The following is a 54,543-nucleotide window of genomic DNA, read 5'->3' as shown; positions in this document are numbered from 1 at the left end:
GCTCGCCCCGTTCACGACCTTCCATTCGGCCTTCGTGCACGCCAACCTGAACTGGAGTTTCGGGCCGTTCAAATATCTGCTGGCGACGCCGGTGTTCCACCGCTGGCACCACACCTCGCTCGAGGAGGGCGGCGACACCAATTTTGCCGGCACGTTCCCGGTCTGGGATGTCCTGTTCGGCACCTTCCGCATGCCCGAGGGTGAACTGCCGCAGGAATACGGCAAGGACGAAGCGACCATGCCGAAAGAGATCGCAGGTCAGCTCGCCTATCCGTTCCGCCGCTAGCTTCGATGGCGGTAAAACGCCAGTCTGTTCAAACAATAATCGGCGAGTTTGCGGAACGTTCACGAATTAAGGGCAGGTTAGCGGGGTCGGGCACCGGCTCCGCTGCTATCTGTTCGCTTCTGCCGGTTTGTGACGTCCCGGGGGTAAGAGTATGCGTAAAGAGTTACTGCGCCGTCGTGCGCGCGTCTGTCTTCTGGTTGCGGCCGCGGTGCTGGCATCGCCGGCTGCCGGCCTTGCCGACCCGACCGCCGACACCATCGCCGTCAATGTCGACCAGGCCAAGCTGGTGCGGCTCCCCGGCAAGGTGGCGACCCTGGTGGTCGGCAATCCCCTCATCGCTGACGTCACGCTCCAGCCCGGCGGCATGATCGTCGTGACCGGCAAGGGCTATGGAGCCACCAATTTCATCGCGCTCGATCGGGCCGGCGAGATTCTGGTCGACCGCCAGATCCAGGTCGAAGGCCCGAGCGACCGGCTCGTCACCGTCTATCGCGGGATCGAGCGCGAGTCCTACAGCTGCGTGCCGCTTTGCCAGCGTCGCGTGACGCTTGGCGACAGCGACACCTACTTCAACAACACGATGAACCAGGCCGGCTCGCTGAGCGCCAGCGCCAGCGGTGGTGGCGGCGCCGCTCCGGCCAAGTCGAACTAGCACGATCGTTCGGCGGGTTTGCCCCGGGCAGGATCGCCTCAGGCCGCTTGCGGACGAGGAAGGGGTCTCCGCGCGCCGCGCTTTCCATGGGCTTGGGGTCGCGGCTGGTTAACGCATTCTTAACGGCGCGGTCCGCCGGCTGCGGATCGCCTGAAACACTTAAACAATCAGTTTCCGCTATTGAACGGAACAGTTGATCGCCCGTTGCTGGGGAATTTGACGTGATGCCAACGCCTGCACCTACGAGGTTCACGCTCCGGAAAGCGCTGGGCCGGTTTCGCGGCAACCGCCGCGGTTCCGCGGCCGTCGAGTTCGCCCTGGTCGCCCCGATGTTCTTCGGGCTGCTGTTCGCCATCATCGAAACGGCGCTCATGTTCTTCGCGAGCCAGGTGCTCGAGACCATCACGCAAAATTCCGCGCGCGCGATCCTGACCGGCCAGGCGCAAGCGCAGGGCGGTTCGGTGGCGGCCTGCCAGACCACGCCCGGCGTGGTCATGGCGTGCGACAAAACGACGTTCAAGGCCTATGTGTGCACGCAGATCCCGGCGCTGTTTGATTGCAACAAGCTTTACGTCGACGTCGTGAGCACCAGCTCCTTCGGGTCGTTGAGCCTGACGAGCTACGGCGATTCCTGCAATTTCAACCCGGCCGGCATGCAATACAGTGCCGGGACCTCGGGCCAGGTGGTCGTGGTGCGGCTGTTCTACCAGTGGCCGCTCATCGTCACCGGCCTCGGCTACAATATCGGGTGCAGCAACAAACGGCTGATGGTGGCGACCACGGCCTTCAAGAACGAACCCTTCTGAGACAGATGGATCCGAGCGGACCGATGCAGGCGATTGCGAATATCTGGCGGAATGCATGTCGTTCCGTGCGCGACTTCGTCGCCGACAAGCGCGCGCTCGCGGCGACCGAGTTCGCGGTCATCGTCCCGCTGATGCTGGTGATGTTCTTCGGCACCGTCGAGTTCTCGTCGGCCGTGGCGATCGATCGCAAGGTCACATTGATCGCGCGGGCTCTGTCCGATTTGACATCGCAGTCGACGACGCTCGCCGATGCCGACATGAAGGATACGTTCACGGCGAGCATCTCGGTCATCATGCCCTACGACGCCAGTCTGGTGAAGGGCACGGTCTCCCAGATCTATATCGATGCCAACAGCATTGCCACGGTCCAATGGAGCAAGGCCGGCACCATTGCGAGCGGCGCGACGCAAGCGACGCTGGCGACCTCGGCCCGCAAGGCCGGCGACAAGGTCACCACCATGATTCCCTCGACGCTCTTGATCCCGTCGAGCTACCTCATCCTCAGCGAGGCGAATTACACTTACACGCCTTCCGTAGGCTACGTGCTGAAGTCGAGCATAAACTTGAGCGATCTGTCCTACACGCGGCCGCGCCAGGTCACCTGCGTTCCCTACAACGGCGTCCCGTCGACGTGCTGAAATCCGCGCGCAGGCGCTAAAATGAAAAAGGCCGTGCGTCGCGCACGGCCTTCTTGCTTTCTTTGGCTTGCGCGAGCCGATCGGGCCACGCGCCCGGCGGCTCAGCCTTCGGAGCGGAGGTTGTCCGCTGCCGACTTGCCGGAACGGCGGTCGGCCACGATCTCGTAGGAGAGCTTCTGGCCTTCACGCAGCGTGCCGAGGCCCGCACGCTCCACAGCGCTGATGTGGACAAACACGTCCTGGCCGCCATCGTCGGGCTGAATGAAGCCGAAGCCTTTGGTCGCGTTAAACCACTTCACGGTTCCCATGCTCACGGGGATAGTCCCTTCTCAGATAACACAATGTTGCAGCCCACTTGCGCAGGCCAGTTAGATCGAATTTTTGGAAGGGTCGTCAGCGTGTCTGAACCGGCTGTACCGGTGGATGCTAATGTCGTCCGGCCGAAAATCGATGAATTCATTTTATCGGAATTGGGGCCCCAAAACAATCCGGACGTGCACGATTTTTTGATCCGCCGCGAGGTCCGCGGCGGATCGACATTTAGGCCGGAATTTCACTTCCAAGGGTGCCGGCAGGCGCCTAGCGCCGGCGGAACTGGCCGCCGCGCTGGCCTGGGCGGGGCGGTCCACCCATCCCGCTGGGACGCTCGTCCTTGTGGCGGAAAATCAGCCGGCCCTTTTCGAGGTCATAGGGCGACATCTCCACCGTCACGCGGTCGCCCGCCAGCGTCTTGATGCGGTTCTTCTTCATCTTGCCGGCGGTATAGGCGACGATCTCGTGTCCGGCATCGAGCTGCACGCGGTAGCGCGCGTCGGGGAGGATTTCGGTGACCAGTCCTTCGAACTGGATCAGCTCTTCCTTAGCCATGAATTTCTCCAGGTCGTGGACGGCTAGTGCGAATGGGGTTTGCGGGTCGGTTGGCCGTTCGGCCGACTCTCCCGGCGCAAAAAGGCCACGCCTTGTATCCCATCAGCCGCCCCGGCGCTATGCACGGAACGCTGTTCCGGACGGCCGTTTGGGGAAGAATTCGCCTTCCCCCCAGAGCGCGGACGACGAGACCCCTTCGAGGCGTTCGGGCCGTTGCCGGGCCGCCCGTCAGCATGTCGCGCTTCGCCGCCATGTCGGCCTTCACCGGGACGTCCATCACCCTGCTTGCCGGCGGTATGGTGGCGTCCGTCGGAATGTCGTTCCTCGCTACGACGTCCGTCACCGTGACGTGCCTCGCCATGCCTTGCGCCTTGCGGACGCTGGCCCGGGCGGCCTCCGCGGCCCTGCCGTTGCTGCGGCGCGGGAGCGCCCGCATCGCGGCGGCCGGCGTCGGTGCGGAGATCTTCGCGCGGCAGTGCCACCTTGATCAGCCGTTCGATGTCACGGAGATAGCTGAGTTCCTCGCCACCTGCGACCAGCGAGATCGCGGTGCCCTCGGCGCCGGCACGCGCGGTGCGGCCGATGCGGTGCACATAGGTCTCGGGCACGTTGGGCAGGTCGAAATTGATGACGTGAGTGATGCCGTCGACATCGATGCCGCGGGCGGCGATATCGGTGGCAACCAGTGTGCGGATGTCGCCGGAGCGGAACTGGGCCAGCGTCCGTTCGCGATGGTTCTGCGACTTGTTGCCGTGGATGGCGCTGGCGGCGATGCCGGCCTTCTCAAGGGTTTTCACCACCTTGTCGGCGCCGTGCTTGGTGCGGGTGAAAACCAGAGCGCGGTTGACCTGCTCCTGTTTCAACAGCTTGGCGAGGAACGCCGGCTTCGCGGAGAAATCGACCTGGATGATGCGCTGCTGGATGCGCTCCACGGTCGAGGAGACCGGGGTCACCGCGACGCGGGCGGGGTCACGCAGCATGGCGTCGGCGAGCTCGGCGATATCCTTCGGCATGGTGGCCGAGAAGAACAGCGTCTGCCGCTTGATCGGCAGCTTGGCGACGATTTTGCGGATGTCGTTGATGAAGCCCATGTCGAGCATGCGGTCGGCCTCGTCGAGCACGAGGAATTCGACGCTCGACAGTTTCAGCCCGTTGCTCTGCACGAGGTCGAGCAGGCGGCCGGGGGTGGCGACCAGCACTTCGACGCCCTGCATCAGCGAGCGAACCTGACGGCCCATCGGAACGCCGCCGATGGCGAGCGTCGAGGACAGGCGGATGTGGCGGCCATAGGCGTTGAAGCTGTCGAGGATCTGGCCGGACAGCTCGCGGGTCGGCGACAACACCAGGACGCGGGTGGTCTTGGGCTGCGGCTTGATCCGGTGCTCGAGCAGGCGGTGCAGGATCGGCAGCGCGAAGGACGCGGTCTTGCCGGTGCCGGTCTGGGCGATGCCGACGACATCGCGGCCGGTCAGCGCCGTGGGAATGGTCTGGGTCTGAATGGGGGTGGGAGTGACGTAGTTCTCTTCTTGAAGAGCGCGCGCGATCGGTTCGGCGAGGCCGAAGTCCTGAAACGAAGTCAAAAGAGGGGTTCTTTCCATGTCAAAAGCGGGCGCCCGGCGCATTCAGCGCGGCGCACGCAAAAGGGTGTCGAGAAGACACCTGCGTGTTTGGGGTGTCGGATGGCTTGGGAGATTATGGGGCAAGCCAGAGGCCCGTAAGGGCTTAAGAACACGCGGCTCGCGACGACCGCCTGATTCGCAAGAGGTCTCTGAGCGTCATATGGAACATTGAAGGGGCGCTTTCAAGGCGGAGCTGCCTGAAATGGTTATTGCGGTGCAAAAATATTTATGCCGGAATTTTAGCCACAAGCAGGTAGATGCTCAAAAAATGAACTGACTGCCGCATAAGCATACATTTTGATCGCCTAAATTATAAGCAATTGAACTGCGGCTAAACTTGGATTGCAATAGAATTGTCTAATCTGACCAATGAGTTGGCAGGTGCCCAGGCCATGGCACGGTTCTTGCGATTCCGTTAATCGCAGGCGGCCGTGGGGCCGTTTCGCAGCGTTTTTCACGTCTGCGTCAGGGAGATGAGACACTCATGTTTAGCAAATCTACTCACGATATAGCGGCGTCATTTAGCCGCCGCGGTGTGCTCGCCGCGACCGCCGGCCTGGTGCTTGGACTGGCTTCATTGACTGGCGCCAAGGCCGCGGACGACACCATCAAGGTCGGCGTGCTGCACTCCCTTTCCGGCACCATGGCCATCAGCGAAACCACGCTGAAGGACACCATCCTCTTCCTGATCGACGAGCAGAACAAGAAGGGCGGCGTTCTCGGAAAGAAGCTCGAAGCCGTTGTCGTCGACCCCGCGTCGAACTGGCCGCTGTTCGCCGAAAAGGCGCGCGAGCTGATCACCAAGGACAAGGTCGCGGTCGTGTTCGGTTGCTGGACCTCGGTGTCGCGCAAGTCGGTGCTCCCGGTTTTCAAGGAGCTGAACAACATCCTGTTCTACCCCGTGCAGTATGAGGGCGAGGAGAGCGAACGCAACGTGTTCTACACCGGTGCTGCGCCGAACCAGCAGGCGATCCCCGCGGTCGACTACCTGATGAAGGAAGAGAAGGTGAAGCGCTGGGTGCTCGCGGGCACCGACTACGTCTATCCGCGCACCACCAACAAGATCCTGGAAGCCTATCTGAAGTCGAAGGGTGTCGCCCAGGAAGACATCATGATCAACTACACGCCGTTCGGTCACTCCGACTGGCAGACGATCGTGGCCGATATCAAGAAGTTCGGCTCGGCCGGCAAGAAGACCGCGGTGGTCTCGACCATCAACGGCGACGCCAACGTCCCCTTCTACAAGGAGCTCGGCAACCAGGGCATCAAGGCGAAGGACATCCCGGTGGTCGCGTTCTCGGTGGGTGAGGAAGAACTCGCCGGCATCGACACCAAGCCGTTGCTCGGCCATCTCGCCGCCTGGAACTACTTCGAATCGATCAAGACCCCGGCGAACGAGAAGTTCATCAAGGACTGGCAGGCCTACACCAAGAACCCGAAGCGCGTGACCAACGATCCCATGGAAGCCAGCGTGATCGGCTTCAACATGTGGGTGAAGGCGGTCGAGAAGGTGAAGTCGACCGATCCGGACAAGGTGATCGACGCGCTTCCCGGCACCGAAACGCCGAACCTGACCGGTGGCGTGTCGAAGATGCTGCCGAATCACCACATCACCAAGCCGGTGTTCATCGGCGAGATCAAGGGCAACGGCCAGTTCGACGTGGTCTGGAAAACCCCGGGTCTCGTTGCTGGCGACGCCTGGTCGAAGGAGCTCGACGGCTCCAAGGACCTGATCGGCGACTGGGTCGGCAAGAAGTGCGGCAACTTCAACACCAAGACCAACAAGTGCCTCGGCTCGGGCTCCTGATCCGGACCTGACGCTCCGTTACACGATCGGAGAAGGCGGCGATCCCGCCGCCTTCTCCACCATTTTCTGCCGGGGTCATTCACAGTGCCAGCCCATTTGTCCGCCCGTCTCTGTACCTTTGTCCTCTCGTTGTTCCTGATCGCGTTCGCACTGCCGGCCTTTGCCGGTCCGTTCGAGGACGCCGTCGCCAAATTCGCCAACGACGATTATTCCGATACGGACGAGGCGATCGGCGTGGTCGCGAGCAGCGGCAATCCGCTGGCTTTCTCCATCATCAGTGCGCTTCAGGACGGGCGCCTGATGGCCGACCTCGATAGCAAGAAGGTCTACGTCACCGGTACCGACGGCAAGTCGATCGATGCCGCGACCGGCCAGGCGGTGGCCAACGTTCCCGACAGCGCGAGCGCGGTCCGGCTCAACAACCGCCTGCGCCGCAGCGTCGACGCCGCGCTCGGCAGCCTGACGCTGCAGTCGCCGGACGTCGGGACGCGGCTCCAGGCGGCGCAATCCGTCTTCAAGTCACATGAGGAGACCGCGCTCGAGGCGGTCGATGGCGCGCTCGCCAAGGAGACCAACAAATCCGTCAAGGCTGCGCTCGGCGACGCCCGTGCGGCGATCCTGCTGTTCAAGCCGGACGCTACCGAGGTCGAGAAGCTGGAGGCGGTGGCCACCCTCAAGGGGCGCGGCGATCAGGAGGCACTGGCGCTGCTCACAGGCATGGGCGACCAGCCGGCGTCGGTGACCAAAGCCGCCGCGAGCGCGATCGGCTCCATCCAGAACTCGCTCGCGATCTGGTCCATGGTGCAGAATGCCTGGTACGGCCTCTCGCTCGGCTCGGTGCTGCTGCTCGCCGCGATCGGTCTCGCCATCACCTTCGGCGTGATGGGCGTGATCAACATGGCCCATGGCGAGATGGTGATGTTAGGGGCCTACACCACCTTCGTGGTGCAGGAGGTGATCCGCACCAGCTATCCCGGCCTGTTCGACTATTCGCTGCTGATCGCGGTGCCACTCGCCTTCCTCGTCGCCGGCGCCATCGGCGTGCTGATTGAGCGCAGCATCATCCGCTTCCTCTACGGCCGTCCGCTGGAGACGCTGCTTGCGACCTGGGGCCTGTCGCTGGTGCTGCAGCAGGCGGTCCGCACCATGTTCGGTCCGACCAACCGCGAGGTCGGCAATCCCTCCTGGATGAGCGGCGCCTTCGAGCTCGGCCAGATCACCATCACCTATAACCGGCTCTGGATCCTCGTCTTTACGTTAGCCGTGTTCGCGATCCTGCTCGCGATGCTGCGCTACACCGCGCTCGGCCTCGAGATGCGCGCGGTGACGCAGAACCGCCGCATGGCAGCGTCGATGGGCATCGCGACCTCGCGGGTCGACGCGCTCACCTTCGGGCTCGGCTCGGGCATTGCCGGCATCGCCGGCGTGGCGCTGTCGCAGATCGACAATGTCAGCCCCAATCTCGGCCAGAGCTACATCATCGACAGCTTCATGGTCGTGGTGTTCGGCGGCGTCGGCAATCTCTGGGGCACGCTGGTCGGCGCCTTCACGCTCGGCATCGCCAACAAGTTCCTGGAGCCGGTCGCCGGCGCCGTGCTCGGCAAGATCGCGATCCTGGTTCTCATCATCCTGTTCATTCAAAAGCGCCCGCGCGGCCTGTTCGCGCTCAAGGGCCGTGCGGTGGAAGCATGACCCCTCACATGCTGACGCGATCGCTGGACCGCAGTGCGACGATCTTCCTGGCCGTCGTCGCGGCCTGCGGTATCCTGATCCCGCTCTCCAATTTGCTGCTGCCCGCGGGCTCGTTCCTGCAGGTGCCGACCTATCTCGTCGCACTCTGGGGCAAATATGTCTGTTACGCGATCCTGGCGCTTTCGATCGATTTGATCTGGGGCTATTGCGGCATTCTCTCGCTCGGCCACGGCGCCTTCTTCGCGCTCGGCGGCTATGCGATGGGCATGTACCTGATGCGGCAGATCGGCACCCGCGGCGTCTACGGCAACCCTGTTCTGCCCGACTTCATGGTGTTCCTGAATTATTCGAAGCTGCCCTGGACCTGGTACGGCTTCGACATGTTCTGGTTCGCGGCGCTGATGGTGCTGGTCGTGCCCGGTCTGCTCGCCTTCTGCTTCGGCTGGCTCGCGTTCCGCTCCCGCGTCACCGGCGTGTATCTCTCGATCATCACGCAGGCGATGACCTATGCGCTGCTGCTTGCCTTCTTCCGCAACGATTTCGGCTTCGGCGGCAACAACGGCCTGACCGACTTCAAGGACATCCTCGGCTTCAACGTGCAGGCCGAGGGCACCCGCGCGGCGCTGTTCGCGCTGAGCTGCCTGGCGCTGATCGCGGGCTTCCTGATCTGCCGTGCGATCGTCTCCTCCAAGCTCGGCAAGGTGCTGATCGCGGTGCGTGATGCGGAGTCGCGCACGCGCTTCCTCGGCTACCGCGTCGAATCCTACAAGCTGTTCGTGTTCACGGTGTCGGCCTGCATGGCCGGGGTCGCCGGCGCGCTCTACGTGCCGCAGGTCGGCATCATCAATCCCTCCGAATTCGCGCCCGGCAATTCGATCGAGGCGGTGATCTGGGTCGCCGTCGGTGGCCGCGGCACGCTGGTCGGCGCCGCGCTCGGCGCCGTCGTCGTCAACTACGCCAAGACGTTCTTCACCTCGGGCGTGCTGGCGCCGTACTGGCTGTTCATGCTGGGCGCAATGTTCATCCTGGTGACGCTGCTGCTGCCGAAGGGCATCGTCGGCACCTTCAATGCATGGTGGGACTCCTCGAAGGAGAAACGCGCCGCGACGATAGCGAGTGCCGCGGCCGAGGACGGCGTCACCGAACCTAAGATGGCGGAGTAGGCGCACATGAACGTCATGGACAACCGCGCGACGTCCGCGATGCTCTATCTCGACGGCGTGCACGTCTCGTTCGACGGCTTCCACGCCATCAACAATCTGTCGCTGACGCTCGAGCCCGGCGAGATGCGCGCCATCATCGGTCCGAACGGCGCCGGCAAGACCACGATGATGGACATCATCACCGGCAAGACCAAGCCCGACGAGGGCACGGTGCTGTTCGATGGCGTCACCGATCTGACGCGGCTCGACGAGACCCGCATCGCCGAGCTCGGCATCGGCCGCAAATTCCAGAAGCCGACCGTGTTCGAGAGCCAGACCGTGCAGGACAATCTCCTGCTCGCGCTCAATGTCGATCACAGCGTCAAGGGCACGCTGTTCTGGCGCGGCAGCAAGGCCGAGGCAGAGCGCATCGACAGGGTGCTGGAGACGATCCGCCTCACCGAGGCGCGCAACCGCCTCGCCGGCAGTCTCAGCCACGGCCAGAAGCAGTGGCTCGAGATCGGCATGCTGCTCGCGCAGGACCCAAAACTGCTCCTGGTCGACGAGCCCGTCGCGGGGATGACCGACGTCGAGACGCATCTGACCGCCGAGCTGCTGAAGGAGATCAACAAGACCCACACCGTGATGGTGGTCGAGCACGACATGACGTTCGTGCGCGAACTCGGGGTCAAGGTCACCTGCCTGCACGAGGGCACGGTGCTCGCGGAAGGAACCATCGACCAGGTCTCGTCCAACGAGCGGGTCATCGAAGTGTATCTGGGTCGATAGCGAATGGTGAATGGGGAGTAGCGAATGGAATGGCAGTTCCTCCTATTCGCCACTCCCCATTCGCCATTCGCCTGCAAAGGTGTATCCGATGCTCGAAGTTAAAGACATCAACCTGTTCTACGGCGCGGCGCAGGCGCTGCGCGGCGTGTCGATTGCGGCCGAGCCGGGCAAGGTCACTTGCGTGCTCGGGCGCAACGGCGTCGGCAAGACCTCGCTCTTGCGCGCCATGGTCGGGCAATATCCGATCTCCTCAGGCGCGATCGTGTTCGATGGCAGCGATATCACCGGCCTGAAGCCCTATGAGCGTGCGCGCAAGGGCATCGGCTTCGTGCCGCAGGGCCGCGAGATATTCCCGCTGCTGACGGTCGAGGAGAACCTCAAGACCGGCTTCGGTCCGCTCAAGCGCCAGGACAGGAACATTCCGGACGACGTGTTTTCGCTGTTTCCGGTGCTGCAATCCATGCTCGGCCGGCGCGGCGGCGACCTCTCCGGGGGGCAGCAGCAGCAACTCGCAATCGGCCGCGCGCTGGTGATGCGGCCGAAGCTGCTCCTGCTCGACGAGCCGACCGAAGGCATTCAGCCCTCGATCATCAAGGACATCGGCCGCGCCATCTCCTATTTGCGCAACCTCGGCAACATCGCCATCGTGCTGGTCGAACAATATCTCGACTTTGCCTGCGAACTCGGCGACAGTTTTGCCGTGATGGATCGCGGCGCGGTGAAGTTCACCTGCGATCGCGCCAATTTGGACGCGAGCGAGATCAGCCGCCAGATGGCGCTGTAAGCATTCTGCCGCGACCGGCTGGGGGAGGCGGATGCGCAGCGACGTTTCAGTCACGTCAGGGGTTTTCGAGGCGAATCGTGCCCGCGGCGCGGTGCGCTTCGACGTCCATGCGCGAGACGGCGTGACACGGCGCGGCGTCTTGCATGAGTCCGGCTCGCTGCGCGTGCGCTTTCCCTCCCCGGAAGGCGAGGGTCTGTCCGGCGTGTTCGTCAACACGGCCGGCGGCGTCGCGGGAGGGGACAGTTTCGAGATCGACATCGCAGCGGGCGAGCGCTCGCGCCTGACCTTGACGACGGCGGCGGCCGAAAAGGTCTATCGCGCGCCGGCAGCGGCAGCGCAGCTCAATATTTCCTTGAAAATCGCCGCGGGCGCGCATCTCGGCTGGCTGCCGCAGGAGACGATCCTGTTCGATCGCGCCCGGGTCCATCGCCGCTTCGATATCGAGCTCGATGATGCCGCCTCGCTTCTGCTTTGTGAAATCGTCGTGTTCGGCCGCACAGCTATGGGCGAGCGGATGGAGCAGGGCGAGTTCATCGACCGCTGGCGGTTGCGTCGTGGAGGCAGGCTGGTGTTCGCCGAGACCGTCAGGCTCGACGGAAATATCGGCGCAAAACTCGGGCGATCGGCGGTGGCCAAAGGTGGGGCTGCGATCGGCACGGCGTTGATCGTTCCCGGCGACGAGGCCTTGGTCGAGCGCATCCGGGAGGCGTCAGAATCCTTCGCCGGCGAGGTCGGGATATCCGCATGGAATGGATTTGCAATGGCGCGCTTCTGTGCCCAAGATGCGGCGCGCTTGCGCGCCGACATGATGGCCGTGCTGGCGCGCACCGGCGCTGCGCTGCCGCGGCTCTGGTTGAATTGATGTATTGAACGGAAGAGATTTCGCATGAACCTGTCTCCTCGCGAAAAGGACAAGCTCTTGATCTCGATGGCCGCGATCGTGGCCCGCCGCCGGCTGGACCGCGGCGTCAAGCTCAACCATCCCGAGGCGATCGCGATCATCTCCGATTTTATCCTCGAAGGCGCCCGCGACGGCCGCACCGTCGCCGAACTGATGCAATCCGGCGCGCAGGTCCTGACCCGCGACCAGGTGATGCCGGGAATCCCTGAGATGATCCACGACATCCAGGTCGAGGCGACATTTCCGGACGGCACCAAGCTCGTCACCGTGCACGAGCCGATCAGGTAGGAGCAAGACGCATGATCCCCGGCGAACTCTTCATCCAGGACGGCGAGATCGAGCTCAATGCCGGCCGCAAGACCGTGACGCTGACGGTGGCCAACACCGGCGACCGCCCGATCCAGGTCGGCTCGCACTACCATTTCTTCGAGACCAACCCGGCGCTGAAGTTCGATCGCAAGAAAGCCCGCGGCATGCGCCTCGACATCGCCGCCGGCACCGCCGTCCGCTTCGAACCCGGCCAGACCCGCGACGTCCAGCTCGTCGCGGTGGCGGGGAAGAAGATGATTTACGGTTTTCGCGGCGATGTGATGGGGAAGCTGTGAGCGCAGGAACGAGCATGGCGCGGTGCGGTTGAGGCGGAAATGGAAGTCTTTGCCATGCTGTCGCCCATTCGCCTCGTCTCCGAAGCCGCCGAACTCGCCGCGCACAGCCACAACGGCATGGCACGCAAGGGGCGCGGCAACGAGCCCTATATCAATCACCTCGCCGAGGTCGCGAACCTGCTTGCGACCGCGACCGACGGTGCCGACGCCGAATTGGTCGCGGCCGGCTGGCTGCACGACACCATCGAGGACACCGACACCACGCGCGATGAGCTGGCGCAGAACTTTTCGGAGCGTGTCGCCTCCCTCGTCGTCGAATGCACGGATGATATGACCCTGCCGAAGGCCGAGCGGCGGCGGAAGCAGATCGAGGACGCTCCACACAAGTCCCCCGGCGCAAAACTGATCAAGATCGCCGACAAGATCAGCAACATCGGAGCGCGCGTTCAAACCGATCCCAGTGCCGAGGAGCGCGACGATCTCGCCGATTACGTGGCGTGGGCCACGCAGGTCGTTGCGGGCTGCCGCGGCGGCAATGCGTGGCTCGACGAGAAATTCGATGATGCCGTGAAAGCAGCGAGGGCCTTGCTGTGATCCACCAAACATTCAAACGCAAACGGGGCTAGCGATGTCCGTCAAAATAAAGCGTTCCGTCTATGCCGACATGTTCGGTCCGACCACCGGCGACAAGGTGCGGCTCGCCGACACCGACCTCATCATCGAGGTCGAGAAGGATTTCACCACCTATGGCGAGGAGGTGAAGTTCGGCGGCGGCAAGGTGATCCGCGACGGCATGGGGCAGTCGCAAGTCACCAACAAGCAGGGCGCGGCCGACACGGTCATCACCAATGCGCTGATCGTCGATCACTGGGGCATCGTGAAGGCCGATGTCGCGATCAAGGACGGCATGATCGCCGGCATCGGCAAGGCCGGCAATCCCGACATCCAGCCGGGCGTCACGATCATCATCGGTCCCGGCACCGACGTGATCGCGGGCGAAGGAAAAATCCTCACCGCCGGCGGCTTCGACAGTCACATCCATTTCATCTGCCCGCAGCAGATCGAGCACGCGCTGATGTCCGGCGTCACCTCGATGCTGGGCGGCGGCACCGGCCCGTCGCACGGTACATTCGCGACCACCTGTACGCCGGGGCCATGGCACATGGGGCGGATGATCCAGTCGTTCGACGCCTTCCCGGTCAATCTCGGCATCTCCGGCAAGGGCAACGCTTCGCGTCCCGCCGCTCTGGTCGAGATGATCAAGGCCGGCGCCTGTGCGCTGAAGCTGCACGAGGATTGGGGCACCACGCCGGCGGCGATCGACAACTGCCTGTCGGTGGCTGATGCCCACGACATCCAGGTGATGATCCATACCGATACGCTGAACGAATCCGGCTTCGTCGAGGACACGATCAAGGCGTTCAAGGGCCGCACGATCCATGCCTTCCACACCGAGGGTGCCGGCGGCGGCCATGCTCCAGATATCATCAAGGTCGCGGGGCTCAAGAACGTGCTGCCGTCCTCGACCAACCCGACGCGGCCGTTCACGCGCAACACCATCGACGAGCATCTGGACATGCTGATGGTGTGCCACCATCTCGATCCCTCGATCGCGGAAGACCTGGCGTTCGCCGAAAGCCGCATCCGCAAGGAGACGATCGCCGCCGAAGACATCCTGCACGATCTCGGCGCACTCTCGATGATGTCGTCGGACTCGCAGGCGATGGGCCGGCTCGGCGAAGTCATCATCCGGACCTGGCAGACCGCCGACAAGATGAAGAAGCAGCGCGGGTCACTGCCGCAGGACAAGGGCAAGGACAACGACAATTTTCGCGTCAAGCGCTACATCGCCAAATACACCATCAACCCCGCGATCGCGCATGGCGTGTCGAAGCTGATCGGCTCGGTCGAGAAGGGCAAGCTCGCCGATCTCGTGCTGTGGTCGCCGGCCTTCTTCGGCGTCAAGCCGGACTGCATCGTCAAGGGCGGAACGATCGTTGCGGCGCCGATGGGCGATCCCAACGCCTCGATCCCGACACCGCAGCCGGTGCATTACCAGCCGATGTTCGGCGCCTTCGGTAAGGCGCGTACGGCGTCGTCCGTGGTGTTCACCTCGAAGGCGGCCATCACTGGCGGTCTGGCGCGCAAGCTCGGCATCGAGAAGAAGCTCTATGCGGTCCAGAACACCCGCGGCAAGATCTCGAAAAAGAGCATGATCCACAACGACGCCACGCCCAATATCGAGGTCGATCCGGAGACCTATGAGGTGCGCGCCGACGGCGAATTGCTCACCTGCGCCCCCGCCGAGGTGCTGCCGATGGCACAACGATATTTCATGTACTGAAATAGCGCCTCAACGCATATCCCGGGCGCTTGCCCGGGGGACGGCTTTTCCGGTTTTGCGTTCCATCCCGGCTGGTCTAATGTCCCGAACCCTAGAAAAAAAGCCGGGAGGATTTCTCGTGATCTACGTCGTTGCCACCCTGACCATCAAGCCCGAGACGCGCGCCGAATTCATTGCAGCCGCCACCGCCTGCATCAAGGAGACGCGGAAAGAGCCCGGCAATATCGCCTATGACCTCCATGAGAGCGTCACCGACCCTGCCAAGATGGTGTTCGTCGAGCAGTGGGAGAACGCCGAGGCGCTGGTGCCGCATCGCGGCCAGGAGCACATGAAAACCTTTGGCCGCGTCGCGGTGAAGTGCTTTACCGCCCCGCCGAAGATCGAAGTGATCACGCCCGAGAAGGTCGACGTCCGCTAGCAAGAACAACAGGGAATAACCCCATGATCTATGTCATCGCCACCACGCCCATGAAGCCGGAGAACAAAGACGACTTCATCAAGGGGCACAAGGCATGCACCGTCGAGACCCTCAAGGAGAAGGGCTGCATCTCCTATGACGGCAATGTCAGCGTCAACAACCCCAATCTGTATGTAGTGGTCGAGCGCTGGGAGACCCGCGACGATCTCACCGCACATGCCAAGGCGCCGCACATGAAGGTTTGGCGCGAGTACTCCGCGCAGATGAAGACGGCGCCGACGGTGATCGAGATCATCAGCGACGGCAAGGTTGAGAAGCTCTGAGGTATAGCGCATGATCCGGGCGACGCAGGTCAGGGGACAGCACCGCTTCACGGAAGCGCCAGCGGATACGGTCGTGCTCGATTTCGACGACCGGCACCGCCGCCGCATGGCCATGACGGGGACGCGCGGCCTCGAATTCCTGCTCGACCTGGAGAATGCCGTTGCGCTGCGCGGAGGCGATGCGCTGGTGCTGGAGGACGGCCGGCTGGTCGAGGTGGTCGCGGCGCCCGAGCCGCTGCTCGAGATCCGCGGCCGCGATCCGCACCACCTCGTCCGCGTCGGCTGGCACCTCGGCAACCGCCATCTGCCGACGCAGATCATGGCCAAGGCCTTGCGTATCCGCCGCGATCACGTCATCGAGGCGATGGTGAAGGGCCTCGGTGCGCGCGTCATCGAGATCGAAGCGCCGTTCGATCCTGAAGGTGGCGCCTATGCTGACGCAGGCCATGCGCATGGACATGACGACCATGGTCATGATGATCACGGACATCATCATGACCATGGTCACGATCATCATGATCATCAGGGCCGCGATCATCACGCTCACGACCACCACCCTCACGATCATGCAGCGCATGATCATGGCCACCATCACCACGACGAGCATTGCGACCATCCCGACCATCACCACGGCCACAAGCATGCTCATGACCACAAGTGAGCCGGTCGCGGCCTGCGACCTCGCCGAACGCGAGGCAGCGGCGCTGTACCGGCTGATGACCTGGCTGTCGCCGGCATTCCCGGTCGGCGGTTTCTCCTATTCCAGCGGCATCGAATGGGCGGTCGAGGTCGGCGACATCGTCGATACGGCCACGTTGGCCGACTGGCTCGACGCGATGCTCGGCGACGGCTCCGGCTTTTGCGACGCGACGTTCCTGGTCCACGCCTATCGTGCCGCCGAGGCGGTCGAGGAAGCCACTTTAAGCGATATCGCCGAGCTCGCCGCGGCCATGGTGCCGTCGCGCGAGCGGCAGCTGGAGACGAGCTCGCAGGGCCGCGCCTTCATCGACATCTCCCGGGCAGCATGGGATGCAGACGGCCTGGATGCCATGGTTGCGGCATGCCGCACGCCGCTGGTCTATCCTCTCGCCGTCGGCGTGGTCGCAGCCATGCACGGCGTGCCGCTGGCGCCGACACTGCACGCCTTCCTGCATGCGCTGGTCTCGAACTGGATCTCTGCGGCCAGCCGGCTCATTCCGCTCGGTCAGACCGACAGCCAGCGCGTGCTGGTAAGGCTGGAAGCGGCCGTCGCCGCCACCGCCAATCGTGCGCTGAATGCGACATTGGACGATCTCGGCGGCGCGACCTTCCGAGCCGATCTCGCCAGCCTGCGGCACGAGACCCAATATACGCGACTGTTCCGGTCGTGAGCGGTGCGGCCTTCCAATCGAGAAAGAGCGAATCACATGTCGAAATCTCACGGCCCCTTGCGTGTCGGCGTCGGCGGCCCGGTCGGATCGGGCAAGACGGCGCTGATGGACCTGCTCTGCAAGACCATGCGCGAGCGCTATGACATCGCCGCGATCACCAACGACATCTACACCAAATGGGATGCGGAATTCCTGGTGCGTTCGGGCTCGCTGACGCCGGATCGCATTGCCGGCGTCGAGACCGGCGGTTGCCCGCACACCGCAATCCGCGAGGACGCCTCGATGAATCTCGCTGCGGTTGCGGACATGCGGGCGAAATTTCCCGGGCTCGACCTCGTGCTCATCGAGTCCGGCGGCGACAATCTCGCTGCCACTTTTTCTCCGGAGCTGGCCGACCTGACCATCTACGTCATCGACGTCGCTGCCGGCGACAAGATCCCGTCCAAGGGCGGTCCCGGCATCACCCGGTCCGACCTGCTGGTCATCAACAAGATCGACCTCGCCCCCCATGTCGGAGCCTCCCTGGAGAAGATGGACACGGACGCCAGGCGCATGCGCGGCGAGCGTCCCTTCGTCATGACCAACCTGAAGAAGAGCGAGGGCCTTGACCGCATTGTCGGCTTCATCGAGGCCAAAGGCGGTCTGAAGCGGGCGGGCTGACAGCGCGCGACGACTTGGCGCATGCTTTCTTTGGCGTTAACCGTGGGGTCGGGGCCGCAACCGCGGAACAAATTTCGGACACGGCGATTGACTACCTCCGGAGTCCGGGCAAGTCGTCCCGGTCAGACCATCGGCCGGACGGATTAAGCTTTTCAGGCGACCCACGTTGCGTACCGATGTCTCCTCCTTCATTATCTCTGCCAGCGGGGTTCACCCCGTTTCGGCACGTGGCCGTTCGAGCGGCGTTGATATGCTCCTTGTTTGTTGCCGACCTCCTGCTTTCGCCTGAGTAGTCGCGTGGTCCGGCTGGGTTTCATCATCGGTTTCATTGCTCTGCTCGGAGCCTTGCTCTCCGGGCTTGCGGCCTATCGCGTCCACGACCAGGAGCTGGCGCTGGATCGGATCGCGCTCGCGCGTGCGATCGACGTTCACGCCAGCCTGGTGCAGGACCGGCTCACCGAGCGCGAACTGCTCGCCCGTGTCGCCTCAGGCCTGTTCCGCGCGCCATCGGTGATCAAGCCGAACATGCTGGAGCCGCTGCGCTCGGCCATCTACGCCTTCAAGACCGATTTCGTGGTGGCCGGCTGGATCGCCCGGCTGAAGCCGAACGAGCTCACGGCGGCGCAGACTGCCATTGCCGGCGCCGGCTTCCCGAATCCCACCATCCGTACCTATGACGACAAGCCGATCAATCCGGCCGAGATCACCCAGCCGATCGACGTGCTGCTGGATCTCGAACCGCGCAGCGACGAGACCAAGGCTCTGCCGGGCCGAAGTTACGACCAGGATCCGGTTCGCGGTGCCATGCTGACGCGCGCCCGGATCGAGAAAAGATCGGTGGCCTCGGACCCGATTCCGCTGTTGCGCGGCAACGGGCCGGTCGGGATCATCGTGGCAGCCCCCGTCATTCCCGAGGGTGCGACCGAGCCGGCCGGGTTCGTCACGTTTTCCTACGAACTCGCCTCGCTGATGCTGACCAATGACGACATGTCCCTGTTCTCGGTTGCGCTCAGGGATCCGCGCAAGGAAGGCGTCGAGCTGATTGCCAACGACCAGGGCGTGGTTTCGACGCGCAGGGCGGCGGTGGACGGACCGGCGCCGTCGGCAACGCGCACGGTGAGCTTCGGTGGCCGTGATTGGCAGCTCGGTTATTATGCCAAGGCCAACTCGGCGCGTCGCGCCGAGCAGACCGCGATCATCGTGGCTGCGATCGGTTTTGCGATCACTGCGATGGTGTGCGGCCTGTTTGGCTATGTCGCCTACAACAATCTGCGGCTCAGCCGGGAAATCCAGGTCCGAATCGGCTTCGAGCGCCGCCTGACCGCGGTGATCGACGAGCTCAACCATCGGGTCAAGAATATCCTCGCGGTGATCCAGTCGATCGTGACGCGCACCTTGCGTCACGGCGCCGACATCGACGGCGCGCGCGAGCTGCTGATCGGCCGCATTCACGCCATGTCCAACGTGGTCTCGCTGCTCAGCGAGAGCCAGTGGCAGGGCGTCAAGCTGAAGGGCCTGTTCGAAGCGCGCGCCATCCCGCACGCCGACCGCATCGCCGTCACGGGTCCTGATATCGCGGTCAGCGCGCGCGCGGCGCAGAGCCTCTCGCTGCTGTTCTTCGAACTTGCCTCGCATTCCGACGAGGGCCTGTCGCTGGTTGGAAAGCATCCGCACATCACGGCCAGCTGGACGGTGACGGGCGAGGGCACCGACGAGATCTTCCGTTTCCGCTGGGAGGAGCTCAACACCAGCGAGGCGACGCGCCGCCCTGATTCCGATTTCGGCCTGATCCTGCTCGACCGTGTCGCCCCCGAGGCGCTCGGCGGCACCGCCAAGCGCTATTTCACCGACGCTTCCTATGTCTACGAGCTGACCGCTCCGATGGAGACGGTCGTCGACATGACCGAGCGCGATCGCACGGACAAGATCTCGGCGCCGGTGCGGCCCGCGCGATAGCTAACCCTTGGGTTAACCCTTGGGCTAACCCTTGGGCCGCAACACCAGGTCAACCAGATTGCGGGCGTAGGCCGGCGTGATCGGCGCGATGCCGAAGACGTAGCGGTAGAACAGGCTGCCATAGATCGCGTCGTAGAGATCCTCAGCCGGCCCGTCGGCCAGGATGCTGCCGTCGTTCTGGCCCGCCGCAATCATCTCGACCAGCGCGTCGCGACGGAATTGCAGATAGCGGGCGTAGAACAGCTCGGCAGAGCCGGTCCTGGAAATGCATTCGGAGATGACAGCGAGCTGAACCCTGCCGAACTCGCCCTGGAGCGCTTCGGCGTAGGCCGCGGCATGGCGGCGGGCGCGCGCGGCGGGGTTGCCGGAGCTCACCGGGGGCAACGGCAGCATCTGCGCTGCATGTTGAAGAAAGGCGTCGATCAAGAGCGCCTCGCGGGATGGCCACCATTTGTAGATCGTCATCTTGGAGACGCGGGAATGGCGGGCGACTGCGTCGATGGTGGTGGCGGCAAGGCCGGTGGAAGCCATCAGCGCATAGGCGCTTTCGAGAATGGCATTGCTGGTCTCGATCGATCGCGGCCGGCCGCGCCGGGGGGCGCTGTCGGCCCCGTCACCCCCGCCATTCGCCATCACCACGCCCGGTCTCCTCGCCAATCGCTCCTGCCCGGGATAGCGCAGCCTCATCGGCCGGCCTAGGGAAATCACAAGGCGTATGCGCTAACGCACGATGATATCGCTAGGCCTGCTGCCGCAAGGCGGTTGGCAGATCCTGCCACTTCGACCAGGCGACGTAATAAGCCACCGCGGTCATCGCGGCGAAGCCGGCAAGGCTCACGACGATCTGCATCGCCACCAGATTGGCGCTGGTGATCAGGATGAGATGGCCGGCGAACGACAGGAACACGCCGACGCAGAACACGGCGAGCCATTCCTCGCCGCATCTGATCACTGCCTGGAGCGGCTTCAACCGCAGGCCGGGGTGATCGGCCGGAACGAGATGGGTCGCCAGAAAGGTGAGCGCGAGGAAGTGAACCACGCGATAGGGGCGAGGTTTTCCTTGTCGGTCGGCGCGATGCTGTCGAGGAGGAGGTCCGGCAAATAAGCCGACATTGCCGACGAATGGCGCAGCAAGGTGATGGCCATCGCGAAGATGAGATAGGTGCCGGCGAGAATCCGCAGCCAGGGCATGTCGCGTAACGCGCGCCCGGGCGCGCCTGTCACGGCAAACCAGCCCCCGAGCACCATCAGCATCTGCCAGCACAGCGGATTGAAGGTCCATTCCTGGTCCGGATAGACCCGAAAATTCCAGTCGAACCAGCGTGCGGCAACATACAACGCGACCGATGCCGCCAGGGTTAGGTTCGGCCGTCGCAACAGGCCCCACAGCGCGAAGGGAAAGAACGCCATCAGCGGGATCATCAATTGCAGGAGGTCGAGGTTCAGCGGCTCCTCCTGGAGCACGAGGCCGCGGACCAAGATCCGCAGAGGATGCTCGAGAATGCCGGAGATGTTGTATTCGTGGATGATCTCCGGCGCCATCGATTGCGAGGCGACGTAGGTGATGGTGGCGATATAGATCACGAACAGCACGACATAGGCGGCGTAGAGCCGCCAGACCCGGCGGAAGATGCGCGTCGCCGCCACGAGGTAGTCCCGTTCAAGCGCCATCCGGCCGTGGATGATGGCGACGCCGTAGCCCACGACGAACACGAACAGGTCGGCCGCGCCGCTGAAGCCGAAATTGCGCAGCGTCAGCAGATTGACGACGTTGTTGGGGATGTGGTCGACGAACACCGACCAGTTGGCGATGCCGAGCGTCAAATACAGTCTGGCGTCGTGACGGAATGCGGCGAGGTTCGCCTTGACGGACGGTTTCATTGATTAAAATAGCTTTGGGAATCAGGATGATGCTTTTAGCGGCAACCACCTGCTCATCCGAGTAGCATTTGCGTGAGCGGCGGGCGATTTGGCCCAGATGGCACAAAATGCGCATGATCGCCGCGCCGAGCTGCGATGACCGCGTTCAATCCGCCTGCAAAGCAACTTTCGGAAAGGGGATACTTGGGCCCCGACGTCCCAACCCCGCCGTCCTGCACGCTGTTGTCCCCGGCTGCGCAGCTTCTGAACTCTGGAAATGGAAAATATCCAATCTGGAGTTCTTCCAGCACGTTCTCCTGAACCTTCGCGGTAACTCCTCTTCGGTCGCATGGACGTGCGGCCGTGGAATGGGGAAGTTGCGGTGGGCGTATTGGAAGTGGGGCGCTGGCGGCTCATGGGAGCCGTTGGTTCGATCGTTCTGGTCTTTGGTGCGGGCGAGGCCGCGGCACAATCATCGTCGGCACCGACGTCGCCGGCAAGTTCAAGCGAATTGAGCCCGGTCGTCGTCGAAAGCCGCGAAGCTCCCAAGCGGGCGCGTGCGCCATCGTCACGGAGTCGCGGCAGTGCGGCGCGGGCGCGCGCGGCGTCACGTTCGAATGCGGCCGCGAGCGCCGCCGCGGCAGGCGCGTCCGGCACCAGCGCCGGACGCAAGGAATCGGCTTTCGGGCATGTCGACGGCATGGTGGCCACCCGCAGCGGAACCGGCACCAAGACCGATACGCCGCTGATCGAGACGCCGGCTGCGATCTCCGTCGTGACCCAGGACCAGATCCAGGCCCAGGGCGCGCAGAGCATCGCGCAGGCAGTGCGCTACACGCCGGGTGTGCGCAGCGAATTTGCCGGCGCGGATGCCCGCACCGACGCCGTCTATGTTCGCGGCTTCCTCGCCGACCAATATCTGGACTCCCTCCGGCTGCTGAATTTCGGCATCTTCGCCTATTCGCTGGTCGAGCCGTTCAACCTCGAGCGGGTCGAGGTCCTGCACGGTCCGGCCTCGATCCTGTATGGCCAGTCGTCACCGGGCGGTCTCGTCGACATGGTCTCGAAGCGACCGACGCTCGATCCCTATCACGAGATGTTCGTCTCGACCGGCAGCTATGGCCGCATGCAGGCCGGTGTCGACCTGTCTGGACCGATCGACAAGAACAAGGAGTTTCTCTACCGCTTTATCGCGTCCGGCTTCGACGTTGGAAGTCAGGTCGATCATGGCGATTACCAGCGCATTTCGATTGCGCCGTCACTCACGTGGCGGCCGGACAACAACACCACACTGACGGTGCTCGGCACCTATCAGCGCGACCCCAAGGCAGGCTTCTACAATCAGCTGCCGCCTCTCGGCGTTGGAACTGTCACACCCTTCAAGGGCGCTTTCATTCCGACCAGCTTCTATTCGGGCGAACCGGGCTTCGACAAGACCGACCGCACCTACGGCTCGGTCGGCTATCTGTTCGAGCACAGCTTCAATAACAGTGTGAAGGTCCGGCAGAATCTGCGCTACACCGATCTCAGCACCGACTTTGCCGTGGTGTCTCCCTTCGGCCCCGATCCGAGCAATCTGCCCCGCGGCGCCTACACCACGCTGGAGAGCATCCGCTCGATCGCGGTCGACAATCAGGTCGAGACCAGGTTCCATGCCGGCCCAATCGAGCATACCGTGCTTGCCGGCATTGACTACCGCAACGGTGTGGACAAGACACTCAACGGCACGATTGCTTCCGTGTCGTCGATCAATGCCTTCAATCCGGTCTATGGCCAGTCTTTCGGGCCAGTGCCGTTCACGACCCGAAACCGTCAGCGGATCGATCAGGTCGGCGAATATATCCAGGACCAGATCAAGTACGACCACTGGGTCGCGTTGCTCGGCATCCGCCACGATCTCGCGCAGTCCTGCACCGACAGCACGGCACTCGCATCGAACGTCACGACGACCAGTCCGAAGTCGGACACTGCGGTGACCAAGCGCGGTGCGCTCTTGTACAAGTTCGACAACGGCATCGCGCCTTACATCCAGTATACCGAATCGTTCCAGCCGACTGCCGGCACGACCTTTGCTGGCAGTCCGTTCGTGCCGACCACCGGCAAGCAGGAAGAGGTCGGCATCAAATATCAACCCAACGACAAATCGCTCTACACGATTGCAGCGTTCAACCTGGTCCAGCAGAACGTGCTGACGCCGGATACCGATCCAACCCATGGCGTCGGGCAACGCGTCCAGACCGGCGAGATCCGGTCGCGCGGTATCGAGTTCGAGGCCAAGACCGAGGTTAACCGCGAGCTGACGGTGCTCGCTTCGTACACCTATCTCGACAACGTCGTCACCAAGACCAACACCGGGACGCAGCTCGGCAAGCATCCGGTCGGCTTCCCCATGAATTCCGCCTCGGTCTGGGCCGACTACACGTTCCGTGGCGGTGCGCTCGACGGCTTCGGCCTGTCCGGCGGCGTCCGTTATATTGGCGAGCTTCCGGGGAATACGGCCAATACGTTCTACGTTCCCGCCGTGACGCTGTTCGACGCGGCGATCCATTACGATTTCTCGGCGCTGGGGCCGATGTTCAAAGGCTATTCGGCGCAGGTCAACGCCACCAATTTGTTCGACAAGACCTACGTGACCTATTGTCAGGACGGCGGCTGTTACTATGGACTCCGCCGCAACGTGATTGCGACGCTGCGCTATAAATGGTGACGGACATGAGCGAGCACGCGGCCTTTCAGGATCGTGCGTATGAGCGGAAGCCAGCGCTACGCCGCTGGCTCTTCGTCCACAAATGGTCGAGCCTGATCTGCACGCTGTTCCTGCTCCTGATCTGCATCACCGGCCTGCCGCTGGTGCTGCGGGAGGAGATCAATAGCCTGCTCGATGACGCCTTGCCCTACGCCCAGGTGCCGGACAACACGCCCAACGTCAGCCTCGACAAGGTCGTGGACGCCAGCCGGAAGATGTACCCCGGCGAGACCATCGTCTCCGTCTTCGTCGACGACGACGAGCCCAAGATCATGGTCTACATGGCGAGCTCGTGGGAAGCCTTCAACGCCAACCGCAAGGCGCTCTTTTCGATCCGGTTCGATGCTCATACCGGTGAGGTGCTGAAACAGACCAAGCCTTTCGGCGCGGACGGGCTCTCCTTCCTGCAATTAATGCTGACGCTGCATCGCGATCTCTTCATGGGGCTGCCGGGCGAGCTGTTCCTCGGCGCGATGGCGCTGCTGTTCGTCGCCGCGATCGTTTCCGGCATCGCGATCTACGGCCCCTTCATGCGCAAGCTGGATTTCGGCACGGTACGCGCGGCCCGCTCGCGGCGGCTGAAATGGCTCGACCTGCACAATCTGCTCGGCGTCGTCACGCTTGGTTGGGCCCTGGTCGTCGGCGCGACCGGCGTGATCAACGAGCTCTCCACGCCCCTGTTCGCGCTGTGGCAGCAGACAGACGTGCGCGCGATGCTGGCGCCGTTGCAAGGCAAGCCCGTGCCGCGCACCTCAGAATTATCCTCGCCGCAGGCGGCCTATGATACGGTGAAGGCGGCATTCCCCGACATGATCACGACCAGCGTGGTGTATCCGGGCGCGCCGTTCGGTTCGCCCTTCCACTATGTGGTCTGGACCAAGGGCAAGGAGCCGCTGACCTCGCGCCTGTTCAGTCCGGTGCTAGTCGATGCCAGGAGTGGCGCGCTGGTGTCCGCGGTCGCCATGCCCTGGTATCTGCGCGCGCTGGAGCTGTCGCGTCCCCTGCATTTCGGCGACTACGGCGGCATGCCGCTGAAGATCATCTGGGTGATGCTGGATCTCGTCACCATTCTTGTCCTGGCCAGTGGGCTCTACTTTTGGCTCGTGAGATCGTCGGCCGCCAGTACGCAGGCACGGCCGGCTACGGCGATGCCGCTGGCCTCGCCGGGCGGTGCCGAATGAGAGGCCGCCGTTCGCTCGCCGCGATCTGGCGGTGGCCAACGCTGCTCGCGGCGGCGAGCCTGTTCGGCCTGCTGTCGGCTTTGCTCGGCCAGAGAGGCATATGGCTGCCGCTGTCCTGGATCGCGCTTGCATCACCGCTGGCGGTTGCCGCCTTCTGCGTCGGTCGCAGCCGGGAATGACCCGAGCTGCCCGGAACTTCGGTCGTCACTCGGCCGGTTCGGCCGACGCCTCGTCCGGCACGCCGGCGCGGCTCGCCATGATGCCGAGGACGACGCCGCCGATCGCCAGGATCGGCAATAGCCGCTTGACCCCGATGGCGCGAACGATCTGCAGTCCGGTGGCGAGCAGCATGGGGTCCGCGAGCATGCTTGGCGCCGCCGATTTCGCGGCACGCTCGGCCGCGATTTGCGCGCGCTTCTGCAACTCGCGCTTGTAGCCCCAATAAGAACCTGCCGCAGCCAGCGTCAGCAGGAAGAAGATTCCGGCGCCGGCGAGACAAGCCTGCACCGGGCCATATTTCTCCAGCACCGAGATGAAGGCGGCGGCACAAAGGAAGCATGTCGTCACGAGCAGCGCGAACGCCGCGCCTGCGGCAAGCGAGGTCAGCCGCACCGCCGTGCCGGTAGATGCGCTGATCCCGTCGATGATGCGCTGAAACATGGCCCTCGTTCCTCAATTCCCCTACAAGCCAAACCGTCACGGGTCGACACCGGCAATGCGCCGGTGCCGCCGCTCTTCAGGCGTCCGTAAATCTCACCGGCGCCAGGCGGCACCGATCAGGAAGCCGATGCCGAGCGCTAGCCCGACGGTCGCAAGCGGCCGCTGTGTGATCGCGTCTTCGAGCGATTCCTCGATCGAGCCGTAGGCTTCCTGGGCCGCCCCCATCATTGCACTGCTGCGCTCCGACATGTCGTCGAGCGCGGTATCCATGTTCTCGCGGGCCTGGCGATAGCCGCGGCGGGCCTGTTTGCTGGTGGAATTGGCAAAGGTGTTGAGGGCGTCGGTGATCTGGTCGGTGAGGGCGGCGATATCGCTTTTCACGGCTGCTACATCCTTCTCGAGGCGTTCTCTGGTGGCTTTGTCGGTCCAGTCTTTCATCCCGGCTTCGGCATTGGTCGTGGACATCGGGAGCTCCAAACTGTTGCGGCTGAGATAGCCGGAGAACGTTTCGTCTTGGGGTAAGTTCCGTTCACGGAAACCGGTCAGCCCTGCGGAAGCTGCGGCGCATCCGCCGGCATCAGATGCTCCTTCAGGATCAGCGCGACGATCAGGAGCGGCGACGACAGGAAGGCGCCCATCGGCCCCCAGAGCCAGGTCCAGAACGCGAGCGCCAGCAGCACGGCGAGCGCATTCAGCGCCAGCCGCCGCCCGATGATCATCGGCGTGACGAAATGTCCCTCCAGGAAAGTAAGGCCGCCGAAAGCGAGCGCCGCCAGCAGGCCGCCGCTGATGGTCGGGAAGGCGACCAGCCCCACCACGACCAGCACCGCGAACATGGCGACCGGCCCGATGATCGGGATGAAGTTGAGGGTCGCGGCGAGTGCGCCGAGGCCGGCGGCGTTTGGTATGCCGGTAATTGCGCAAATGAGGCCGGTGCCGACGCCGACGCCGACATTGATGAGCGTGACGGTCAAGAGGTAATTGCCGAGATGGACCTCGATCTCGTTGAGGATGCGGAGCGTGCGCAGCCGCGCATCGTGGTCGCTGAAGTTCATGATTAGCGCCCGGCGCAGGTCTCGCCAGCTCGCGATGAACAGGATCAAGGTGACGAAGAACAGCAGGAATTCGGTAAAGGTCGGTGACAGGAATTCCAGCGTCGGCTGGACCCACTCGAATTTCGGCATCTGGAAGCTCGGCAGCCCTTCCGAGCCGCCGACCATGACTTGCAGCTCGCGCCACAGCGCCAGCGGCCGGTCGAACACGTGCAGCTTGTCCTTCAATTGCGCGCCGAGCTCGGGCAGGCGCGAGCTCCATTCCATCACAGGTGACGCGATCAGCGCGATGACGAAGGCAACCAGGGCGGTCACGGCGATTACGATCAGCGCGGCGCCCAATCCGCGCGGCACCTTGTGGTTTTCCAGGAAGGTCGCCGCCGGTGACAGCATGGTGCCGACGACGAAGGCCATCACCACCGGCAGGAAAAATGCCCTGCCGACATAGAGCACGGTGACGATGGCGATCAGCAGGAGGCCGGCAAGCGCGAAGGCCACGAATTCGGTGCGGCGGATAACCGGCGGGATCTCGGAATGATTGTCGGGAAGCGGACTGCCTTCACTGCTGCCGGTGGTCAGACGTTCACTGGGAAGGACGCGCACAATATCTCTCCCGCACGGGAGCCTCGATCCGCGTGCCCATCGACGCGGTGATAATGCGCGAGTGGCAAAGCGGTTCCATCGCGCCTTCGTGATTGCGTCCTCGCTTGACTGTGACAGGGATGCCGCGTGCAGGGCCGGAACTTGAATCGCCCCCGCGGCGTTTGTTCGCAAGCGCATCTCCCTGATGCACGCATCCCACGGGGCAGCACATGACCAGGTCCTCCACAGTCCGTCGCAGCTTCTCGCCGCGCGCCGCCGCCTTCGCCTTCGCAACCACTCTGCTTACGGTGCCGTTTGCCGGCGCGAGCGCGCAGACACTTGGCTACGCGCCGATGCAGCAACAGGCCTATCCGCAGGACCAGGGTTACGCCCAGGGCTACGTCAACGACGCGCCGCAGGCGGCTGACGAGGATGCCCAACTGCCCGATCGCCTGCGCAGGCAGATCGTCGGCTTCGACCGCAGCGAGCCGGCCGGTACCATCGTCATCGACACCAATAACACCTATCTCTATTACGTGCTCGGCAACGGCCGCGCGATCCGTTACGGCGTCGGCGTCGGCCGGGAAGGCTTCACCTGGTCCGGCGTGCAGAGCGTCAGCCGCAAGGCGGAGTGGCCGGACTGGCGTCCGCCGGCCGAGATGATCGCGCGCCAGCCTTATCTGCCGCGCTTCGTCGCCGGCGGTCCCGGCAACCCGCTCGGGGCGCGTGCGATGTATCTCGGCTCCAGCGAATACCGTATCCACGGCACAAACGATCCCTCCACGATCGGCAAGTTCGTCTCTTCCGGTTGCATCCGCATGACCAACGAAGACGTCACCGACCTGTTCGGCCGCGTCAATGTCGGCGCCAAGGTCGTGGTGCTGCCGAAGAACGCGCCGCTGATGGCCAAGGGCGGCGACCCCGTGCGCAAGCGTTCGGCCGTGACGGCGCTACCCTCTGGCCGGCAGGCGCTGAACGTTACGACGACCGCCGTGAACTAAGAGTGAGTCATATGAGCACACGCCTGATTGGCAAAGTGGCTGGTGGAACGGCGATCATGGTCGTTGTCTCCGCCGGTCTGGCATTCGCACCATCGGCACATGCGGAAGATTTCTTCTCGGCGCTGTTCGGTGGGTTCGGAGCGCGGCCTCCACAGATCCGGACGCCGTTCCCCGGTGATGACATGCCGCGGTATGACGCCCCGCGACAGCGCGCCGCCCATGGCGGCGGCACGGCCTATTGCGTGCGGGGCTGCGACGGCCGCTACTTCCCGGCGCAGGGCAACGATGCCGAGAGCAAGGCGCAATCCTGCAAGAGTTTCTGCCCCACGTCCGAGACTTCGCTGGTTTATGGCGGCGATATCGACGACGCCACCACCGACAAGGGAAAGCCCTATTCCGAGCTGCCTAACGCGTTCCGCTATCGCAACGAAATCGTTGCGGGCTGTACCTGCAATGGCAAGGACGCGGTCGGGCTTGCATCGGTGAAGATCGAGGACGATCCCACCCTGCGCAAGGGCGATATCGTCGCCGGCGCGAACGGCCTCGTGGTCGCCAGCCGTAACGCCAACGACCGCCGCGGCGTCGCGATGAATTTCTCGCCGCTACCGGACTCGGTGCGCGCCAGATTCCGGCAAGTCCCGGTGGTGGCGAAGGAATAGGGAACTGCTTCTACGTCGTCCTCGCGCAAGCGGGGGGCTCGAAGCGCGTTGCTCCAGCCTAGCTGATGTTGCCGCGAATCTTCCCGAGATATTGCGTCCGCGGACTATGCCAATCCCTGCACAGTGAAGTCGGTCTCGCGGGCCCAGGTGACCGCGCGGCTGGCGATGCCTGCCGCATGCGCGGCCTGCTGGCGGATGCCGTTCGAGGCAGATCGTTCTTCGGCGGCGGCAGGACGCTCAGCGCTGGCAGAATTACGCATCTCGCATTGCAATAAGCGCAAAAATGCGAAAAACTCAACTGTTTGAACAGGTTGCCAAACTGGAACCTCGTCCTGGGTCCGGACGTTGAGTCGTCAGTCGCAATCGCCTGAAGGGGGCAATCCAATGCTGGTCGGCGTACTCGTCACCTTTCTCGTCGTTATTCTGGTCCTTTATCTCATCAACATGTTGCCGATGGACGGCCGCGCCAAGCAGATTGCGCGCGTCGTCGTCATCATCATCGGCATCGTGTCGCTGCTGAAATATCTCGCTGTGTTTTAGCGAGTCCACTCGGTATCAAAGAAAAAAGCCCCGGTTTGCGCCGGGGCTTTTTGACCTTGTGGCTTGGGTTAGCCGTTCGCCTTGGCCTCGCGGCGGCGCGCGGTGAGGATGTATTCAGTGTAGCCGTTCGGCTGCTCGCGGCCCTTGAAGACGAGGTCGCAGGCGGCCTTGAAGGCTGTGCCGTCGAAGGCGGGCGCCATCGGCTTGTAGATGGCATCGCCGGCATTCTGCTTGTCGACCACGACGGCCATGCGCTTGAGCGATTCCATCACCTGCGCCTCGGTGATCACGCCCTGGTGCAGCCAGTTGGCGAGATGCTGGCTGGAGATGCGCAAGGTGGCGCGGTCTTCCATCAGGCCGACATCGTGGATGTCAGGCACCTTGGAACAGCCGACGCCCTGGTCGATCCAGCGCACGACGTAGCCCAAAATACCCTGGCAGTTGTTGTCGATCTCCTGCTTGACGTCGTCGGGTGCCCAGTTCGACTTCGACACCGGAATGGTGAGGATGTCTTCGAGCTTTGCGCGCGGCCCGCCCTTGGTGAACTCCTGCTGGCGCGCGATGACGTTGACCTGGTGGTAGTGCAGCGCGTGCAGCGTTGCGGCGGTCGGTGAGGGCACCCAGGCCGTGGTGGCGCCGGCCTGTGGATGGCCGAGCTTCTGCTGCAACATGTCCGCCATCTTGTCTGGCGCGGCCCACATGCCCTTGCCGATCTGGGCATGACCGGGCAGGCCACAGGTCAGGCCCATGTCGACGTTCCAGTCCTCATAGGCCTTAATCCAGGCCTGCGCCTTCATCTCGTTCTTGCGGATCATCGGGCCCGCTTCCATCGAGGTGTGGATCTCGTCGCCGGTGCGGTCGAGGAAGCCGGTGTTAATGAACATGATGCGCTTGGAGGCGCGCTGGATGCAGGCCTTGAGGTTGACGGTGGTGCGCCGCTCCTCGTCCATGATGCCGACCTTGAGCGTGTTCTCGGGCAGCGACAGCATCTTCTCGACGCGGTCGAAGATCTCGCAGGTCAGCGATACCTCGTCCGGGCCGTGCATCTTCGGCTTGACGATATAGGCAGATCCCGTGCGGCTGTTCTTGACCTTGGAGTTGCCCTTGAGGTCGTGAATGGCGAGCAGGCCTGAGACGGCGGCGTCGAGCAGGCCTTCCGGAATCTCCTCGCCCTTCTCGTCCAGCACCGCGTCGGTGAACATGTGGTGACCGCAATTGCGCATCAGCAGCAGGCTGCGGCCGTGCAGCTTGACCTCGCCCTTGCCGTCGGGCGTCTTGTAGCTGCGGTCGGCGTTGAGCGAGCGCGTCAGCGTCTTGCCGCCTTTCTCAAAGTCCGCCGACAGCGTGCCGTTCATCAGGCCGAGCGTGTTGCGGTAGACCAGCACCTTGTCCTCGGCATCGACCGCGGCGACCGAGTCTTCCATGTCGAGAATGGTGGAGACCGCGGACTCCATGATCATGTCCGCGACGCCGGCCGGATCGTCCTTGCCGATCGCGCTGCTGCGGTCGATCTTGACCTCGACATGCAGTCCATTGTTGGCGAGCAGCACGGCGCTCGGGGAAGCCGCATCGCCCTGGAAGCCGGCGAACTGCGCCGCGTTCTTCAGCGCGGTAGCGTTGCCGCTCTTCAGCTTCACCGCGAGCTGGCCCGCGACGACGCTGTAGGCGGTGACGTCGGTGTGGCTGCCGGTCGCGAGCGGCACGGCGGCGTCGAGGAACGCCTTGGCCTTGGCGATCACCTTGTCGCCGCGCGCTTTGTTGTAGCCCTTGCCGCTCTCGGAAGGATCGTGCGGGATCGCGTCGGTGCCGTAGAAGGCGTCATAGAGCGAGCCCCAGCGCGCGTTCGCGGCGTTGAGCGCGTAGCGCGCATTGGTGAGGGGAACGACGAGCTGCGGGCCGCAGATCTTGCCGATCTCCTCATCGACATTGGCGGTCTCGACCTTCTGGGTCGCCGGCTCCGGAACGAGATAGCCGATCTCCTTCAGGAAGGCGGTGTAGGCGTTGAGGTCGAACGCCTTGCCCTTGTTGGCGCGGTGCCAGTCGTCGATCTTGGCCTGCAGCGTGTCGCGGAATGCGAGCAGCGACCTATTCTGCGGCCCCAGCTCCTTGATGATGGCAGCGAGTCCGGCCCAGAACGCGTCCGGCGCGATCCCCGTTTTCGGGGTCGCTTCCTTGGCGATGAAATCGAACAGGACGGGAGCGATCTTCAATCCGTGGGCGTCGACGCGTTTCATGATGGGCTTTCTTGTTGGAAATGGCTGTTTTTGGCTGCTTTTGACCCGACAGCAGCAAAATGCGTCCATGAAGGACGGCTTTCAGGGCCCTATTAGCCCCAAAATCGGGGCGGTGAGAAGACCCCTAAAGGTTTGTCAAAATGTCAAGGAGAGTGGGGCGGCCCCACGCACAGCTGTCATTCCCCGCGACCCGGCTACGCCAAGGCTTCGCCGGGGTCGAGCTCCAGGGGCGCCGAAGCTTCAGCGTAGGCGGCAGTCGGGGAATCCAGTACGCCGCGGCTTCTCTGAATCCCCACGCGGTCTCTGGAATATGGGTCGCCCGGTCAAGCCGGGCGACGACAGCGGGAGCGGGAGTAGCACAGACTCAAATATTCGCGGCGAGGTCCACGACCTCGTCGAACAGCACACCGGTCGTCTTCAGCATCTGCTCGATCTCGTGGACCGCATCGGCGACATTCCGTGTCGAGGTGTCGATCACGAGCTCGGCTGCCTGCGGTGCTTCGTAGTCGTTGCCGATGCCGGTGAACGACGCCAGCGCGCCGGCGCGGGCCTTCTTGTAGTGCCCCTTGGGATCGCGATCCTCGCAGACTTCTGCCGGTGTCGCGACGTGGATCTCACGGAACGCTGTGTCGGCGATGCGGCGCGCGGCGGCGCGGTCCTCGCGCGCGGGCGAGACCGCCGCGACGATCGCGATGTGGCCGTTGCGCGCGAGATGCGTCGCGACTTCGGCGAGGCGGCGGATGTTCTCGCTGCGATCGGCCGCAGAGAAGCCGAGATCGCTGTTGAGCCCGGCGCGCAGCGTGTCGCCGTCGAGCAGGACCGGCGAGCCGCCATTGCTGAACAGCCGCCGCTCCAGAGCTTTGGCGAGCGTCGACTTGCCCGAGGCCGGCAGACCGGTGAGCCAGACCACGGCGCCGTTGTGCTGATAACGCGCGGAGCGTTCGTCGGGGCGAAGCGCGGATTCGACCGGCACGATGTCGACCGGTACGGCGCGCTGGCCGGCATCGACCGACAGCACGAGGCCGCCGCCGGCGATGCGCCCCGAGACTTCGATCACGAGGCGTCCGGTTCGCGGATTTTCGGTGTAGGGATCGGTGGCAATCGGATTCGACAACGAGATGTCGATCTCGCCGACATGATTGCGGCCGATCGCCTTGTTCTCGACGCTCGACAATTCGCCGGGATCGACCGCCTTCTCGATTTCCACCACGGTGGCGCGGCTTTCCTTCGGCCCCGACCGAACCAGCAACTGGTCGCCCTTGGCGAGCGGCTTGTCGTGCAGCCAGAAGATGCGCGCGCGCAGCCGCCGCGTCTCGCGCGGGGCAGCGCTCACATGCGCGATGATGTCGCCGCGCTCGATGAACAATTCGCGGTCGAGCGTGATGCCGACCGAGCGGCCCGCGCCCTGCCGTCCCGCCACCGGCGTCACCGGCCAGCTTTCGACCGTCTTGATCTTCGCGATCTTGCCGGCCGGCATGATCACGATCTCGTCGCCGGCAATGAGGCTGCCGGATTCGATCCGGCCCGCCAGGATGCGGCGGTCGTCGAACTTGTAGATCGCCTGCACCGGCAGCCGCAGCGCCAGCGCTTCCAGCGGCCGAGCCGGCTCGAGGGCGTCGAGCGCCTCGACCACCGTCGGACCCTTGTACCAGCCGATCCGGTCGGTACGATCAGCAACGCCGTCGCCGTCGCGCGCCGAGATCGGGATCACCGCCGTGGGCTTCACGCCGAGGCCGTTCAGATGCGCGGAAATCTCGTCGCTGATTTCCTTGAAACGCTCTGCGGAGAAGTCGACGCGGTCCATCTTGTTGACGACGATCGCGACCTGCTTCACGCCGAGCAGATGCAGGAGATAGCCGTGCCGCCGCGTCTGGTCGCGCACGCCTTCGAGCGCGTCGATGATGAGTACCGCGCCGTCGGCCTGCGAGGCGCCGGTGATCATGTTGCGCAGGAATTCGGCGTGGCCGGGCGCGTCGATCAGCACGATGTCGCGCGAATTGGTGCGGAAGCGGATCTGCGTGGTGTCGATGGTGATGCCCTGGTCACGCTCGGTCTGCAGCGCGTCGAGCAGGAACGACCATTCGAACGGCATGCCGCGCCGGGCGCTGACGGCCTTGAGCATTTCCAGCTTGCCGTCGGGCAGGCTGCCGGTCTCGTGCAAGAGACGGCCGACCAGCGTCGATTTGCCATGGTCGACATGGCCGACGATGACGATGCGGACCTGAGGACGCGTGGTGCCGTTGGGCGTAGCCGGCGAAGCGGGGGTGACGATCATGTTCATATCGCGCTCGCGTCCTGAGATCAGAGATAGCCGGCGACGCGCAGACGCTCGAAGGCGTCCTCGGTCTCGTGGTCGAGCGCACGGCCGGCACGTTCCGGCACCTTGGTCTGCTCGAGCTCGATCAGGATCTCGTCGATATTGGACGCGGTCGACGCGACCGGATTGGTGATGTCCTGATCCCCCAGCGAGCGATAGCGCTTGCCGTCCTTGGCGAGATACAGCGGGATGATCGGGATGTTCTCCCGCTTGGTGTAGGCCCAGATGTCGGCTTCGGTCCAATGCAGGATCGGATGGATTCGCAAATGCGCGCCCTGCGGCGGCGAGGCGTTGAAATGGTCCCAGAATTCCGGTGGCTGGTCGCGCACGTCCCAATTGCCTTCAAGGCCACGCGGCGAGAACACGCGCTCCTTGGCGCGCGTTGCCTCCTCGTCGCGGCGGATGCCGGCGATCAGGCCGTCGAAGCCGTATTTGGCGAGCGCCATCTTGAGGCCTTCGGTCTTGCGCGCAGCGGAGCGGGCAGCCGGCGGCAGCGTCGGATCGACGGCATCGATGGGCGGGCAGGGCTCGACGCGCAGATCGAGTTCCCATTCTTTGCCGTAGTGATCGCGAAAGCGGTACATCTCCGGAAATTTCTTGCCGGTGTCGACATGCAGCGCCGGGAACGGCACGCGGCCGAAGAACGCCTTCCGCGCCAGCCAGATCATGACGTTGGAGTCCTTGCCGAGCGACCACAGCAGGGCGATCTTCTTCAAACGGGCAAATGCCTCGCGAAAGATGTAGATGCTCTGTGCCTCCAACTGGTCGAGATGGTCCATGCTGGGGGCGGTCTGCGCGACCGGAATTTGCTTGGAAACGGGAGCGGTGAAGCCCAGCCCATCTGCGCCGGAATCGGACCTGAGAAGATGCATCTCTGCCACTTTGCGTCTGGAGGCGAAAATTCTATAGTTGCGGTGCGCAATAGAAGAAAAAATTTTCTCTTTGCGCGCTCGAAACGACACATATATAGAAAATAATTCCAGTCAACCCCGGATGTTGGGGAAGCGGGTATCGCATGCGGTTCTTGCCGGTGTTTCTCGATCTCAAGGCCGGTCCGGTGGTCCTCATCGGCGCGGGTGAGCTTTTGCGTGCCAAGCTGCGCGTGCTCTCTGCGGCCGGGGCGCGTCTCCGCGTGCATGCGATCGATGGCAATCAGGACCTGGGTCTGAACTCCGAGGACGCGGCGCGCATCGAGATCGCGACGGGGGATCCGCTTGCGGCCGATCTTGCAGGCGTCATAGCTGTGGTCTGCGCCGGCGCAGGCGATGTCGGCGTGGCGATGTCGGCTCGCGCCAAGGCGCTCGGCCTGCCCGTCAACGTCATGGACGATCTCGAACATTCCAGCTTCATCTTTCCGGCGATCGTGGATCGCGGCGATGTCGTGGTCGCGGTCGGCACCGGCGGCACTTCGCCCGTCGTGGCACGGCGCGTGCGTGAGAAGATCGAGGCGCTGCTGCCCGCCCGTATTGGTGAGCTCGCCGAGTTCATCGGCGGCTTCCGTAAATCCGTCAACGAGCGCATCGCCGAGTTTCCGTTGCGCCGCCGGTTCTGGGAGCGCGTCATCGACGGCTCGATCGGCGCCGCCGTGCTCGGCGGTCGCAGGAGCGAGGCGGATGCTGCGCTCAAGGCGATTGCCGATCCCTCCGAATTCGCGCGTGCCGACAAGCCGGAAGGCTCGGTCGCGCTGGTCGGTGCCGGACCCGGCGATCCCGATCTTCTCACCATCAAGGCGCTGCGCGCATTGCAGGATGCCGACATCGTCTTCCATGACGAACTGGTTTCGCCTGACATTCTCGACCGCATCCGCCGCGACACGACGCGCGTTGCCGTCGGCCGCCGTGTCGGCAAGCCTGGCATCGGCCAGGACGCCATCAACCAGCGGATGATCGAGGCCGCGCAAGCCGGCCAACGCGTCGTGCGTCTGAAGGGCGGCGATCCCTTCGTGTTCGGTCGTGGCGGTGAAGAGGTCGAAGCGCTGCGCGCGGCCGGTGTTGCCTATTCGATCATTCCCGGCATCACCGCCGGCCTTGGCGGCGCAGCCGATTTCGAGGTGCCGCTCACCTATCGTCATGAAGCCACCCGCATCACCTTCCTGACCGCGCACAAGGCGCGCGACGCGGAAGCGGTGGACTGGTCGACCCTGACCGACACCAGAATGACCGTGGTGGTCTATATGGGCATGACCGCCGCGCCCGCAGTGCGCGCCGGCCTGTTCGCTGCAGGCCGTTCGCCGGAGACGCCGGTTGGCGTGTTCGCGCGCGTGACGCGTCCCGATGCGCAAGGCGCGATCGGCACGCTGCGCGACCTTCCCGAGCTTGTGCGGCGGGTCAGCGGCGGTCCCGCCATTCTCATCATCGGCGATGTGGTCCGGCATGCCGGCTCGCTTCGCCGCGACATCCCCGAGAAAACCCCGAAGCAAATCATCTCTGACCTATTGGATGCAGCCGAATGACCTCCCCGCTCGAACAGAAGAAGATCAAGATCGCCGGCCCCTCGGTCGTGACCGCCAACCGTACCTGGGATGGCATCGTGGTTTATCGCACCGCCGCCAAAAGCTGGTCCGCGGACCTCTCGGAAGCCGCGATCGTGCGCAACTCCGACGAGGCCAAAGCGTTGCTTGCGGAGTCCGTCGCCGATGACGTCGGCGCGATCGGTCCCTATATCGCACCGGTGCAGGTCGGCGCGGACGGCAATATCGAACCCGGCAATCTGCGCGAACAGATCCGCCGCACCGGTGTGACCATCGGACAGTCGGCCCAGGCTTAAGGCGCTTTCTTATGTATGCTTACGACGAAATCGACCGCACGCTCGTCAACGAGCGCGTTTCGGAGTTCCGCGACCAGGTGAAGCGGCGTCTCTCCGGCGAGCTCACCGAGGACGAGTTCAAGATCCTGCGGCTTCAGAACGGCGTCTATCTGCAACTGCACGCCTACATGTTCCGCGTCGCGATTCCCTACGGGACGCTGGCGTCGAACCAGCTGCGGGCGCTTGCCCACGTCGCGCGCAAATACGACCGCGGCTACGGCCACTTCACGACGCGGCAGAACATCCAGTTCAACTGGATCAAGCTCGCCGAGCTGCCGGACGCGCTGGAAGATCTCGCCGAGGTCGGCATCCATGCGATGCAGACCTCCGGCAACAACATGCGCAACGTCACGTCGGATCAGTGGGCCGGCGTCGCGCCCGGCGAGATCGAGGATCCCCGCATCTGGTCCGAGCTGATCCGCCAGCACACCACGCTGCATCCGGAATTCTCGTTCCTGCCGCGCAAGTTCAAGATCGCGATCACGGCGTCCGATCACGACCGCGCCGCGATCAAGATTCACGACATTGGTCTGCGCCTCATCAAGAACGAGAAGGGCGAGACCGGCTTCGAGGTGCTGGTCGGCGGCGGTCTCGGCCGCACGCCGTTCATCGGCAAGACCATCAAGCACTTCGTGCATGGCCGCGACATCCTCAGCTATATCGAGGCGATCCTGCGGGTCTACAACCAATACGGCCGCCGCGACAACATCTACAAGGCGCGCATCAAGATCCTGGTGCACGAGCTGGGCATCGAGAAGTTCTCCCGTGAAGTCGAGGAGGAGTGGCAGCACATCCGCAACTCCTCGCTCCAGATCGACGACGAGGTGATCGAGGACATCCGCTCGCGCTTCACCTATCCGGCCTACGAGAAGCTGCCGCACATGCCGGACGAGCTGCGGCAGGCCGCGGCCGATCCTGAGTTCGAGGCATGGCGCAAGAACTCGGTGGCGCCGCACAAGGTGCAAGGCTATTCGATCGTCACGATCTCGTTGAAGCCGATCGGCGGGCCTCCAGGCGATGCCACCGCAGAGCAGATGGATGCGCTGGCCGATCTTGCCGACAGATATTCCTTCGGCGAAATCCGCGTCGGCCACGAGCAGAACCTGGCGCTGCCCCACGTCGCCAAGCGCGATCTGCCGGCGCTGTGGAAGGCGCTCGACAAGCTCGGCCTCGCGACGCCGAACGTCAACCTGATCACCGACATCATCGCCTGCCCGGGCCTCGATTATTGCTCGCTGGCGAATGCGCGCTCGATCCCGATCGCGCAGGAATTGACGCGGCGGTTCGCCAACCACGAGCTCGCCAACCTGATCGGCCGGCTCCACATCAACATCTCAGGCTGCATCAATGCCTGCGGCCATCACCATGTCGGCCATATCGGCATTCTGGGCGTCGAGAAGAATGGCGAGGAGGTCTACCAGATCACCATCGGAGGCCGCGCTGACGAGAACGCCGCGCTCGGGAACCTGATCGGGCCGGGCGTCAAGTTCGACGAGGTCGCCGACGTCGTCGAGGACATCGTGGAAGCCTATCTGGCGCTGCGCGAGCGACCGGATGAGCTGTTCATGGACACAGTGAAACGCCTCGGCGTCGAACCCTTCAAGGAGCGCGTCTATGCCACTCGTTAACGGCGGAAAGATCGCTGACGACGGCTTCGTCAAGCTGGCCGTCGACACGCCGCTGCCCGAGGGCGGCGACATCCTGATGCCGGCCGAGCGCTTTATCGGCGAGGCCGATGCGCTGCTCGACCGTGCCGGCAAGGTCGGCGTGATCTGGCCGAACAACCGCGACATCAGCGAACTCGTGCCCTATCTTGGCAAGCTCGCCGTGGTCGCGCTGGTGTTCCCGACCTTCCGCGACGGCCGCGCCTACAGCCAGGCCCGCCTGCTGCGCGAGCGCTACAATTACCGCGGTGAACTGCGCGCCACCGGCCAGGTGCTGCGCGACCAGTTCGTGTTCATGCTGCGCGCCGGCTTCGACTCGTTCGAGGTCAAGAAGCAAGCCGACGCGGAAGCCTTCATGCAGACCGCGAAGCGTTACTCGGTGTTCTACCAGCCGACCGGCGACGGCCGCATTACGGCCTTGCACCGGCGCATGCAGTTGCGCCATTCCGAAGGTGTCGGCACGTGAACGCGATCGCGCCTCAGGTTTCGTCAGTGTCCGTTTCCGCGCTGCCCTCCGTGGCGGAGCTTGATCGCGCGTTGCGCGATGCTTCGCCCGCGGAGATCATCGCCGCGGCGCTGAAGGCTGTCGGGCGCGAGAAACTGGCGCTGGTGTCGTCCTTCGGGACGGAATCGGCGACGCTGCTGAAGGTCATGGCGGACGTCGACCCCGCGATCCCCGTGATCTTCCTCGATACCGGCTGGCTGTTCGAGGAGACGCTGGCCTATCGCGACACGTTGATCGCGACGCTTGGCCTGAAGGACGTCCGCTCGATCAAGCCGGCTGAGGAGGCGCTGTCGCGCGAGGATCCCGATCGCGAGCTCTGGTTCTCCGATCCCGACGCCTGCTGCCGCATCCGCAAAGTCGAGCCACTGGCGCGGGCACTGAAGCCGTTCTCGGGCTGGATCAACGGCCGCAAGCGCTTCCAGGGCAATGCGCGCGCGGACATCGCGGTTGTCGAGGACGACGGGGCGCGGCTGAAGTTCAACCCGTTCGCCAACGTCTCGCGCGAGGAACTCGAGGCCATCTTCGTCCGCGCTAAATTGCCACGTCACCCCTTGGTCGCCTCCGGTTTCCGGTCGGTTGGGTGTATGCCTTGCACGAGCAGAACGGCCGAAGGCGAGGATGAGCGCGCCGGTCGCTGGCGCGGCCGGGCCAAGACAGAATGCGGCATCCACACGATGAAGACTTCGTAGCACAGCCGCGCTGCGAGCTAGCGAACAAGAAAATCCGGTTTCGTTGACTCAAACGTGTTTCGCCGCGAGTTTCGCCTTCCTTCGCTGACACCGACGTCAGTGAAGCGAATGGAGATGGAGATGATGCGCCGTATCGTTCCGCTCGCTGCAGGACTCATCGCGACGGGTTTTTTGGCAGGCGCGGCTCTCGCCGCTGACATCAACCTGCTCAACGTGTCATACGATCCGACGCGCGAGCTCTATGCCGAATTCAACAAGGCATTTGCGAATGCCTATCAGAAGGAGACCGGCAAGAGCGTCGAGGTCAAGCAGTCGCATGGCGGCAGCGGGTCGCAGGCGCGGAGTGTGATCGACGGCTTGCAGGCCGACGTGGTGACGCTCGCGCTCGCCTACGACATCGACGCGATCGCCGCCAAAGGCCTCACGGCGGCGGATTGGCAGAAGCGGTTGCCGCAGAATTCCTCGCCCTACACGTCCACCATCGTGTTCCTGGTGCGAAAGGGCAATCCCAAGGGCATCAAGGACTGGGACGATCTGGTCAAGCCGGGCGTCGCCGTGATCACGCCCAACCCGAAGACGTCGGGTGGCGCGCGCTGGAATTATCTTGCCGCCTGGGGTTTTGCGCAGAAGAAATACGGCTCGGCCGACAAAGCCAAGGACTTTATCGGTAAGCTGTTCCAGCAGGTGCCGGTGCTGGATACCGGTGCGCGCGGCGCCACCGTGACCTTCGTCGAGCGCGGCGTCGGCGACGTCTTGCTCGCCTGGGAGAACGAAGCGTATCTCGCACTGAAGGAATTCGGTCCGGAGAAAATCGAGATCGTGGCGCCGCCGCTCTCGATCCTCGCCGAGCCGCCGGTCGCGATCGTCGACAAGGTTGCCGACAGGAAGGGCAGCCGCAACGCTGCCGATGCCTACCTCCGGTATTGGTATACGAAGGAAGGACAGGAAATTGCCGCGCGCAACTTCTACCGTCCGCGCGATGCCGAGGTTGCCAAAAAGTACGAAAATTCCTTCGCAAAGGTCGAGATGTTCACGATCGACGAATTTTTCGGCGGCTGGACCAAGGCGCAGAAGGAACATTTTGGCGACGGCGGCGTGTTCGATCAGATTTACAAGAACTGATCCGGCGCCGTCTTAGAGATGTTGACAGGGGGCCTGGTGAGCGCACTCGCAGCACGACGCCGGACATTGCCGGGCTTCGGTCTCACGATGGGGCTGACGCTTTCCTGGCTGTCGATCATCATCTTGATTCCACTCGCCGGCCTGTTCCTGAAATCGCTCGAGCTTAGCCCCGAGCAATTCTGGAATATCCTCTCCAGCCGCCGCACTCTGAACGCGTTGCGCGTGTCCTTCGGACTCGCCTTCGCTGCGGCCTGCGTCAATCTCGTCATGGGCAGCATCATCGTCTGGGCGCTGGTGCGCTATCGCTTCCCCGGAAGGCGGCTGTTCGACGCTATCGTCGACGTGCCCTTCGCGCTGCCGACGGCGGTCGCGGGCGTCGCGCTGACTGCGCTGTTCGCCGAGAAGGGCTGGCTGGGGGCGCCACTAGCGGCGCTCGGCATCAAGGTGGCGTTCACGCCGGTCGGCATCTTCGTCGCCATGATCTTCATCGGCATTCCCTTCGTGGTGCGCACGGTGCAGCCGGTGCTGCAGGATCTCGATCCTGAGATCGAGGAAGCCGCGGGCAGCCTCGGCGCCAGCCGCTGGCAGACCATCGTCCGCGTGATCCTGCCCTCGCTGGCGCCGGCGCTGCTCACCGGGCTCGCGCTCGCCTTCGCGCGCGCGGTCGGCGAATACGGCTCGGTGATCTTCATCGCCGGCAATTTGCCGAACGTCTCGGAGATCGCGCCGCTCCTGATCGTGATCCGCCTCTCCGAATTCCGCTATGCCGATGCAACGGCGATCGCGGTCGTCATGCTCGTCGTCTCCTTCGTCATCATCTTCGCCGTCAACCGGCTCCAGCGCTGGGCGCAGAGCCGGATTCCGGTGCGTTGAGGGCGGACCATGACGATGCAGATCGCCCATTCAGGCCCGCTCACTTCGTCCGACGAGAAGGCCCGCGCACGCGAAGCCCTCGCGCGGGACAATCTGCGCACCGAACCGAAGGCCGTGCGCATCGCCATCATCACGATCGCGATCACCTTTCTCACTGTCTTCGTCGTGCTGCCGCTGGTGGTGGTGTTCGCGCACGCGCTCTCGAAGGGGATCGCCGCTTATCTGTCTGCGCTCGCCGAGCCGGAGGCGCTTGCGGCGATCAAGCTGACGTTGATCGTCGCTGCAATTTCAGTCGGTCTCAATCTCGTCTTCGGCCTCGTCGCCGCCTGGGCGATTGCAAAATTCGATTTCCCGGGCAAGACCTTCCTGATCACGCTGATCGATCTGCCGTTTTCGGTGAGCCCGGTGATCTCCGGCCTCGTTTTCGTGCTGCTGTTCGGCGCGCAGGGCTATTTCGGCAGCTGGCTCAGGGATCATGACATCCAGATCCTGTTCGCGGTGCCTGGCATCGCGCTGGCCACCACCTTCGTCACCTTCCCGTTCGTGGCGCGCGCGCTGATCCCCTTGATGCAGGAGCAGGGCACGCAGGAGGAGGAGGCTGCGGTTTCGCTCGGCGCCTCCGGCTTGCAAACCTTCTTCCGCGTTACCTTGCCCAACATCAAATGGGGCGTGCTCTACGGCGTGCTGCTCTGCAACGCGCGCGCGATGGGCGAGTTCGGCGCAGTCTCCGTCGTCTCCGGCCATATCCGCGGCGAGACCAACACGATGCCGCTGCTGGTCGAGATCCTCTACAACGAATACCAGTTCGTCGCCGCGTTCGCGATCGCCTCGCTGCTGGCGATGCTGGCGCTGATCACGCTGATCGCAAAGACCGTCCTGGAACGTCATCTCGACGAAGGGGAAGACGCAAGTGACCATTGAAGTCAGAAATCTCGTCAAGACGTTCGGCAGCTTCAAAGCCCTCGACGGTGTCGACCTCAAGGTCGAGAGCGGCGAGTTGGTTGCGCTGCTCGGGCCGTCCGGATCGGGAAAGACCACGCTGCTGCGGATCGTCGCCGGGCTCGATTGGCCTGACTCAGGTGAAGTCCTCATCAACGGCGAGGATGCGCTGGCGCAGGGCGCGCGCGAGCGGCATGTCGGCTTCGTGTTCCAGCATTACGCGCTGTTCCGCCACATGACGGTGTTCGAGAACGTGGCTTTCGGCCTGCGCGTACAGCCACGTGCGGTCCGAAAAGACGAGGGGGCGATCCGGGCGCGGGTCAAGGAGTTGCTCGATCTCGTGCAACTCGACTGGCTCGCCGATCGCTACCCGAGCCAGCTTTCCGGCGGCCAGCGCCAGCGCATCGCGCTCGCCCGTGCGCTCGCGATCGAGCCGCGCATCCTCTTGCTCGACGAGCCCTTCGGCGCGCTCGATGCCAAGGTGCGCAAGGAGCTGCGCAAATGGTTGCGCTCGCTTCATCGCGAGATCAGCGTCACCTCCATCTTCGTGACCCACGACCAGGAGGAGGCGCTCGAGGTCGCCAACCGCGTCGTCGTCATGGACAAGGGCAGGATCGAGCAGATCGGCTCGCCCGACGACGTCTATGAAAGCCCGGCAAGCGCGTTCGTCCACGGCTTCATCGGCGAGTCCATCGAGCTGCCGGTCCAGGTCGAAGCAGGCGTGATCAGGCTCGGTGGCCGGCCGTTAGGCCTCACGGCGGACGGACTTGCGCCTGGCGCGTCAAAACTGTTCGTGCGGCGACATGACATGCTGGTCGGGCCCCCCGGCAGCGGCGCCCTTGAAGGCGCCGTGCGACACGTCCGTAATTTCGGTCCCGTGCAGCGTGCCGAGGTCGCATTGTCAGGCGGCGAGACCATCGAGATCGACGCCCCCCGCGACAAGGAACTGCACGCCGGCGACACCATCGGCCTTGAGCCCCGCCGCTACCGGATATTTGCGGGCAGTTGAGCCGTCGCGTCAGGTCGAATTTTCTTCAAAATTCACCTTTCAGCCACGGTTGGTATGCAACAACGGCCCCTCATTCGGGGGCCCCTACATGCGCGCTGCGGCCGCAATTCTCATCATTTTGCTGCTTGCCGGCTGTGCCGGCAACGAGGCACCGGTCCAGCAGCCGTCGATGTATGCCGACATGGCGGTCCCGGGCTCAAAGCTCGATGCGCAGGCGGCCGCGATCATGATCTCGCAATACCGCCAGAACAACGCGCTCGGCACCGTCGTCATTGACCCCGACCTGATGCGGCTTGCCGAATCCCAGTCCAATGCCATGGCGGCGGCCAACAAGATGGACCACGACGTCCGCGCGCCGCTGGCCAAGCGCCTGGCCGCCGGCGGCTATCCCGCGACCGTGGCGGTCGAGAACATTTCGGCCGGCTATCATACGCTGGCGGAAGCGTTTTCCGGCTGGCGCGACTCGCCACCCCACCGCGCCAACATGCTCAAGGGCGGTGTCACAAAATTGGGCATCGCGGCGAGCTATGCTCCCGGCACCAAATACAAGGTGTTCTGGACCATGATCCTGGCCTCGACGGAGCGGTAAGCCAGACTTGATCCCGGCATGCATTGACGCCGCGGCGGAGGGTCGCCACGGTGGCGCGCCTTTTGCTATTGTTGCTATTGTTCCCTTATGACCGATCATACCACGGAATCCGCCAGCATCCCTGCGAATGCGCAACGCGTCCTGGTCCTCCAGGGCGGCGGGGCGCTTGGCTCCTATCAGGCCGGCGCTTATCAGGCGCTGTGCGGCCAGGGCTTCGAGCCGGAATGGGTCGCCGGCATCTCGATCGGCGCGGTCAACGCCGCCATCATCGCCGGCAATGAGGGCCCGACGCGCGTCAAGCGGCTCAAGGAATTCTGGGAGATGGTCTCCGCGCCGGTGCCGTGGAAACCGATCGGCAAGAGCGACCACAGCCGCGAACTGTTCAACTCCACCAGCGCCGCGCTGATCGCGACCTTCGGCGTGCCCGGCTTCTTCACGCCGCGGATTCCGCCGGCGCCGCTCTGGCCGCCCGGTAGCCCGCAGGCCGAGAGCTATTACGACACCGCGCCCTTGAAGAAGACGCTGGAGCGTCTGGTTGATTTCGACCGCATCAATGACCTCAAGACGCGCCTGTCGGTCGGCGCGGTCGGCGTCACCTCGGGCAATTTCAAATATTTCGACAATTACGAGTTCAAGAAGCTCGGCAAAACCATCGGCCCCGAGCACATCATGGCCTCCGGCGCGCTGCCGCCCGGCTTTCCCTCCGTCGTAATCGACGGCGAGCATTACTGGGACGGCGGCATCGCCTCCAACACGCCGCTGGACTACGTGCTCGATGCCGAGGTCGATCGCGACATGCTGATCTTCCAGGTCGACCTGTTCTCCGCCCGCGGCGATTTGCCGACCTCGCTGCTCGAGGCCACCGAGCGCGAGAAGGACATTCGCTTCTCCAGCCGCACGCGGATGAACACCGACAAGAACAAGCAGCTGCACAACGCCCGCAAGGCCGTGCGCGACCTGATTTCCAAATTGCCCGATTATCTCAAGAACGACCCTTCCGTGGAATTCCTCGCGAAGGTATCGCGTGAAAGCACCGTCACCGTGGTGCATCTGATCTATCGCAGCAAGAACTACGAATCCTCGTCCAAGGATTACGACTTCTCGCATGTCGCCATGGTCGAGCACTGGGAGGCCGGCGTGCACGACGTGCATCTGTCGATGCGCCACAAGGATTGGCTCGAGCGGCCGCAATCCGGCGAGACCATGGTGACCTACGATCTCACGGGGAACGTCTCCGCGCCCCCGGCAAAAAGGAGCGAATAGAATGGGTAGTCTGTCAGGCAAGAACGCCGTCGTGACCGGGTCCACCAGCGGCATCGGGCTCGCTTACGCACGCGCCTTCGCCGCCGCCGGCGCCAATGTCGTCATCAACGGCTTCGGCTCGCCGGAGGACATCGAGAAGGAGCGCTCGAAGATCGAGTCCGATTTCGGCGTCAAGGCGATCTATTCGCCCGCCGACATGACCAAGCCGGCCGAGATCGCCGGCATGATCGCGCTTGGTGAGAAGACCTTTGGCTCCGTCGACGTCCTCGTCAACAATGCCGGCATCCAGTTCGTCTCGCCGATCGAGGAATTCCCGCTCGAGAAATGGGACCAGATCATCGCCATCAACCTGTCCTCGGCCTTTCACGCCATCCGCGCAGCGGTGCCCGGCATGAAGAAGAAGGGCTGGGGTCGCATCATCAACACCGCATCGGCGCATTCGCTGGTCGCCTCGCCCTTCAAGTCGGCCTACGTCTCGGCCAAGCACGGCATCGCCGGTCTCACCAAGACCGTGGCGCTGGAGGTTGCGACCCACAAGATCACCTGCAACTGCATCAGCCCCGGCTACGTCTGGACGCCGCTGGTGGAGAAGCAGATCCCCGACACGATGAAGGCGCGCAATCTCACGCGCGAGCAGGTCATCAACGACGTGCTACTCGACGCGCAGCCGACCAAGGAGTTCGTGACGTCCGAGCAGGTCGCGGCCTTGGCGCTGTTCCTGTGCGGCGATGATGCCGCCCAGATCACCGGCAGCAATCTCTCGATCGATGGCGGCTGGACGGCGGAATAGGGGCAGTGCCGTAGGGTGGGCAAAGGCGCGAAAGCGCCGTGCCCACCATCACCCTCAATTGAAAAAGTGGTGGGCACGCTTCGCTTTGCCCACCCTACGATTCCGCCGCTCGGTTGGGCCTAATGCGTCCAGGCCAGCGCCGTCACGAACGCCGACGACAGGTTCAACTCCGCGAACATGATCTTGCCGGCGACCACGAACAACACGCTGGCGAGCGTCAGCCGCAGCACCGTCTCCGGCACCCGCGTCGCGCTGTAACTGCCGACGATGATGCCGGGCAGCGAGCCCATCAGCAGCACGCCCATCAGCGCCCAATCGACGTCGCCGAGCGCCCAGTGCCCGATGCCGGCGACCAGTGTCAACGGCACCGCATGGGCGATGTCGGAGCCGACGATGGTTGCCATCGGCAGGCGAGGGTAGAGCAGCAGCAGCACGGTGACGCCGACCGCACCGGCACCGACCGACGAAATCGACACCAGCACGCCGAGCACGATGCCGGTGACGACGGTCGCAATCGCGGTGCTGCGCTCGTCGACCTGTTCGAGCCGGCCGCGATAACGCTCCATGATGGATTTGCGGAAGATCAGCGAGGTCGCGGTCAGCAGCAGCGCGAAGCACAGCACCAGATTGATCAGGCTGCGCTCGGAATCGCCTCTGAGATCGAGTTTCCACAGCACCAGCAGCGTCAGCGCGCTCGCGGGAATGCTGCCACAGGCGAGCCGCAGCACCGCCGGCCAGTGCACGCTGCGCGCCCAGCCATGCACCACGCTGCCGCCGGTCTTGGTGGCGGCGGCATAGAGCAGATCGGTGCCGACCGCGGTGGAGGGATGAACACCGAACAGCAATATCAGCAGCGGCGTCATCAACGAACCGCCGCCCACGCCGGTCATCCCGATGAGGAGGCCGACGCCGAAACCGGAAGCGACGTAGAGTGGATCGAACATATCTGGAGAATCTTAGGTTGATCTCGTCGGTTGGGCAATACGACGTAGAATAAACCTTCCCTGGGACGCAACCGCTTGGGCTGAATAAGAAAAATCGTGCTGCGCGTCGGAAATAGAGAGGTATTTCCGGTTGTTGCCAGCCGCGCCGCGAAACAGTCGTTCCCCAAGGGAAGCGAGCAAAGGCGGCGACGTAGTGCCTATTTACCAAACGCCAGCACGTGCAGCCCAAGCCGCTGCCGCACGATCCAGAACAGCAGCACCGTCTCGAAGGTGAGCGAGATCGAGGTTGCGGCTGCGGCGCCGTGGCCGCCGTAGCGCGGCACGAGTGCGATGCAGAGCACGAGGTTCATCACGAAGGCCAGCGCATAAGCGAGCGCGCAGATCTTCTGCTGGCCCAGCATGTTGAGCAGCCGCTCGACCGGTCCGATCGCGGAGCGCACCACGAGTCCGATGGCGGCGACGAACATGATGTCGTAGCCGACGGTGAATTGCGGCCCGAACAGCCAGAGCAGCGGCTTGCCGATCGCGAGCAGCACGATGGTCGCGGCCAGCGACGGCCAGAACGTCCAGCTGATGGCGTGCGCGACATAGGCCGACAGCCGCGCCTTGTCGCCGCTTGCGTTGTATTCGGCGAAGCGATGCGCCGTCGTCGCCGACATCGCGTAGTGGATGAACGAGACCAGCGCCAGCGTCTTCACCACCGCGAAGTAAACGCCGACCTCGTCGGAGGGGCGGAATTGCTGCAGCACCAGCACGTCGGTATAGGACAGCAGCAGGTAGAAGCTCTCGACCAGCAGGATCGGCAGCGAGACGGCGAGCCAGCCGCCGATGTCGTAGGTCTTGGGACCGGGCTCGATATGGTTGGCGAGCTTGCGGTTCAGCACCACCATCTGCCCGGTCATCGCGATCCAGACCGCGCCCGCGCTCGCAACCATAGCCGCGATCGCGCCGAGATGGTAGCCGAAGAGAAAAGCAGCGCCCGTGATGCCGATGATCAGTCCCTGGCGGATGATGAATTGCGGCATCAGGCCGAGCTGCATCCAGTCATGCGAGCGCGCGATGCCGTCCTGGGTGTTGGCAACGACGAAGGCGGGCAGGGTCATGCAGCCGATATAGAGCGGCAGCTCCTCGGCCGGGTCGATCCAGGGCGACAGCAGCCTGACGATGCCGGCGAGGGCGAGCGAGACCAGTGTCGACACCGCAAAAGTCAGCCAGCGGCTGCCGGAGAGAAAGCCGCGCAGCAACGCCTGCTCGCCGCTGGCGCGATACTCCGGAATGATTTTTTGCGCCGAGGCCGAGATGCCGAAATCCATCATGCTGCCGAGCAGCAGCACCCAGGTCCAGACATAGACATAGATGCCGTAGTCGGACGTGCCCATCCAGCGCGCCAGCAGCACCTGCGAGACATAGGCAAGGCCTGCGCTGATGACGCGGATGATGAAGATGGTGCCGGCCAGCCGCCGCGTCAGCGATGCTTCGTTCGAGCCGCCCGTCAGCCTGGCCCGCAACCGCGCGATCAGCGCGGCCGGTCCGGTGGTTGCGGGTTCTGCATCCGTCACGGCCAATTCGAAGGGTCCCCGGGGCGCTCGCGCACGTCGCGGCAGACTTGCCGCAGCAGCCTTGGGAACTAGCAACCATTCGTTAAGATTCGGTTGGGTGTTCCCAATGTCGTCCTGGCCTTCGCCAGGACGACGGCTACTCCAGGTTCGTATTGAACTCGTACGATTTCTCCGGCCCAACCAGTGTGAACTTCAGCGCTGCGCCGTCGGGCTTGGCGCCCGGCGGCAGGCCGTCGAGCTCGAACGAAAAGCGCTTCACGCCTGCCGGGCTGTCCTTGACCGGCTCCGGAATCGGCAGTGCCCAATCCGGCGTGGGCCCTTCCACATACAGATTGACGTTGCGGCTGTCGGGCACAACGACGTCCACCACCACGTTCTTGGGCCCGTCGCGCTTGACGTCGCGGATGGTGAGCGGATTGGGATCGCCGATATTGGCAGGCTTGGGCACGGTGTCGAGTGCTGCACGCAGATTGGCGTCCTCGGTCGAGGCGACGTTGTTGAAGCCGAGCTCGGCGCTGGCCTCGACCGGAATGCAGAGCTTCTCGCACACCGCGTAGTTGATCTCGGCACGCAAGGTCACGGGCTTGTCGGCCGCCTTGGCGACGATGCGCAGGGGCAGCACGATCTGGTTGTGATAGCCGATCGAATGGCCGCCTGCGCCGTCGTCGAATTTCAGCGGCGCAGGCCACATCACAGTCACCGCCTCGACATTGTCCGATTTCGAGAAGTCGAACCGCGGCGGGACGCCGGAATCGCCGGGCATGCGCCAGTAGGTTTTCCACCCGGGCTGGATCTGGAACGCGATACCGCCGAGCAGAACCGCGCCGCTGCGCGATCCCGCGAGCAACCGTACCGCGGAATGTCCGTCGCGCTGCCACGGCGATGCGTCGTCGGCACGGGCTGCGATGGCCAGCGACGACGCAAGCAGGGTTGTCACGACGCCAATCGCCGCACGCAGGGGAACTCTTGTGAGCATGATACGTCTTTACAGGGTCACCCCTGGGCAAACCATTGAATTGCTTGTGATGGAGGCATTGGAATCGCGTCCCTGCAAGCCTTGATTTGACAGCAGCCCGGCCCGACATCAGGATAGGAATTGAAACCGGAGTGCTTCACCGATGGCTCCCACAGGCAAGAGAACGGGCGAAAGCACCCGCAGCGCGGGGCCCGGGCTGCCCAATTCAGCCGGTTATCTCGACGGCCGGCTGCTGATCGCGATGCCCGTCATGGGCGATTCCCGCTTCGAACGTTCGGTCATCTATCTCTGCGCCCATTCGGCGGAAGGGGCGATGGGGATCATCGTGAACCATCCGGCCGGCAGCATCGATTTTCCCGAGCTGTTGCAGCAGCTCGGCATCATCAAGAAGGGCGAGCACATCAGGCTGCCGGAGAATGCCGAAAGCATGAAAGTGCTGCGCGGCGGCCCGGTCGACACCGGCCGCGGCTTCGTGCTGCATTCCAGCGACTTCTATATCGAAAACGCTACGCTGCGGATCGACGACGGAGTCTGCCTCACGGCGACCGTCGATATCCTGCGCGCGATCGCCAACGGCTCGGGTCCCAAGCATGCCATCCTCGCGCTCGGCTATGCCGGCTGGGCGCCGGGCCAGCTCGAGACCGAGATCCAGAGCAACGGCTGGCTGCATTGCGATGCGGATTCGGATCTGATCTTCGGTGACGACGTCGACGACAAGTACGGACGCGCCTTGCGCAAGATCGGCATCGATCCCGGCATGCTCTCGAACGAGGCCGGGCACGCGTGACGTAGCAGCTGCGGCAACGTACTCCCGTATCGCGCGTCGCCCTCGCTGTCATGCCCCGGCTCGACCGGGGCATCCAGTACGCCGCAGCGACCGTTGCGAGAGCGAGCTATCCAACGCAAGCCTCTGGAATACTGGATCGCCCGGTCAAGCCGGGCGATGACCACGTTTGTTGAGCAAATTCTACTCCGCCGCCTGCTGCTGCACCGTCGGCTCCGTCCCTGCCACCGTGGCACGGCGCATGTCGCGGGGCTGCGACTGGTCGTAGCGGCGGACGCGGTGCATGGTCTGGCGGTTGTCCCACATCACGAGATCGTGCAGCTTCCATTTGTGGACGTAGACGAACTCTGCTTGCGTCGCGTGCTCGTTGAGATCGCGCAGCAAAAGGCGGCCCTCCGGCACGCTCATGCTGACGATCTTGCCGGCATGCGATGACAGATACAGCGACTTGCGGCGATGGACCGGATGGGTTCGCACGAGACGTTGCAGCACCGGCTTGAACATCTCCTTCTCGTCGTCGGTATATTCGGTGAAGCCGAGCGAGCCCCGCGAATACATCAGCGAATGTTCGCAGACGAGGTCCTCGATCTCCGTCTTGGTCTCGTCGTCGAGTGCGTCATAGGCGGCACGCATGTCGGCGAATTCGGTGTTGCCGCCCTTCGGGTTCACCACCCGCGCCGACAGCAGCGAGAATTTCGCCGGGATGGGACGGAACGAGCTGTCGGAATGCCACAGGCAGTTGCCGAGATTGAACAGATGCGTGCGGCTGTCTTTCGCCAGCGGCCTGCCGTCCTTGCCGAGATTGGACACGTCGTTGAGGCCCGACTGGAGCCGGTAGTCCTGCGCCTTGGTCACGGTGCCGCCACGCGCATCTTCTCGCTGACCGAAGTTCAGCGCAAAAGCCATCTGCTGCTCGTCGGTGATGTCCTGGTCGTGGAAAACCAGCACCGCGTATTTGTCCATCGCGGCCTCGACCTCGCGCGCCTCAACCTCGGTGAGGGGCTTTCGCAAATCGAGGCCCGAAACCTCGCCGACAAAATGTTTGTGAAGCTGCCGGATGGCGATCGTCATGGCGTTTCTCCCGCATGTGCGAGCGGTTGGTCCCGCTCTGTCGGCGAAAAAGCTACTCCCGCGCTCGTACTTGTCAACGCTCGCCGCGCATGGCTGCCCGTAGGCTGGATTGCGCTGCGCTCCATCCGGGCTACGGCAACTTACCAGCTCTCACGCATTCCGCGCCATCAACCCGCCATCGACCGGGATCACCGCGCCGGTGAGGAAGGAGGCCGCCGGCAGGCACAGGCTCAGCGTCATATGCGCGACCTCCTCGGGATCGCCGTAGCGGCCGAGTGCGGTGCGGCGTCTGGCATAAATTGTCTTGTGCTCATCCGAGATGCGGTCGGTGATGGCGGTGCGGATCGGACCCGGGCAGATGCAGTTGACGGTGATGCCCTCGCGGCCGAGTTCGACCGCGAGCGAGCGGGTGAGGCTCGCCACGCCGCCCTTCGCAGCCGAATAGGGGCTGTGCAATGCGGTGGCGCCGAGCGCCTCGGTCGAGGCGATGTTGACGATGCGCGGGCAATTCGACTTGCGCAAATGCGGCAGCGCGGCGCGGATGATGCGCGGATGCGCCGTCAGCATCACCGCGATGCCCTTGGCCCATGCGTCCTCATAGGCCTCGTCGTCGATCGCGACGCGCACGGAGATGCCGGCATTGTTGACGACGATATCGAGTCCGCCGAAATGTGCAGCGGCATCATTCACCACGCGCTTGATCTCGCCACCATCGGCAACGTCGAGTGTCCAGGCCTTTGCCGAACCGCCGCTCGCCGCGATCTCCTTCGCGACGGCGAGCGCGCCTTGCTCGTCATAGTCGGTGACGGCAACGTGGGCGCCCTCCGCGGCGAATACGCGCGCGGTGGCGCGCCCCATGCCGCTGGCGGCGCCGGTGACGAGAACGGTCAGGCCCTTGACGGACCGGCTGAGCTGCTTGAACTCGGACATGCTGTTTCCTTGGGAGCCCGCTTGTTCTTGTTATGATTGACAAGGCTGGCATCGATCCGCAGACAGGTCAAACAAGCAAGACAAAAGGAGAGGCCGCGATGGCGAACGAGCTCGATTTCTCAGGCAGGCAGGTGCTGGTGGTCGGCGGTTCGAGCGGGATCGGCAACGGCATCGCGCAAGCATTTCGCGCGAGGGGCGCGGCTGTCGCCGTTTGCGGCACGCGCGCTCACGCAACGGAATATTCAGCTGAAGAAGGCTCCGATCTCACCGGTCTCGCCTACGCGCAGCTCGACGTCAGCAACCCCGCTGCGATCGAGGCGTTCAAGCCGTCCTTCGAGCGGCTCGACGTGCTCGTGCTGGCGCAAGGCGCCGTGCTCTATCGCCGCGGTGAATTCGAGATGAGCGGTTTTCGCAAGGTGGTCGAGGTCAATCTGATGAGCCTGATGGCTTGCGCCACGCGGTTTCATTCCATGTTGCGGGATGCGAAGGGGTCGCTGATCATGGTGTCCTCGACCGCGGCCTATCATTCCACCATGGGCAATCCCGCCTATAACGCCTCGAAGACCAGTGCGGTCGGATTGACGCGGACGCTGGGCGAGGCCTGGGCCGAGGACGGCATCCGCGTCAACGGCATCGCGCCGGGGCTCGTCGACACCAAGATGACGAAGGTGACGACCGACAATCCCAAGCGGCTCGAAGGTGCACTATCACGCATTCCGCTGCGGCGATTGGGCACGCCGGCCGACATGGCGGGCGCGGCGCTGTTCCTGGCCTCGCCGCTGTCGTCCTACATCGTGGGGCAGACCCTGGTCGTCGATGGCGGGCTGATACTTTAGCCAACCCGACAACACTTTCGCCACGGCGTGGAACTGCGCCGCTGCTGATCGGTTACTTGGGCTGACCCCCGAGGAGGACCATCATGGATACGGACCGGATTGTTGGAGCGGCCAAGGACTACGCAGGTAAGGCGGAAAGCGCGATCGGAGACATCGCAGGCGATTCCAAGACGCAGGCCTCAGGCAAGGCACGCGAGGCCGCAGGCACGGTGCAAAATCTCTACGGCCAGGCCAAGGATGCCGTGCGCGATGCCACGGACACCGCGGCGAGCTACGCCAAGGACGCCTATGACAACAGCGGCGACACTTTCCGCGACGGCTCGCAGGCGATTGCCCAGAAGGTGAAGGACAACCCGCTCGGCGCGCTGATGGTTGCCGGCGGCATCGGCTTCGCGCTGGCGCTGCTGATGGCGCGCCCCGCCCGCCGTCCACCGCAGCGCTGGCGCTACTGAGCGCCTGAGCCAGGAAATGTCTCTCCGTGCCCCGGACGCAAGGCGGCGTGCAACACCGCCTTGCAGAGCCGGGGCGCATTCTTTTTTGCGAATGTGGTGAGACAGCTGGATCCCGGCTCTGCCCCGCATCACCAGGAGGTGCTGCGAGGCGTTCGGGACCCGGGACCTTCGCTTACCGGAACACCTCGGCCGAGCGCCCGACGTTAGCCGGCGGACGCGGAATCCCTGGATTTGCGTTCGGATTTGGGTTGC

58 protein-coding genes and 1 pseudogene (2 of these 59 only partly in view) are annotated in these 54,543 nt (G+C 64.0%); 41 read left to right on the top strand and 18 right to left on the bottom strand.

What is annotated here, in order from left to right; translation table 11 throughout:
• The 4 genes from CIT39_RS29725 to CIT39_RS29710 all read left to right on the top strand — a co-directional run.
• Positions 1–286, top strand: partial view of a sterol desaturase family protein gene (locus tag CIT39_RS29725; RefSeq protein ID WP_094976727.1) — the final stretch only. 542 nt of this gene lie to the left of the window's left edge; 286 of the gene's 828 nt are visible here — the last part of the coding sequence; its start codon lies beyond the left edge, outside the window; its stop codon occupies positions 284–286.
• A 151-nt stretch (positions 287–437) separates the two neighbouring features.
• Positions 438–938, top strand: coding sequence for a pilus assembly protein N-terminal domain-containing protein (locus tag CIT39_RS29720; RefSeq protein WP_094976728.1), 501 nt, complete (start codon positions 438–440; stop codon positions 936–938).
• A gap of 224 nt (positions 939–1,162) precedes the next feature.
• Positions 1,163–1,744 carry a TadE/TadG family type IV pilus assembly protein gene (locus CIT39_RS29715; RefSeq protein ID WP_094976729.1) on the top strand — a complete coding sequence of 194 codons (582 nt, stop codon included), beginning with the start codon at positions 1,163–1,165 and terminating at the stop codon, positions 1,742–1,744.
• Between the two features lie 23 nt (positions 1,745–1,767).
• Entirely contained in the window at positions 1,768–2,382 is a 615-nt protein-coding gene (locus CIT39_RS29710; protein ID WP_162848678.1) for a TadE/TadG family type IV pilus assembly protein, read from the top strand.
• Positions 2,383–2,483: 101 nt separating this feature from the next.
• Here CIT39_RS29710 and CIT39_RS29705 read toward each other — a convergent pair whose 3' ends face one another.
• The 3 genes from CIT39_RS29705 to CIT39_RS29695 form a co-directional block, all read right to left on the bottom strand.
• A complete protein-coding gene (locus tag CIT39_RS29705) occupies positions 2,484–2,696 on the bottom strand; it encodes a cold-shock protein (RefSeq protein WP_028142093.1) in 213 nt (70 codons plus the stop codon).
• A gap of 265 nt (positions 2,697–2,961) precedes the next feature.
• Entirely contained in the window at positions 2,962–3,249 is a 288-nt protein-coding gene (gene infA / locus CIT39_RS29700; protein WP_007599789.1) for a translation initiation factor IF-1, read from the bottom strand.
• A gap of 23 nt (positions 3,250–3,272) precedes the next feature.
• Positions 3,273–4,871, bottom strand: coding sequence for a DEAD/DEAH box helicase (locus tag CIT39_RS29695; RefSeq protein ID WP_094976731.1), 1,599 nt, complete (start codon positions 4,869–4,871; stop codon positions 3,273–3,275).
• Between the two features lie 481 nt (positions 4,872–5,352).
• Between CIT39_RS29695 and urtA the strand changes: the two genes are divergently transcribed.
• The 16 genes from urtA to CIT39_RS29615 all read left to right on the top strand — a co-directional run bounded on the left by urtA (position 5,353) and on the right by CIT39_RS29615 (position 19,659).
• Positions 5,353–6,675, top strand: coding sequence for an urea ABC transporter substrate-binding protein (urtA, locus tag CIT39_RS29690; protein ID WP_094976732.1), 1,323 nt, complete (start codon positions 5,353–5,355; stop codon positions 6,673–6,675).
• Positions 6,676–6,759: 84 nt separating this feature from the next.
• Positions 6,760–8,367 carry an urea ABC transporter permease subunit UrtB gene (gene urtB / locus CIT39_RS29685; protein ID WP_094976733.1) on the top strand — a complete coding sequence of 536 codons (1,608 nt, stop codon included), beginning with the start codon at positions 6,760–6,762 and terminating at the stop codon, positions 8,365–8,367.
• Positions 8,364–9,530: an urea ABC transporter permease subunit UrtC gene (gene urtC / locus CIT39_RS29680; protein WP_094976734.1), complete on the top strand. Its 1,167-nt coding sequence runs from the start codon at positions 8,364–8,366 to the stop codon at positions 9,528–9,530. The genes urtB and urtC overlap by 4 nt, the downstream gene beginning before the upstream one ends.
• A 6-nt stretch (positions 9,531–9,536) precedes the next feature.
• Positions 9,537–10,298, top strand: a complete 762-nt coding sequence (gene urtD / locus CIT39_RS29675; protein ID WP_094976735.1) for an urea ABC transporter ATP-binding protein UrtD — start codon at positions 9,537–9,539, stop codon at positions 10,296–10,298.
• 88 nt (positions 10,299–10,386) lie between these two features.
• Positions 10,387–11,082 (top strand): urea ABC transporter ATP-binding subunit UrtE, encoded by a 696-nt coding sequence (urtE, locus tag CIT39_RS29670; protein ID WP_094977074.1) that lies wholly within the window; start codon positions 10,387–10,389, stop codon positions 11,080–11,082.
• A gap of 31 nt (positions 11,083–11,113) precedes the next feature.
• Positions 11,114–11,944 carry an urease accessory protein UreD gene (locus tag CIT39_RS29665; RefSeq protein ID WP_094976736.1) on the top strand — a complete coding sequence of 277 codons (831 nt, stop codon included), beginning with the start codon at positions 11,114–11,116 and terminating at the stop codon, positions 11,942–11,944.
• A gap of 24 nt (positions 11,945–11,968) precedes the next feature.
• Positions 11,969–12,271 carry an urease subunit gamma gene (locus CIT39_RS29660; RefSeq protein ID WP_007605424.1) on the top strand — a complete coding sequence of 101 codons (303 nt, stop codon included), beginning with the start codon at positions 11,969–11,971 and terminating at the stop codon, positions 12,269–12,271.
• Positions 12,272–12,282: 11 nt separating this feature from the next.
• Positions 12,283–12,588, top strand: a complete 306-nt coding sequence (locus tag CIT39_RS29655) for an urease subunit beta (protein WP_094976737.1) — start codon at positions 12,283–12,285, stop codon at positions 12,586–12,588.
• A 54-nt stretch (positions 12,589–12,642) separates the two neighbouring features.
• The gene (locus CIT39_RS29650) at positions 12,643–13,182 is read left to right on the top strand and encodes an HD domain-containing protein (protein ID WP_094977075.1); all 540 of its coding nucleotides are present in this window, start codon (positions 12,643–12,645) and stop codon (positions 13,180–13,182) included.
• Positions 13,183–13,216: 34 nt separating this feature from the next.
• Entirely contained in the window at positions 13,217–14,932 is a 1,716-nt protein-coding gene (gene ureC / locus CIT39_RS29645; RefSeq protein WP_094976738.1) for an urease subunit alpha, read from the top strand.
• A gap of 118 nt (positions 14,933–15,050) precedes the next feature.
• Complete coding sequence (locus CIT39_RS29640) at positions 15,051–15,350, top strand: putative quinol monooxygenase (RefSeq protein WP_092032158.1); 300 nt, start codon at positions 15,051–15,053, stop codon at positions 15,348–15,350.
• Positions 15,351–15,373: 23 nt separating this feature from the next.
• A complete protein-coding gene (locus tag CIT39_RS29635) occupies positions 15,374–15,673 on the top strand; it encodes a putative quinol monooxygenase (protein WP_094892815.1) in 300 nt (99 codons plus the stop codon).
• A gap of 10 nt (positions 15,674–15,683) precedes the next feature.
• On the top strand, positions 15,684–16,334 hold the full coding sequence (locus tag CIT39_RS29630) for an urease accessory protein UreE (protein ID WP_094976739.1): 651 nt from the start codon (positions 15,684–15,686) through the stop codon (positions 16,332–16,334).
• Positions 16,315–17,043, top strand: coding sequence for an urease accessory protein UreF (locus CIT39_RS29625; RefSeq protein WP_094976740.1), 729 nt, complete (start codon positions 16,315–16,317; stop codon positions 17,041–17,043). Before CIT39_RS29630 ends, CIT39_RS29625 begins: the two co-directional genes overlap by 20 nt.
• 36 nt (positions 17,044–17,079) lie before the next feature.
• Complete coding sequence (gene ureG, locus CIT39_RS29620) at positions 17,080–17,703, top strand: urease accessory protein UreG (RefSeq protein WP_008131868.1); 624 nt, start codon at positions 17,080–17,082, stop codon at positions 17,701–17,703.
• Between the two features lie 297 nt (positions 17,704–18,000).
• Positions 18,001–19,659, top strand: coding sequence for a CHASE domain-containing protein (locus tag CIT39_RS29615; protein ID WP_094976741.1), 1,659 nt, complete (start codon positions 18,001–18,003; stop codon positions 19,657–19,659).
• Between the two features lie 24 nt (positions 19,660–19,683).
• On the opposite strand, the gene CIT39_RS29610 is transcribed toward CIT39_RS29615, so the two are convergent.
• The gene (locus CIT39_RS29610; RefSeq protein ID WP_162308937.1) at positions 19,684–20,292 is read right to left on the bottom strand and encodes a TetR/AcrR family transcriptional regulator; all 609 of its coding nucleotides are present in this window, start codon (positions 20,290–20,292) and stop codon (positions 19,684–19,686) included.
• Positions 20,293–20,398: 106 nt separating this feature from the next.
• Positions 20,399–21,540: pseudogene (locus CIT39_RS29605) on the bottom strand (OpgC domain-containing protein).
• A 394-nt stretch (positions 21,541–21,934) separates the two neighbouring features.
• On the opposite strand from CIT39_RS29605, the gene CIT39_RS29600 reads away from it, so the two are divergent.
• From CIT39_RS29600 to CIT39_RS29590, 3 genes are read left to right on the top strand one after another with little or no spacing between them, the layout of a single operon-like run.
• Positions 21,935–24,226, top strand: a complete 2,292-nt coding sequence (locus tag CIT39_RS29600) for a TonB-dependent siderophore receptor (protein WP_094976744.1) — start codon at positions 21,935–21,937, stop codon at positions 24,224–24,226.
• A 5-nt stretch (positions 24,227–24,231) separates the two neighbouring features.
• The gene (locus CIT39_RS29595) at positions 24,232–25,446 is read left to right on the top strand and encodes a PepSY-associated TM helix domain-containing protein (RefSeq protein ID WP_094977076.1); all 1,215 of its coding nucleotides are present in this window, start codon (positions 24,232–24,234) and stop codon (positions 25,444–25,446) included.
• Complete coding sequence (locus CIT39_RS29590) at positions 25,443–25,625, top strand: hypothetical protein (RefSeq protein WP_094976745.1); 183 nt, start codon at positions 25,443–25,445, stop codon at positions 25,623–25,625. The genes CIT39_RS29595 and CIT39_RS29590 overlap by 4 nt, the downstream gene beginning before the upstream one ends.
• Positions 25,626–25,650: 25 nt before the next feature.
• On the opposite strand, the gene CIT39_RS29585 is transcribed toward CIT39_RS29590, so the two are convergent.
• From CIT39_RS29585 to CIT39_RS29575, 3 genes are all read right to left on the bottom strand, one after another.
• Positions 25,651–26,106 (bottom strand): hypothetical protein, encoded by a 456-nt coding sequence (locus tag CIT39_RS29585; protein WP_094976746.1) that lies wholly within the window; start codon positions 26,104–26,106, stop codon positions 25,651–25,653.
• Between the two features lie 93 nt (positions 26,107–26,199).
• Positions 26,200–26,571: an ElaB/YgaM/YqjD family protein gene (locus tag CIT39_RS29580; RefSeq protein ID WP_140481240.1), complete on the bottom strand. Its 372-nt coding sequence runs from the start codon at positions 26,569–26,571 to the stop codon at positions 26,200–26,202.
• Between the two features lie 77 nt (positions 26,572–26,648).
• Positions 26,649–27,761, bottom strand: coding sequence for an AI-2E family transporter (locus CIT39_RS29575; RefSeq protein WP_162308751.1), 1,113 nt, complete (start codon positions 27,759–27,761; stop codon positions 26,649–26,651).
• Positions 27,762–27,970: 209 nt separating this feature from the next.
• On the opposite strand from CIT39_RS29575, the gene CIT39_RS29570 reads away from it, so the two are divergent.
• The gene (locus CIT39_RS29570) at positions 27,971–28,741 is read left to right on the top strand and encodes a L,D-transpeptidase (RefSeq protein ID WP_094976748.1); all 771 of its coding nucleotides are present in this window, start codon (positions 27,971–27,973) and stop codon (positions 28,739–28,741) included.
• Between the two features lie 11 nt (positions 28,742–28,752).
• Entirely contained in the window at positions 28,753–29,400 is a 648-nt protein-coding gene (locus tag CIT39_RS29565) for a DUF2865 domain-containing protein (RefSeq protein ID WP_094976749.1), read from the top strand.
• A 104-nt stretch (positions 29,401–29,504) separates the two neighbouring features.
• On the opposite strand, the gene CIT39_RS29560 is transcribed toward CIT39_RS29565, so the two are convergent.
• Entirely contained in the window at positions 29,505–29,660 is a 156-nt protein-coding gene (locus CIT39_RS29560; RefSeq protein WP_155526037.1) for a hypothetical protein, read from the bottom strand.
• Positions 29,661–29,784: 124 nt separating this feature from the next.
• On the opposite strand from CIT39_RS29560, the gene CIT39_RS29555 reads away from it, so the two are divergent.
• Positions 29,785–29,940 carry a Thivi_2564 family membrane protein gene (locus tag CIT39_RS29555; protein ID WP_007599832.1) on the top strand — a complete coding sequence of 52 codons (156 nt, stop codon included), beginning with the start codon at positions 29,785–29,787 and terminating at the stop codon, positions 29,938–29,940.
• Positions 29,941–30,008: 68 nt separating this feature from the next.
• Here CIT39_RS29555 and CIT39_RS29550 read toward each other — a convergent pair whose 3' ends face one another.
• The 3 genes from CIT39_RS29550 to cysD all read right to left on the bottom strand — a co-directional run bounded on the left by CIT39_RS29550 (position 30,009) and on the right by cysD (position 35,270).
• Positions 30,009–32,174 (bottom strand): malate synthase G, encoded by a 2,166-nt coding sequence (locus CIT39_RS29550; protein WP_094976750.1) that lies wholly within the window; start codon positions 32,172–32,174, stop codon positions 30,009–30,011.
• 364 nt (positions 32,175–32,538) lie between these two features.
• The gene (cysC, locus tag CIT39_RS29545) at positions 32,539–34,455 is read right to left on the bottom strand and encodes an adenylyl-sulfate kinase (RefSeq protein WP_094976751.1); all 1,917 of its coding nucleotides are present in this window, start codon (positions 34,453–34,455) and stop codon (positions 32,539–32,541) included.
• 20 nt (positions 34,456–34,475) lie between these two features.
• Positions 34,476–35,270 (bottom strand): sulfate adenylyltransferase subunit CysD, encoded by a 795-nt coding sequence (gene cysD, locus CIT39_RS29540; RefSeq protein WP_094977078.1) that lies wholly within the window; start codon positions 35,268–35,270, stop codon positions 34,476–34,478.
• A gap of 236 nt (positions 35,271–35,506) precedes the next feature.
• Between cysD and cysG the strand changes: the two genes are divergently transcribed.
• The 12 genes from cysG to CIT39_RS29480 all read left to right on the top strand — a co-directional run bounded on the left by cysG (position 35,507) and on the right by CIT39_RS29480 (position 46,739).
• Positions 35,507–36,943: a siroheme synthase CysG gene (gene cysG / locus CIT39_RS29535; protein ID WP_094976752.1), complete on the top strand. Its 1,437-nt coding sequence runs from the start codon at positions 35,507–35,509 to the stop codon at positions 36,941–36,943.
• Positions 36,940–37,257 carry a DUF2849 domain-containing protein gene (locus CIT39_RS29530; protein ID WP_094976753.1) on the top strand — a complete coding sequence of 106 codons (318 nt, stop codon included), beginning with the start codon at positions 36,940–36,942 and terminating at the stop codon, positions 37,255–37,257. The genes cysG and CIT39_RS29530 overlap by 4 nt, the downstream gene beginning before the upstream one ends.
• Positions 37,258–37,268: 11 nt before the next feature.
• Positions 37,269–38,924 (top strand): nitrite/sulfite reductase, encoded by a 1,656-nt coding sequence (locus CIT39_RS29525; RefSeq protein ID WP_094976754.1) that lies wholly within the window; start codon positions 37,269–37,271, stop codon positions 38,922–38,924.
• The gene (locus CIT39_RS29520; RefSeq protein WP_094976755.1) at positions 38,911–39,426 is read left to right on the top strand and encodes a DUF934 domain-containing protein; all 516 of its coding nucleotides are present in this window, start codon (positions 38,911–38,913) and stop codon (positions 39,424–39,426) included. Before CIT39_RS29525 ends, CIT39_RS29520 begins: the two co-directional genes overlap by 14 nt.
• Positions 39,423–40,154 (top strand): phosphoadenylyl-sulfate reductase, encoded by a 732-nt coding sequence (locus CIT39_RS29515; RefSeq protein ID WP_094976756.1) that lies wholly within the window; start codon positions 39,423–39,425, stop codon positions 40,152–40,154. The genes CIT39_RS29520 and CIT39_RS29515 overlap by 4 nt, the downstream gene beginning before the upstream one ends.
• A 114-nt stretch (positions 40,155–40,268) precedes the next feature.
• Positions 40,269–41,276 (top strand): sulfate ABC transporter substrate-binding protein, encoded by a 1,008-nt coding sequence (locus CIT39_RS29510; RefSeq protein WP_414645229.1) that lies wholly within the window; start codon positions 40,269–40,271, stop codon positions 41,274–41,276.
• An 87-nt stretch (positions 41,277–41,363) separates the two neighbouring features.
• On the top strand, positions 41,364–42,149 hold the full coding sequence (gene cysT, locus CIT39_RS29505) for a sulfate ABC transporter permease subunit CysT (RefSeq protein ID WP_244607640.1): 786 nt from the start codon (positions 41,364–41,366) through the stop codon (positions 42,147–42,149).
• Between the two features lie 9 nt (positions 42,150–42,158).
• Positions 42,159–43,070: a sulfate ABC transporter permease subunit CysW gene (gene cysW, locus CIT39_RS29500; RefSeq protein ID WP_094976758.1), complete on the top strand. Its 912-nt coding sequence runs from the start codon at positions 42,159–42,161 to the stop codon at positions 43,068–43,070.
• On the top strand, positions 43,060–44,097 hold the full coding sequence (locus CIT39_RS29495) for a sulfate/molybdate ABC transporter ATP-binding protein (RefSeq protein ID WP_094976759.1): 1,038 nt from the start codon (positions 43,060–43,062) through the stop codon (positions 44,095–44,097). Before cysW ends, CIT39_RS29495 begins: the two co-directional genes overlap by 11 nt.
• Before the next feature lie 88 nt (positions 44,098–44,185).
• The gene (locus tag CIT39_RS29490) at positions 44,186–44,686 is read left to right on the top strand and encodes a CAP domain-containing protein (RefSeq protein ID WP_094976760.1); all 501 of its coding nucleotides are present in this window, start codon (positions 44,186–44,188) and stop codon (positions 44,684–44,686) included.
• Positions 44,687–44,773: 87 nt separating this feature from the next.
• Positions 44,774–45,949 carry a DUF3734 domain-containing protein gene (locus CIT39_RS29485; RefSeq protein WP_094976761.1) on the top strand — a complete coding sequence of 392 codons (1,176 nt, stop codon included), beginning with the start codon at positions 44,774–44,776 and terminating at the stop codon, positions 45,947–45,949.
• A gap of 1 nt (position 45,950) precedes the next feature.
• Positions 45,951–46,739, top strand: a complete 789-nt coding sequence (locus tag CIT39_RS29480; RefSeq protein WP_094976762.1) for a 3-hydroxybutyrate dehydrogenase — start codon at positions 45,951–45,953, stop codon at positions 46,737–46,739.
• Between the two features lie 119 nt (positions 46,740–46,858).
• On the opposite strand, the gene CIT39_RS29475 is transcribed toward CIT39_RS29480, so the two are convergent.
• The 3 genes from CIT39_RS29475 to CIT39_RS29465 all read right to left on the bottom strand — a co-directional run bounded on the left by CIT39_RS29475 (position 46,859) and on the right by CIT39_RS29465 (position 50,218).
• Entirely contained in the window at positions 46,859–47,683 is an 825-nt protein-coding gene (locus CIT39_RS29475; protein ID WP_094976763.1) for a sulfite exporter TauE/SafE family protein, read from the bottom strand.
• Between the two features lie 197 nt (positions 47,684–47,880).
• Positions 47,881–49,248, bottom strand: coding sequence for a flippase (locus tag CIT39_RS29470; RefSeq protein ID WP_162308748.1), 1,368 nt, complete (start codon positions 49,246–49,248; stop codon positions 47,881–47,883).
• Between the two features lie 130 nt (positions 49,249–49,378).
• Entirely contained in the window at positions 49,379–50,218 is an 840-nt protein-coding gene (locus tag CIT39_RS29465; protein ID WP_094976764.1) for a protein-disulfide reductase DsbD domain-containing protein, read from the bottom strand.
• A 142-nt stretch (positions 50,219–50,360) separates the two neighbouring features.
• Here CIT39_RS29465 and CIT39_RS29460 point away from each other — a divergent pair, with 142 nt between their 5' ends.
• Positions 50,361–51,005: a YqgE/AlgH family protein gene (locus CIT39_RS29460; RefSeq protein WP_094976765.1), complete on the top strand. Its 645-nt coding sequence runs from the start codon at positions 50,361–50,363 to the stop codon at positions 51,003–51,005.
• A gap of 180 nt (positions 51,006–51,185) precedes the next feature.
• Here the strand turns inward: CIT39_RS29460 and CIT39_RS29455 are convergent, their stop codons facing one another.
• Both CIT39_RS29455 and CIT39_RS29450 read right to left on the bottom strand, forming a co-directional pair.
• A complete protein-coding gene (locus tag CIT39_RS29455; RefSeq protein ID WP_094976766.1) occupies positions 51,186–52,073 on the bottom strand; it encodes a TauD/TfdA dioxygenase family protein in 888 nt (295 codons plus the stop codon).
• A gap of 150 nt (positions 52,074–52,223) precedes the next feature.
• Positions 52,224–53,003, bottom strand: coding sequence for an SDR family NAD(P)-dependent oxidoreductase (locus CIT39_RS29450; RefSeq protein WP_094976767.1), 780 nt, complete (start codon positions 53,001–53,003; stop codon positions 52,224–52,226).
• Positions 53,004–53,101: 98 nt separating this feature from the next.
• Here CIT39_RS29450 and CIT39_RS29445 point away from each other — a divergent pair, with 98 nt between their 5' ends.
• Together CIT39_RS29445 and CIT39_RS29440 are read left to right on the top strand one after the other, a co-directional pair.
• Entirely contained in the window at positions 53,102–53,839 is a 738-nt protein-coding gene (locus tag CIT39_RS29445; protein ID WP_094977081.1) for an SDR family NAD(P)-dependent oxidoreductase, read from the top strand.
• An 83-nt stretch (positions 53,840–53,922) separates the two neighbouring features.
• Positions 53,923–54,291 (top strand): CsbD family protein, encoded by a 369-nt coding sequence (locus CIT39_RS29440; RefSeq protein WP_094976768.1) that lies wholly within the window; start codon positions 53,923–53,925, stop codon positions 54,289–54,291.
• A 172-nt stretch (positions 54,292–54,463) separates the two neighbouring features.
• On the opposite strand, the gene CIT39_RS29435 is transcribed toward CIT39_RS29440, so the two are convergent.
• Positions 54,464–54,543, bottom strand: partial view of an SGNH/GDSL hydrolase family protein gene (locus tag CIT39_RS29435; RefSeq protein ID WP_094976769.1) — the 3' end only. Its footprint extends 1,633 nt past the window's final position; 80 of the gene's 1,713 nt are visible here — the last part of the coding sequence; its start codon lies beyond the right edge, outside the window; it ends in the stop codon at positions 54,464–54,466.

It is taken from the genome of Bradyrhizobium symbiodeficiens (assembly GCF_002266465.3).
GTDB classification, from domain to species: Bacteria; Pseudomonadota; Alphaproteobacteria; order Rhizobiales; family Xanthobacteraceae; genus Bradyrhizobium; species Bradyrhizobium symbiodeficiens.
This window is presented reverse-complemented; position numbering and strand designations above follow the sequence as displayed.

What these genes read in the sequence shown, in the direction of transcription:
- CIT39_RS29720 (WP_094976728.1), top strand. Translation starts at nt 438, where the DNA reads ATGCGTAAAGAGTTACTGCGCCGTCGTGCGCGCGTCTGTCTTCTGGTT.
- CIT39_RS29715 (WP_094976729.1), top strand. Translation starts at nt 1,163, where the DNA reads ATGCCAACGCCTGCACCTACGAGGTTCACGCTCCGGAAAGCGCTGGGC.
- CIT39_RS29710 (WP_162848678.1), top strand. Translation starts at nt 1,768, where the DNA reads ATGCAGGCGATTGCGAATATCTGGCGGAATGCATGTCGTTCCGTGCGC.
- infA (WP_007599789.1), bottom strand. Translation starts at nt 3,249, where the DNA reads ATGGCTAAGGAAGAGCTGATCCAGTTCGAAGGACTGGTCACCGAAATC.
- CIT39_RS29695 (WP_094976731.1), bottom strand. Translation starts at nt 4,871, where the DNA reads ATGCGCCGGGCGCCCGCTTTTGACATGGAAAGAACCCCTCTTTTGACT.
- urtA (WP_094976732.1), top strand. Translation starts at nt 5,353, where the DNA reads ATGTTTAGCAAATCTACTCACGATATAGCGGCGTCATTTAGCCGCCGC.
- urtC (WP_094976734.1), top strand. Translation starts at nt 8,364, where the DNA reads ATGACCCCTCACATGCTGACGCGATCGCTGGACCGCAGTGCGACGATC.
- urtD (WP_094976735.1), top strand. Translation starts at nt 9,537, where the DNA reads ATGAACGTCATGGACAACCGCGCGACGTCCGCGATGCTCTATCTCGAC.
- urtE (WP_094977074.1), top strand. Translation starts at nt 10,387, where the DNA reads ATGCTCGAAGTTAAAGACATCAACCTGTTCTACGGCGCGGCGCAGGCG.
- CIT39_RS29665 (WP_094976736.1), top strand. Translation starts at nt 11,114, where the DNA reads ATGCGCAGCGACGTTTCAGTCACGTCAGGGGTTTTCGAGGCGAATCGT.
- CIT39_RS29660 (WP_007605424.1), top strand. Translation starts at nt 11,969, where the DNA reads ATGAACCTGTCTCCTCGCGAAAAGGACAAGCTCTTGATCTCGATGGCC.
- CIT39_RS29655 (WP_094976737.1), top strand. Translation starts at nt 12,283, where the DNA reads ATGATCCCCGGCGAACTCTTCATCCAGGACGGCGAGATCGAGCTCAAT.
- CIT39_RS29650 (WP_094977075.1), top strand. Translation starts at nt 12,643, where the DNA reads ATGCTGTCGCCCATTCGCCTCGTCTCCGAAGCCGCCGAACTCGCCGCG.
- ureC (WP_094976738.1), top strand. Translation starts at nt 13,217, where the DNA reads ATGTCCGTCAAAATAAAGCGTTCCGTCTATGCCGACATGTTCGGTCCG.
- CIT39_RS29635 (WP_094892815.1), top strand. Translation starts at nt 15,374, where the DNA reads ATGATCTATGTCATCGCCACCACGCCCATGAAGCCGGAGAACAAAGAC.
- CIT39_RS29630 (WP_094976739.1), top strand. Translation starts at nt 15,684, where the DNA reads ATGATCCGGGCGACGCAGGTCAGGGGACAGCACCGCTTCACGGAAGCG.
- CIT39_RS29625 (WP_094976740.1), top strand. Translation starts at nt 16,315, where the DNA reads ATGCTCATGACCACAAGTGAGCCGGTCGCGGCCTGCGACCTCGCCGAA.
- ureG (WP_008131868.1), top strand. Translation starts at nt 17,080, where the DNA reads ATGTCGAAATCTCACGGCCCCTTGCGTGTCGGCGTCGGCGGCCCGGTC.
- CIT39_RS29610 (WP_162308937.1), bottom strand. Translation starts at nt 20,292, where the DNA reads ATGGCGAATGGCGGGGGTGACGGGGCCGACAGCGCCCCCCGGCGCGGC.
- CIT39_RS29600 (WP_094976744.1), top strand. Translation starts at nt 21,935, where the DNA reads ATGGGAGCCGTTGGTTCGATCGTTCTGGTCTTTGGTGCGGGCGAGGCC.
- CIT39_RS29595 (WP_094977076.1), top strand. Translation starts at nt 24,232, where the DNA reads ATGAGCGAGCACGCGGCCTTTCAGGATCGTGCGTATGAGCGGAAGCCA.
- CIT39_RS29590 (WP_094976745.1), top strand. Translation starts at nt 25,443, where the DNA reads ATGAGAGGCCGCCGTTCGCTCGCCGCGATCTGGCGGTGGCCAACGCTG.
- CIT39_RS29585 (WP_094976746.1), bottom strand. Translation starts at nt 26,106, where the DNA reads ATGTTTCAGCGCATCATCGACGGGATCAGCGCATCTACCGGCACGGCG.
- CIT39_RS29580 (WP_140481240.1), bottom strand. Translation starts at nt 26,571, where the DNA reads ATGTCCACGACCAATGCCGAAGCCGGGATGAAAGACTGGACCGACAAA.
- CIT39_RS29570 (WP_094976748.1), top strand. Translation starts at nt 27,971, where the DNA reads ATGACCAGGTCCTCCACAGTCCGTCGCAGCTTCTCGCCGCGCGCCGCC.
- CIT39_RS29565 (WP_094976749.1), top strand. Translation starts at nt 28,753, where the DNA reads ATGAGCACACGCCTGATTGGCAAAGTGGCTGGTGGAACGGCGATCATG.
- CIT39_RS29560 (WP_155526037.1), bottom strand. Translation starts at nt 29,660, where the DNA reads ATGCGTAATTCTGCCAGCGCTGAGCGTCCTGCCGCCGCCGAAGAACGA.
- CIT39_RS29555 (WP_007599832.1), top strand. Translation starts at nt 29,785, where the DNA reads ATGCTGGTCGGCGTACTCGTCACCTTTCTCGTCGTTATTCTGGTCCTT.
- CIT39_RS29550 (WP_094976750.1), bottom strand. Translation starts at nt 32,174, where the DNA reads ATGAAACGCGTCGACGCCCACGGATTGAAGATCGCTCCCGTCCTGTTC.
- cysC (WP_094976751.1), bottom strand. Translation starts at nt 34,455, where the DNA reads ATGAACATGATCGTCACCCCCGCTTCGCCGGCTACGCCCAACGGCACC.
- cysD (WP_094977078.1), bottom strand. Translation starts at nt 35,270, where the DNA reads ATGGACCATCTCGACCAGTTGGAGGCACAGAGCATCTACATCTTTCGC.
- cysG (WP_094976752.1), top strand. Translation starts at nt 35,507, where the DNA reads ATGCGGTTCTTGCCGGTGTTTCTCGATCTCAAGGCCGGTCCGGTGGTC.
- CIT39_RS29530 (WP_094976753.1), top strand. Translation starts at nt 36,940, where the DNA reads ATGACCTCCCCGCTCGAACAGAAGAAGATCAAGATCGCCGGCCCCTCG.
- CIT39_RS29525 (WP_094976754.1), top strand. Translation starts at nt 37,269, where the DNA reads ATGTATGCTTACGACGAAATCGACCGCACGCTCGTCAACGAGCGCGTT.
- CIT39_RS29520 (WP_094976755.1), top strand. Translation starts at nt 38,911, where the DNA reads ATGCCACTCGTTAACGGCGGAAAGATCGCTGACGACGGCTTCGTCAAG.
- CIT39_RS29510 (WP_414645229.1), top strand. Translation starts at nt 40,269, where the DNA reads ATGGAGATGATGCGCCGTATCGTTCCGCTCGCTGCAGGACTCATCGCG.
- cysT (WP_244607640.1), top strand. Translation starts at nt 41,364, where the DNA reads ATGGGGCTGACGCTTTCCTGGCTGTCGATCATCATCTTGATTCCACTC.
- cysW (WP_094976758.1), top strand. Translation starts at nt 42,159, where the DNA reads ATGACGATGCAGATCGCCCATTCAGGCCCGCTCACTTCGTCCGACGAG.
- CIT39_RS29490 (WP_094976760.1), top strand. Translation starts at nt 44,186, where the DNA reads ATGCGCGCTGCGGCCGCAATTCTCATCATTTTGCTGCTTGCCGGCTGT.
- CIT39_RS29485 (WP_094976761.1), top strand. Translation starts at nt 44,774, where the DNA reads ATGACCGATCATACCACGGAATCCGCCAGCATCCCTGCGAATGCGCAA.
- CIT39_RS29480 (WP_094976762.1), top strand. Translation starts at nt 45,951, where the DNA reads ATGGGTAGTCTGTCAGGCAAGAACGCCGTCGTGACCGGGTCCACCAGC.
- CIT39_RS29475 (WP_094976763.1), bottom strand. Translation starts at nt 47,683, where the DNA reads ATGTTCGATCCACTCTACGTCGCTTCCGGTTTCGGCGTCGGCCTCCTC.
- CIT39_RS29465 (WP_094976764.1), bottom strand. Translation starts at nt 50,218, where the DNA reads ATGCTCACAAGAGTTCCCCTGCGTGCGGCGATTGGCGTCGTGACAACC.
- CIT39_RS29460 (WP_094976765.1), top strand. Translation starts at nt 50,361, where the DNA reads ATGGCTCCCACAGGCAAGAGAACGGGCGAAAGCACCCGCAGCGCGGGG.
- CIT39_RS29455 (WP_094976766.1), bottom strand. Translation starts at nt 52,073, where the DNA reads ATGACGATCGCCATCCGGCAGCTTCACAAACATTTTGTCGGCGAGGTT.
- CIT39_RS29450 (WP_094976767.1), bottom strand. Translation starts at nt 53,003, where the DNA reads ATGTCCGAGTTCAAGCAGCTCAGCCGGTCCGTCAAGGGCCTGACCGTT.
- CIT39_RS29445 (WP_094977081.1), top strand. Translation starts at nt 53,102, where the DNA reads ATGGCGAACGAGCTCGATTTCTCAGGCAGGCAGGTGCTGGTGGTCGGC.
- CIT39_RS29440 (WP_094976768.1), top strand. Translation starts at nt 53,923, where the DNA reads ATGGATACGGACCGGATTGTTGGAGCGGCCAAGGACTACGCAGGTAAG.